Genomic DNA, 57,671 nt, shown 5'->3' with positions numbered 1-57,671 from the left:
TTATGTCGAGGTTCCCCTGCTGGAAAATATCTGCAAGCGGGTGACCACGCAGGAAATCAAGCTGCTGCGGCAGCATGTCAAACAAGAAGAAGACGCCCGACGTTCCAGCGATCGCCGCCGGATTGTGCGGTTGTCCGGGGAGTTTCATGTCTTGCTGGCCTCCCTGTCAGGCAACCGTTTTCTCGAAAGAACCGTGCGCGGGCTGCAGCTACTGACCTGCCTGACTATTCTGCTGTATGACACGCCGACGGATGTCACCTGCCAGCACAATGAGCATGAACTGCTGTTGGATGCGGTGGAGGCACGGGACAGTCTGCGGGCGCAAAAACTGATGCTGGATCATCTGCTGGGGATCGAAAATTCCCTTCATCTGGAAGAACCGGAAGAAGAGGAAGAGGATCTGGAAGAGATCCTGCTCGGCACGGGAAACTGAATTTCTTATACCTGGCGCCTCTTCCTTGATTTACCGCCTTCATTAATCCGCAGGTTTTATTGTGTAAAAAGAGCGCCTTAGGCGCTTTTTTTTTCATTACTTATTTTCCTTCACTTTCGGCGGTCAAACGCTATACATAAGTAATGCATATCACAAAAATAAAACTGATGAACAATTTAAATAATTATTGACTTCAATTTTACATGATCTTATTGTCAAAACTATCCGATATCCTCTGCAACAACCATTTTGACGCCATGCTGCCGCAGACGATTGTTGACAATATTTTTGCATTCTGTGGAACACTGACATGACTGAATTGCTGCTGGCTCACGGTGAAGCCCTTTCCAATCTGCCCTTATTCGTTGCGCAAGCATGGGGGTTTTTTCGCGATCGGGGATTAACCGTGACGGTGCCGAAGCTCAGCGGCACGTCGTCAACCATTGCCTTGCTCAGAAGCGGCGCGGCGCAGATTGGCACCACGGGATTCACCCAACCCCTCAGCGATTACGGCGCGGCGGACCCACTGAGGATTATCGCGGGCAGCGGCGTTGGCGGCATGGCGGTAATGATCCATCCCGACAGCGTGGCTACGGCTCCCGCCGCCCTGCGCTTCGGCACCTTTTTCGAGGATCCGATGGAAGTGCTGCTGTATGAGGCCATCGACCGTTATCAGGGCGCCCGGGAGCACTGCGATATCCGTTATTTTGACACCCTGCCTCAGGCTATAACCGCCATGCGGCGGCGTGAAATAGATGCCTGCACCTTTATCGAGCCGATGATTAGCCAGCTCGAAGAGCTGGGGTTTAAAAAAATGTGCGACGCCGCCGACGTCTGGGGAGCCGATTATCCCGATACCGTATTGGTCACGCGCCAACGTTTTTTACAGCAGCACCCGGATGTGGTGGACGCGGTGATCAAGGCCCTGCTAGAGGCGGAAAACGCCATAAAGGCAGACCCCCGGGGCACGCTGTCAAGCGTGGCTGGTTTTTACCCCGGCGTTCCGCTGGCGGTGCTGATGAAGGGCCTGGCGCGGCAACCGCCACAAATCGATATACGCCCGCTTGGCGGCGTCATCATCAACCGGTTTCAGGCACTTGTCGCGATGGGCAGGCTGACGCCGCCGGATGACCCCTGTTCGGTGCTCGATTTCAGCCGCTTATCCGCCATGCTGGCGCAAACGGCTACAGAATACCCGCTATAGCACGCGGCTACGACGAACACCAGGCCGCGAAGCCACCCGTCGGCCATCAAGTCTTACCAGGCCGGGGGCGTTCGCTGTTTTATCAACACCAGGAGACAAAGGTTATGTCAACAAAACCGGTTTTACCGCGGCTTAACGGCTTTGATATCAATCGCCGCCATTTTCTCAAACACAGCGCGCTGGCGGCCGGCGGCCTGGCATTAAGCAAATACCTTATCAGTAGCCCCGCCCTGGCGGCCGATATCACCACCTTCAAGGCAACTCATGGAACGGGGTTATGCAACTGTCCGTTCTTCCTGGTAAAAGAGCGCGGGTTGGCGAAGAACGTCGCGCTGGACTTTGTCACTACCCCTACCAACGCCGATATTGCCGCGTTGTTCGGCGCCGGGCTGGTGGACGTGACCGTAGTGCCTTACACCAACTTTATCACGCTTTACGCCCAGGGGGCGCCGATCAAGATCGTCGCCGGTTCCGGAGTGCAAGGCTGCGTGATTGTTACCCAGCAGGGCATTGATTCCGCCGAAAAGCTGCGCGGCAAAACGCTGGGAACCTTCCAGGCGGATACGCTGGAAATGCTGCCTTATGATTATCTCAAGAAAGCGGGCATGAATTTTGCCGACGTCAAGGTCCGCTACTTCGGCACTTCGCCGGAGCTGGCCCAGGCGTTTATCAATGGCAATATCGACGCCATGTGCCATATCGAGCCCTACGCGACCCAGGCATTGCAGGCGCGTCCGGGGGCCGTCCGGCTTTCCGACGGCGTGGACATTTATGGAAAAAACTATAGCGATTGCGTGCTGGCGGTGCGCGCCTCGGTCCTGGCCGAGAATCGCGAGGCGGTGAAGGCTTTGATCAAGGGCATGATGATTGGCCAGCATCAGGAGGAAACCGATCGGGCCTCGGCGGTCAAGGATACGGTGGGCAAATACTTCAAGACCAGCTATGAGGCCACCCTTGATGCCGCGGCCAAACAGCCGGCGATGATTGACCAGCGGCAGAACCAGAATTTTATCCTGCAACGCGCCAATAACCTGAAAGAGCTGCGTTACATCCAGAAGGTGCCGGGAGCGGATATCTTCGACTGGTCATTGCTCAATGAGGTGATCAAGGAAAATCCCGACCTGTATCGTTCGCTGGGGCTGAAAAGCGCATGAATGTGAATACCCTGCAAAAGCCGGTTAAGGCCACCGGCGTTTCGCCGGTGGCCATCAATCCTCCGCTGAAAAGAGCCCGTCGCCGCGGCTGGACGGCCTTTTGCTCGCGTCTGGGCTGGGGCGTGGCTTCCGTCGCCCTGTTTGCCGGGATCTGGGAAGCGCTTTGGGCTGTTGGAGCGCTGAATCCGCTGTTGTTGCCGCCGCCGCATATCTTCCTGGCGAATTTTGCCCAGCAGGCACAGTACTTTATCCCCACCGACGTTATCGGCCAGGTCACCAACGATACCGCGCTATTGTCGTTGGGAAAAACCATCCTCGCCACGGTGGGACGCGTGATGGCCGGCCTGGCCCTGGGTTTTATCCTGAGCCTGGCGTGCGGCCTGGCGATTTGCTATTTCCGTCTGTTCGGCAAGCTGGTGCTGCCGACCATCACCCTGCTGGCGCCCATCTCTCCCATCGCCTGGCTGCCGGTGGCCATCTTTATCTTCGGCATAGGCAACCCGCCGGCGATATTCATGGTATTTATTTCGCTGTTTTTCGTGATGACGGTATCCACCATCAGCCAGATTGAGGGGGTGAGCAAAACCCATCTCAACGTCGCGGCGGTCATGGGGGCTACCCGGGCGCAAACCTTCCGTTACGTCATTATCCCCGCCATCCTGCCGGCGTTATTCTTCGTGTTGCGCATGAACCTTTTCGGCGCCTGGATGATTGTGCTGGTGGCGGAAGCGACCGGCGTCGGCAGCGGGCTTGGGCAAATCGTCATGCAGGCGCGCAACACGTTCAATTCAAGCCTGTCGTTTTTCACCATGACCATTATCGGCGTCACCGGATTTGTTTTCGATCAGCTGTTGCGCTATGTGCAGAAAAAACTCCTTTACTGGGTGCCTGAAAACCGCGCCGGAGGCCAGAAATGACGCAGAGCATCACCCCACAGCCGCCGCTGATTGATTGCACCAGCGTGGGCAAGGTTTGGACCGACGCAGATGGCGCCGCGGTCATTGCGCTGAAAAATGTCGATTTACAGGTGGCGCGAGGGGAATTTGTCGTGCTGCTCGGCCCCAGCGGCTGCGGAAAAAGCACCCTGCTGCATATGATTGCCGGGCTGGAATCGGTGAGCGAAGGGTGGATTCGCTGCGGCGGCGCCGAGGTATCCCAGCCGGGCACCGATCGCGGATTTGTCTTTCAGGAAGCCTCGCTCTATCCCTGGCTCACGGTGGCGGAAAACGTCGCCTTCGGCCTGAAGATGCAGGGTATGTCCAAAGAGCAACGGCTGAAACGGGCGCAGGCCATCCTGCAAAACGTCGGGCTGGCCGATGCCGCGGATAAACGACCGGATCAGCTTTCCGGCGGCATGCGCCAGCGCGTGGCGATGGCCAGGGCGCTGGCGCTCAATCCTGAGGCGCTGCTGCTGGATGAACCCTTTGCGGCCCTGGATGTGCAAACGCGATCGAAAATGCAGGATTTTCTCATCCGCATCTGGCGGCAAACCGGCGTATCTATGATTTTTGTCACTCACCATATCGATGAAGCCGTCGCGCTGGCGGATCGCGTAGTGGTTTTTACCGCGCGTCCAGGGGGCATTAAAGAAATCATCCCCATCGATCTGCCGCGTCCGCGCGATCCTAAAAGCCCGGTATTCCACCAGCTCAGCGATCATCTCATTGATTTGCTGCGCGATGAAGTGGATCGCGCCTTTGCCGAACAGGAGGCGGGCTGATGAAGCCCTCACTGCCGGTTGCCGCGCTGCAAATGCCGCCGGGCAAAGAGGATCTGGCGCTTAATCGCCGAATGCTGGAGGCGTCCATTACCCGAGCGGCGCAAGCCGGGGCGCGGCTGGTGGCGCTGCCCGAACTGGCGCTGACGCCCTATTTTTGCGCGGCGCCCGCGGAAAAATACCGCCGCTGGGCCGAATCGGTCGAGGGTGAAAGCGCCGCCTGGTGCGCGCAGTTGGCCCAACGGCTGGGGTGCGCCATTTTACTGCCGCTCTACGAACACGATAGCCAAAGTGGCCAGTACTACAACGCGGTTATCGGTTTTGACCGCCTGGGGCAACGGCTGGGCAACGGCGCCCTGTCCCGGAAACTGCATTTGCCGGTGAGCGATTATCCGCCGCCGGGTTATGACGAGGCCGCGCATTTTAGCCCCGGGGACGGGCTGCAAATCTTTGAGGTCGAGGGCTGGCGTTGTGGGGTATTGATCTGTTATGACCGCCGTATGCCTGAATGCTGGCGTGGACTGCGCCAGGCGGGGGCAGAACTGGTGATCGTGCCTGTCGCCGGCAGCGGCGGCGATGATCCGGCGTTCTTTTTAGGTGAACTGCGCACCCATGCCAATGAAAACGGCCTGATGGTGATATGCGCCAATAAAGTGGGCGAGGAGTGGCTGGAGGGTATGGCGACGGATAACTACGGCGAGTCGTGCGTAATCAATGCCGACGGCGCGTTGTTGGCCCACCGTCCCCGTTTGCAGGGTCCGGGCGAGGTGAATGCCACGCTGGATTACCGGCGACTCGTTGAGATTCGCAGGCAAATGCGCTTTTTCGACCGTCGCCGCGGCGATTTGTTTGGTCCCGTACCGCACGGCTGGGTGCGATAATCTTACTCTAACAGGATTTCCTATGTCTGAATCATTGATACTGGCAGGCACCCTGATCCAGGGGATCGGCGAGGACGGCCGCCCGATCGCGGTTGAACAGGGCGCGCTTTACCAAAAAGACGGCGTCATCCGGGACATCGGTAAAGCCGATGATTTGATCGCCGCGTATCCGCAGGCTCGACGCTTCGGTTCAATGCAACACGTGCTGCTGCCGGGATTTGTCAACAGCCATCATCATGTGGGCCTGACCCCGCTGCAACTGGGTTCCCCCGATTATGCCCTGGAGCTGTGGTTTGCCAGCCGCATGGGCGCGCGTGAGGTGGATTTGCGGCTGGATACGCTCTATTCCGCTTTTGAGATGGTCGCCTCCGGCATCACCACGGTCCAGCATATCCACGGCTGGCGTCCGGGAACGCTGGAAACCCTGCACCAGGCGGCCGGCGCGGTGCTTGCCGCCTACCGCGAGATGGGTATGCGCGCTTCCTACAGCTTCGCGGTGCGCGAGCAAAATTTGCTGGTCTATGAGGCCGATGAGCAATTCGTGGCCCGCGTACCGCCGGAAATTCAGCCTCAGCTGGCGGCGCATCTGAAAAAACAGCGGCTGCCGCTGGAAGAACACCTGAAATTGTTCCGCATGCTGACGGCGGATAACCAGGGGCAGTCCCTCACAAAAATCCAATTGGCCCCCGCCAATTTACACTGGTGCAGCGACGAGGCGCTACAGGCGATCAAAGCGGAGGCGGATAACGCCGGCGTGCCGATGCATATGCATCTGGTGGAAACCGCCTACCAGCGTGAGTACGCGCGCCGGCGCACCGGCACCACGGCCTTGGCGCACCTGCACAGGCTGGATTTGCTGGGGCCGGCGCTAACCCTTGGGCACGGCGTCTGGTTGAACGAGGCCGATATTGAACTGGCGGCGGCTACCGGCACCTGCGTGTGCCATAACTGCAGCTCTAATTTACGCCTGCGCAGCGGCGTTGCCCCGCTGAACGCTTTCCGCCGGCATGGGTTGACCGTAGGACTGGGGCTGGATGAGGCGGGCATCAACGAAGATCGCGATATGCTGCAGGAGATGCGTCTGGCGCTACGGGTGCACCGCGTGCCGGGCATGGACGACGACCAAGTGCCGTCCTGCGGCGAAATCCTGCGCATGGCGACGGAAGGCGGCGCAAAAACCACCCCGTTCGCCGGCCGGATCGGTCGACTGGAGCCGGGAAAACTGGCGGATGCAGTGCTGTTTGACTGGCAAAGCATCACCTGGCCGTACCAGGACGACGATATCCCCCTGCTGGATGTGCTGGTGCAGCGGGCACGCGCCAAGGATATCGAAAGCGTCTTTATCGCCGGCGAGGAAGTCTGCCACCGGGGACGGTTTACCCGGGTGGATCGCGCCGCCGTGCTTGAGGAAATCGCACGCAAGCTGGCAGCTCCCCGCACCGCTGACGAACAAGCGCGCCGCGAAATGGGCAAAGCGGTGTTCCCGCATGTTAAAGACTTTTACCGTCATTACCTGGAGCAGGAAACGCCCCGCGAACCCTTCTACGCGCCGTCATCCCGCCGTTAATCAGTGAAATCCCGCCCCGGCGCGGGACAATCGATTCACGTCCGCAGTAAACCGGTCGGGATTGAAGCAAGCTATACATTGCCTGACTCGCTTGCTCATGCCTGTATCTCCGCGATTGGCTGCCAAATTCGCCAACTGCCGCAACCTCACTGTTTTTTCTCATCATCATTAGCCGCCGGAGGAGTCTGTGGTTCACAGGGTGAACCCGTAATGAGAGCCATCCGGCAGTTCAACATCAAGGTTCAGCTTACCGCCGGTAGCCTCGACATAGCGCTTAAGGGTGGAAAGTTTCAGGTCACGACCCGGTTTCTCCATTCCCGCCACGGTCGGCTGTTTTAACCCTAGCGCCTGAGCCATTTCCACCTGGGTTTTCTGCACCTTCTCACGCAGTTCGGCCAGGTGAATATTCAGCAGGATTTCCGTAGCCATCGCCTGCGCATTTGCCACAACTTCCGGTTTTTCATCCGCAAGAAGCTGTTCCAGCGTTCTGCCCATATAATTACTCCTCATTCTCTTCATTATTCAGATAGTCCGTGAATTCACCGTCTGCAACCGGGATCATCTCATGGTAAAAGCGCTTTTCATCACCGACCTTGCTGCCCGCGCAAAGCAAAATGCCGGTACGATGCGGATCAAAGATGAAAAATGCCCGTAGCGGATCGCCCCGGCTCTGAATTCGCAACTCTTTCATGTTGCAGTAGCGGGAACCTTTGACCGTGTCGGCATAGGGTCTGCACAACATGGGACCTTTTTCCCGCAGTACTATAAGCGCCGCGAGTACACTGGCCCGGTCGATATCGTTTAACCTGCTCAACCAGCGGTCAAACCTGTCCGTGGTATTCATGTTCCACACAAGAACTCCCTTTCATTATAGGTGAAATGCTATATAGGTGCAAACCTATAATTCGGATTATAACGGGACAAAAAAAGATATGCACCGGCATAGACGAGAAAGCTGAAGATGAATTCCGGTATTCATGTGAATGTGAATTTAAACCTCTGGCTTGCTGGAAGCAGCCCCGCAGGTATCTGGTTGGGGAACATTACCATGCGGCCGCAAAAATCGGACTCACCATCAGCTGGTTTTGGCGGGAATTCAGAGAGTTGGAGCACAGTGGGGGGTGCGATGGGTGATAAAAATCGCATGTCTATTTGGCATAGCCCGCGTTTGACATCGCGGCGGGCTTTCTTGTTCTATGTCAGGTTGGCATTACGCCAGGATCCGTTTTGCCCATTCGCTGATATCGTCGCCGCTGCCGATATCCGGTTGCACAAGTCCGTTTATCATAAACGTGGGCGAGACGTGAATCCCATTTTAGCGGGCATATTTGCAGTGCCATTTGACCTCGGCCTGCAGCTCGGGCCGGGCAAAGGGCGCATAGGCGTCCACCCCGCTGTAGCGCTTCAAACGGGCCAGAATATCATTGGGCGTGGCGTCCATATTGGGGCCGGCGCAATGATCGGTGAATTCGAACTCTTCCCGGTGATCCGCCACGGCCTTCAGCACCGCCTTAGCATCGGCTTTGCCGGCCGGCAGCGTGGAAGCGGCCAGGATATAACGAACGATAACGCCGGAATACATATGCCATGGCTGGGATTGAAGTCGGATTTTCAGCGTCATCCGATCTTCTCCCGCTTTAGCCAGCAAATCATCAAACTTATTAAACGCACGCACCGAAAAAGGACAGGTGGGTTCAAGGAAAACCTCGAAAACCTTAGGTCCGTGGCCCCAAACCAGCGGATCGGCATGCAGTGCTACAGTGCTATTCATGGTCTTTCCTCACTCATGTTGAATGCTTATTGATTTTTCTATAAATTTTGATTGCTGCACAGGCGGCGCCATAGCCATTGTCGATATTCATTGTCATCACGCCTCCGGCGCAGCTGGCCAGACAGGACAATAATGCCACATTGCCTCCGGCGGCAACCCCATAGCCCACTGAAGTGGGAATAGCGATGATTGGCGCATCGGTCAGTCCTGCCAATACGGTCGGCAGCGCTGCTTCCATGCCGGCCACTGCAATAAGCAGATCATAATTCTGCAGCTCGGGTAATATTTGTTGTAAGCGCCATAACGCCGCAACCCCCACATCTTGAAACAGATCGCAGTTTATACCATGATAATTAAGGGTTAGCCTGGCTTCATGGCAAACGTTGGCATCAGATGAACCGCCGGAAACAATCGCTATCGTTGCCGCGGTTGTCGGCAGTTCCAACGCGCCCAGCAAAGCACAATCACACTCTTGATAAAACTGGAGCTGTGGCTGAAGTTCCGGCATCAAGGCATTAAACTTTTCTGCTCTTAGACGGGTCAACAACAAACGACGCTGTTGTTGGCCGGCCTGCAATAAAATCTCATTAATTTGTCCGATACTTTTAAATTCGCACATTACGGCTTCTTCTATGCCACAGCGCCGGTAACGGTCAAAATCCATAATTATTTTGGATTTTATCATGGGTTAAATCTCGATATTTTTAACACCTATAAAGGCGCTTCCTTGTCTATAAGTGGTAATCTCAATTGGATTAGCCGCCAATAAGGGAGTAATCATTTTTTTAACTTCTTTGAGCAAAGAAGATTTTTGTTCGTCATCCAGAGAGAGAGACGCGGCCTGGCTTAGTTCTATTTCATTCCGGTGGTGGCGTATACGAAAACGCACCACATCGGTTTTAAGCGCACGTTTAACAAAAATTTCAACCTGATCAACCAGATGCAGATAATTTGGCTTAATTTCAATCCCTGTTTCAATCCGGCTGGATAGGCACGGCGAAGCGGGAATATCCTTCAAATCGTCCAGCAGAAGAGAGCTGGCCATTTGGCGGATCATCGATTTATTGATCTGTAATTCAACATAGGGTTGCAGGACATTATTTTCACGGGCAGCAATAAGCCCCGGACGGTAATCACCCAAATCGTCAGAATTAGTTCCGGTAACGATACGGCCAAAATCCAACTTGGTTAATTTGTCAAACAAACAACTTTTACAGTAATAACAGCGATTTACGGGATTTTTTTTATAGTCGAGATTATTTATCTCGTTGCTTTCAATTATTTTTAAATTCCACCGGTATTTCCGGGCATAGTCGTTAACCCGACTCGCGTCTGCAGAAGGCACCGACGCCGAGGCGGAGTGAGCGATCAGAGCATCGGAGCCAAGCGTGTCGCTGGCAAGATAAGCCAGTAACATACTGTCGATGCCACCGCTGGTGGCAATCGTGCATTGCTCTTGCGTTTTGAACCAGTCGGTTAACAGGTCAATTTTGATCTTTATTAAATCATTGCTCATAAATCAATACCTTTCTTTTGCTGATCAATGATAGCGAGCTGTTCAATTTGATATTTTAACTCAGTGGTCTGTTTAAAGCTGCCATTCATGGTACTGACGGAATCTGATTCCAATTTGGCCGTCAGCGTATGATCCGGTCTGAGCGCGATTTTGACAGGCCACGTTTGCTGTCGGTATTCAACAGATACAGGATGACGCTCCAGTTTGGTTCTGGTTGTTAGCCAATAACGAACGCCAAGCGTGGTGGTTTTCAAGAAAATCTGCTGGCAAATATCGTTAAGCTGGTTAGGCTTACATAACATTTCATTTCTGATCATCAAACGTCCCTTTTTACCTGTTAAGGCATAACTGGATAAATCAATGACTCCCGAGACATTCCTTAACGTGTTTTGGGCGATGGCAATAAATTCTGGTGTCATATCATCAATATCAAACTGAATGACAAAAACCTCATCCTGAACCTTGTTATCCATTAATGCATTCTGGACAGTAATAGGACTGTCAAATACACACACACGAATGATATTGGGCTTATTTTTAAACTGTCTTTTACCACAGCCATAACCATCATTAACCAAATTACCGCTGAGCTTACCGCTCCAATGAGCCATCAGCCAGGTAAGGATTGCCGCCCCTGTAGGGGTAACCCGTTCACCTATTTCGTCATCATGATGCCAGGTGAAATTTTTCAATAACTTCACTGTGGCCGGTGCAGGAACCGGCAGTTCGCCGTGAGCGCATTTTATTGTGCCATTACCCCAGGGCAAGGCAGAAAATGACCAAGAAGTGGCCTGGCTATGAACAATCAAGTAGACCGCGCCGATAATATCGATTAATGCGTCATCCGCCCCCACTTCATGTAAATGAAGGTTATCCACTGCCACACCATGAATTTCACTTTCTGCTGTTACTAATAAACGATAAATCTCACTAACGCCCAGTTTGATCTTACTATCCGTTATTTTATTGATTTTATTTTCAATTTCATGCCAGGCATAGTGCTCATGGCGAGAATGCTCCCCCTCCGGGGCGGCAAGTGATTTCGCGGAAGTTTTTATCGGCGTAAAAAGCACATGATTGTTATCATCAACCACAGTTCCTTTTTTTATAACTAAAAACCTTTTACCCGTAATTTGTTTTTGAGTGGCGGGTTCAAATGCTATATTGTAATCAGCATAAAGCGGCAAAGTCTTCAAGAAGGCTTGTAGTGATGGGTATAAATCCGGAAAGGCATCAAGCATTGCAGCACAAAACATATCGCCGGCCATGCCCCCGACAAAATCCAAATGAATATGCATTTAATATTCTCTCTAATATGCTAGGGCAACGACTAAAAAATAAATATTCTTGATAACCTCTTAAAATCTAATGGATATTATATGACCTGTCAAATATTGATATCCTGTTCTTCCTGTTTTGCCTGTTTTCTTTTGTTGAGCTTTTCCAGGTAGGCGACCAACATCGGCATACATAAGGCTGTTATGACCACGGATGCGGCAACCTGCGCGGTAGCGATTTTTTCATAGGGTTGCCATGCCGGATCGATCAATGCCAATGCCGCCGGAGTCGCTACCGCATTGCCGGCGGTGGTCCCGATAAATGCCCCTGATAAGGTTCTTTTACCCTTGCGCCCAAATATCCAGTTCATGATAAAGTAGCCCGCGATCCCGGTAATCAGCATGGTAAGCACGCCAAGCAGGATCCCTGACAAGCCCGCGGAAAAGATAGTTTGAAACTTCAGTGCAGCGCCCAAGGGGAATGCAAAGAAGGGAATAACCAATTTTTGTCCAGGTCTGAAAAACGCCCTTAAATCAGGATCTAAATTACTCAAGATAAAACCCAGCAGCAGTGGAATTAACACACCAATAAAAGTTGATATCGGAATCACTGAAATGCCAGTGACGCCAAAAATAATCAGGGCGAAAAAAGGACCTTCGTTTAATGAAACAACGGATACGGCACCCCGGTCGCTGTCATCGCCATAGGCATCAGACAAGGCGGCATACACGCCCGCATTGGCATTACTCATCGCGGCCACGATTGCCAAGGGGGTCAATCCCAGGATACCGATATGTCCATACAAAAATGCTACGATTAAACCTAATGCGCCACCAAATACCAATTTAATACATGACAGAACAACGCCTTTTGCTAGGGGCAAACGGGCTTCATTAAGTTTTATTTGTGAGCCGGCAAAGAAAATAAACAAGGATAAGATGGGGAAGGCTCCATTTTTGAATAGCGCCGTGGTAAACTGACCAATATTGAGTATTTCAGGGTAGAGCGTGTTAGTTAACATCCCTAACAGCATAGGTACAACCATTAGTCCACCAGGCACTTTTTCAACTGCTTTTAATATTTTCATAATACACCTAAAGTTTATTGCATATGAATATTTTATAATAGTGATATTATTATCAAAATGGAATAATATGGATTATATTACCCCATTCGATTTTATCTGTTATTTGTGAATTTATTCAATAATAACGGAGACGCCGTCCGGTATAACCGAAACAGTAGCATCTTGGCCCATGAGGTCAAATGACTTGGCGATCGCACTTTGCAGGTCAGGGCAATAATCAAGTTTCATATCATGGATTATCTCTGAATCAATTAAGTCTGAGACAAAAATAACATGATGTTCTACCATTACTCTGGCTAATATTTGTGATTGCCATTGGTCAGGGGCTGTCTCGTTAGCAGGTTTTTTAATAGCTTCATCAATGATATCTTGAACTTTTTTGGTATTTTTAAAGGTATTAAAAAAACCGGTCCCACCGTGACCGTCACGCGCACCGGCCACCATAATAATGACCCCGCCTTGTTTGTTAGTCGCTTCAGCGGCGGTCATGCCTTTTACAGCCTGATAAATGTTCTGATCGAGTGGATAACCACCGTTACAGGTGATCGTAATATCGCTTTCAATTTTACTCGCGCTCATGGTCTTTTTTACAAATAAACATCCTGTTTCATGGGCTATAATCGGATCGCCAGAGAAACAGCCGATGATACGTTTGTCATGATCAAGCACTACGTTGATTATAAACTGCAGGTTTGCCAGCTTGGCGCCGTGAATCATATCCAGATGGATTGGATTACCTTTCAGATTACCGGTCCTGGCTTTTTGTGAATCAATAAACTGGCCATTATGATTACCGACAACCGAGGTGTAAGCGGCAATACCGGGGAATACAGCTTTACGGCCACCAGAAAAACCGGCAAAAAAGTGCGGCTCGATAAACCCTTCAGCAATCAACAGATCGCATTCGGCAGCCAGTTTATTAATGATACAACTGGCGCCGGAGGGTAACACCCCGATATCCACCAGACTTTCATTATCACGGGAGTCATGAACAATGATTTTTTCCTTATCAAATATTTCATGTCCATATTTATCAATCAGTTCTTCTTGGGTTGATGCACGGTGCGTGCCAGTTGCCACCAGTATCGTAATGCGTGCATCAGGATTAATACTGCGAATTCTTGCTAAAATTATTGGCATTATCAGCTTAGACGGTACCGGACGAGTATGGTCTGAACTGATAATCACAATATCTTTTTTTCCGGCGGCCAGCTGTTCTAATTGCTGAGAACCTATAGGTTCATTAAGGGAGTTCTCTATTAAATCCTGTTCGGTAGTTTGATAACTTTTTTGTAAAAAATCAGAATTATCTACTTTGATATAGCCTAAAAAATTCTTGTCAGGAACTTCGCCTGCCAGATAACCTTTATCATATTTTAGCTTAATAGCAACCATAATAATCACCCTATAAAAACCATCAATGTGCAATGAGTATATATTCCCTTAAATTTGATACAGACACCGTTGAGCCAGGCTCAAAGTTTCATAATCATCATTATTGTTAAAGAATGGTTCATTACCAGACAGAATACACTGTTATTTTGCACATTATTATTGCTTAAAACAGGGTTAATTTAGAGCATATGCCTATATTTATGTTAATCTCGTCACATTATTTGCCTATTTACATAACATTTCCGTCTCTCTTTCCGATACAAACCCTACGGTATGGCAATGTGTTGCCGCCGCTTGGGCATGGCTCGCTTCCCTGGCAGCATCGCAAAACGGCTAGACGCGCATCATCAGGGTATTCAAATGCATAAACTCGACGACCTTGAACCTAGCGAAATACATTTCGTCTGGCGGCGCAATTCACGGTCCGATTCGCTCGGCGCGTTTATTGAATATATGTGCAGTGCGGACCTGACTGATTTATCGCAGAACAACGCTTAACAGGCGTTATGCGGTGGCTGAGAGGCGCGGCGCCGGCCGTCATGGGTTCAGCAACGCCACACCCTGTAGCAAGAGGCTGAGGATCCGATCGTGCTGGCGGCGGTACTGGGTTTCCAGCATCAGCCAGGTTTGCGGGCGGCAATGCTCCCGGCGGTAATGGCGCAACAGTTGCAGTCCGGGAAAAGCGCCGCCGTGGTAGCTCTTGTCCTGATGGAAATCGTCGGTGGAGATATAGCGCGCCCGGTGCAACAGCCCAAGCAGTTGGCGGGTTATGCGCTGATCCGGCGTGGCTTGCCGGAAGCCGGCTTGCAGCGCCGTAAGCTGATGGGCGATGAGAGCCAGATCAAAACCAGGATCCAGATCCCGCTGCAACTGCGCCAAATCCTCTTGCAATCGGATGAGGTAGCCGGGCGCGTCAAACGGCAACTCGCTTAGGGTCAGCAGTTTCCCCAGCCAGTGGAGGTGAATTTCACAGTCTCGCCACTGGATAGCGTCGTCCACCTTGTCCCGGCTGTCGTTCTCGGTATGCCACCACCAGCCGCCGCCGCTGCCGGGGGAGAGCGAGGCACGGAGTTCCGGCTCCTCCCGGAGGGCGAAATGCAGCGGAATGCCGCAGCCCCAGAAAGAGTGATCGCCCCCTTTTCCAGAAGGCGTGATGCGCCGGGCCGGACCTCCCGTGACAGCGCTCACCGCGTGGTTGAGGAACTGGAGATTTTCCGCGCCGCTGGCATTGATTACCACCTGTGCGGCGCCCTTACAGCCGGGAGAGTCCACATTAATATGGGCGGCGCAGCGCTGTTGCAGCTCAAAACGGTTTTGGTCGGCATACCAGGTGGAGCCGCCGTAGCGGGCATTGGAGTGACCCGGCCACCAGGCGATGCGCAGGCCGCGCTTCAGCGCATCCCGATGCCGGGCGAAATGCACCGCCATCGCCAGGCACAGTGCGTTGCCGGTGGCGTTGTCGGTTACCCCTTCGTGCCAGGAGTCGTAATGGGACGACAGCAATACGAACTCATCCAGCTCGCCGCCGATGTCCACCACCGGCAGACTGCATTCAGCCACGTGTTGCTTTAAACGCGTGGTAACCCGGGCGGACAGCGGCCCCTGCGACAGCAGCGCCAACAATTCGCCGCCGCTGCGCTTATTGATGCTTATCACCGGCAGCGTCGGATAGCTGGCCGCGTCATCCGGCACCGGCGTACCCCATACCGGACCAACCGTTTCTTCATGCAGCGCCTCTTCCTCCGATCCCCAGATATGAATCAGCCCCGCGGCGCCGGCGTGCATCAGCCTCTGCACGTAGTCCTCAAATCCCTGATCGGCCACCACAATTTTGCCTTTCACCGCAGCCTCCCAGGCGGGCTGTTGGTCATCAGGGAGGAACGCCAGCGAACGGACATCATGGTACAGCTCCGCCGTCACCCCATGCGGACAATCAGCGGAAAAGGATCGGGTTTTTGCCCCGCAGCGCCAGTCGCCGTGAGCCGGCAGCGACAAACCGCCGTCCAGCGGGTCGCTCAGCCATAACCGGCAACGTTCGCGCCGCGCCGTCAGCCCGTGGTTCGCCAGCAGGCCTATCAGCACGTCGATGCCGCGCTCGGCGTCCGGCGCACCGGAAAGGCGGCGCAAATGCTGGAATTCGTCCAGCAGTTCGACCATAAGCGCCTGCAGCAAGGGTATGTCCGGGATCACTTGATGTCTGCCGGCTGATGCACTTTCATATCGATATCGCCGAAATAACGCTGTTTGATCTTATCCCAGCTGCCGTCGGCCATGATTTTCGCCAGCCCCTGATTCAACCGCTGTTTCAGCGCTTCATCCCCTTTGCGCAATCCGTAGGCCGAGCCGGTGCTGAATATCTTGTCGTCGCGCACCTCCGCCCCCGCCAGTGCAAAATCCTTGCCTTCCGGCTTGACCAGGAAACCGAAGGTCACCGCCACCGCCGGACTGAGCGCGCCGTCCAGCCGTCCGGCGGTCAGGTCTTGATAGACCGTGTCCTGATCGGCGTAAGGGACCACGTCAACGCCATGGGGCGCCCAATATTGATTGGCGTATATTTCCTGAATAGTGCCCTGCTGCACGCCGATGTGTTTCCCCTGCAATTTCGCCGCGTCCGGCAGCAGACCGCTGCCCTTGCGTGCCACCAGTTGGGTGGGAATATGGTAAACGAAATCGCTGAAATCGATGGACTTGCGCCGTTTCTCGGTGGCGCCCTGAGGAGAGATAAAGTCCACCTTTTTGGCCAGCAGCGCCGGAATTTCCGAGTCAAAACTGCCGGCGACATATTGGCATTGCGCCTGAATGGCGGCGCAAATGGCATCGGTGACATCGATCTCAAAGCCGGCGGGTTTGCCCTGGCTGTCGCGGTACTGGAACGGGGGATAGCTCAGGTCGGCGGCAACACGCAGCGTATCCGCCGAGGCGGTGGATTGACAAAAAGCCAGCACCACGGCAGCCGCCACGGTAGTTTTCAGCAGAATCTTCATTGTTGTTTCCCGGTTGTGGATTGCCATTCAGTGAATTCATTGCGCATCGCCTGGAAAAACGCCGGATCGACGCACAGATCGTAGGCCGTCATCGCCAGCGCTTTCGCCGCGTTCAACATAGCGTCGAGGCCGGCGGGCGCGGCAGCGGCGGCGGCGAATTCCGGCGTGTGCGGCGTGACGTCGCCAATGCGCAGATAAGGGTGGATGATGGCGGTCAACTGGCTGACGTTGCCGATATCCGACGAACCCACCCCGCCGCTTTGCGGCGGCTCGCTCACCTCCAGCCCCAGCAGCGCCAGATTACGGCTGAAACCCGCCGCCAGCGTCCGGTTGGTGTTACGCTCGGCATAGGTCAATCCCTCTTCGATCTCCAGCCGCGCCCCGCTCATGTCGGCGGCGGCCTGCGCGGCGGCGAACACCTTCCGGCGCACGGTTTGTAATCCCTTGACCGTGGCGGCGCGCATCAGGAATTTGGCTTCGGCGTAGGCGGGCACGATATTGGTGGCGCTGCCGCCGTGGGTGATAATGCCATGCACCCGCACGTCGTCGGTGAAGAACTGACGCAGCGCGTTAACGCCGACAAACGTATGGATTACCGCATCCAGCGCGCTGATGCCCAACTGCGGCGCGGAAGCGGCGTGGGATGCCTTGCCGTAAAATTTGAACACCGCGTCCACGCAGGCCAGCGCTCCCCGCGTCACCATGTTTTTTTCCCGCGGATGAAACATCATCGCCGCGTCCACATCGGTGAACTCGCCGCGATCGGCCATGATGATTTTACCACCCCCCTCTTCTTCCGCCGGCGTGCCGATCACTTCCAGCCGACCGGGCATGTCAGGATATGCCTGTCGCAACGCCAGCGCGGCCGCCACCGACGCGGTGCCGATCAGGTTGTGCCCGCAGGCGTGCCCCAACTCCGGCAACGCGTCGTACTCCGCCAGCAAAGCGATGCGCGGACCGGGTTTGCCGCTATCCCAGGTGGCGCGAAAGGCGGTCGGCAGCCCGGCCACGCCCGTCGTCACAGAAAATCCAGCGTCGCGCAACGGCGCCATCAGCGCCGCCGCCGAACGATGCTCGCCGAAACTGAGCTCCGGCCGGGCGTGAAGGCTAAGGGCCAACTGCCCCATCGGCGCGCGCAACGCCTCTGCGGCGAAAATAATTTTATCCTTCTGTTCGGTTATGGTGCAAGACGTCATACCGTTCTCCCAAAATCAGTGCAGCCAATCATATAAAAATTAATAGGTTAGTAACATATAAAACTTTTTTGGTATTATTGAAAATCAAGTTTTTTTATCGCTTGCTTGCTAAGCCATAAAATTATTTTATGATAGACAATTATCAGCAGGTTAGGCGCGGCAATGGACGAAAAAGACTGGTTGATTGTGCATACGGTATGGCTGCACAAAAACATCACCCGCGCGGCGGAACAGCTCTACACCTCTCAGCCGGCGCTCAGCTACCGTCTGCGGCAAATCGAACGCAAACTCGGCATCCGGTTGTTCAAAGAGAATGAGCGCGGCCAAACGTTCACCGCCCAGGGGCGCTATCTGGCGCAGCGCGCGGAAAGCATGCTCAGCGATTTCCAGCAGCTTAAACAGACACTGCACAATCTGGACAAACCGCAGCAGGGGGAACTCAGGATAGGCGTATCCAGCAATTACGCCGCCTATCGTCTTCCGGACAAGCTGGCGCTGTTCAGCCAGCGTTATCCGGACATCAGCATCAATCTGATCAGCGGCTACAGCGAGGAAATATTCCAGCAGCTCCAGCGGGAGGCCATCCATCTGGCGATAGTGAAAGACCATTTCGGCTGGCGGGAGGGCAAGCAGCTGATAGAAGAGGACGACTATTACCTGATCAGTCACCAGCCGCTGGATCTGGCGCGGCTGCCCCAGCTGCCGCAGATTCGCATCAGCCATGGCCCGCATATATCCCAACTGATCGAGCGCTGGTGGAATGCCAATTACTCAACCCCGCCCCGGGTGGCGATGACCGTGGACAAGCTGGAAGTGTGTCAGGCGATGGTGGCGCACGGTTTGGGTTACGCCATCGTATCCAGCTATCTGGCCTTTGATGACCGGCTTTATCGCATTCCCGTCACCATCGACGGACAGCCGCTGAAAAACCGCACCTGGCTGCTGTACCGCCATATCAGCGCCGATGCCTCGGTGATGTTGCCGTTCGTCGGGCTGTTTGGCTGAGGTTGACATGGGCCCTACGGATCAATTTTCCGCGACGGGCAGATGTTGGCCAAGCGTAGCGACCGTTAGACCACCCAGCTCAATACAGCCCTAACACCCGCCACCAGGCCAGTCCCACCGCCATGAAAATAACCTGGTTAATCAGGCTGATGACAAATCCGGTTCGCCACCAGACGTTGGTGGGCACGTATCCGGCGCCGAACAGGATTGGCCCGCGCGCGTGGGTGTATTGGGTTAGCGAGCAGTACAGGCTGCTGGTAAAAGCCAGCATAAAGGCCATCGGCACCGCCGGAATGCCCAATTCTATGCCCACCGCCAGGAACACCGCATACAGCGCGGCGATTTGCGCGTTGCCGCTGGCGAAAAAGTAATGGGTATACATATAGGCTGCATTGAGCAGAAGCAGCACCCATATCCAATGGGTGCCGGCCATCAAATGGCCGATATTCGAACCGATTGCATTGCCGAACCAGGTGGTGAAACCCAAATCCTTCAGTTTGTTGGCCATCATCAGCAATGCGGCAAACCATACCAGGGTGTCCCAGGCGCCCTTTTCGCTTTTGATATCTTCCCAGGTCAATACCCCGGTCAGCAACAAGAACGACAGGCCGACAAACGACGCGGTGGTGGGATCGACGCCCAGGAATGAGCCAAAAATCCACAGCACCAGCAGCAGCAATACCGTGACCACCATCAGCCATTCCGCTGTGCTCAGCGGGCCCATTTTTGTCAGTTCGGCGTCGGCGAACTTAGGCGCGTCCGGGGTCTTTTTTATCTCCGGGCGCACCAGGAAATAAACGCAGGGCGGCACCACGATAAGCGACACCACGCAGGGAAGCAGCGCGGCGAGAAACCAGCCGAACCAGGTGAGGTGGATGCCGGCGTCGGCCGCCAGCTTTACCGCCAGCAGATTGCCGGTATAGGCGGTCATAAACAGCGCGGAGGTAATATCATTGACGTTGCCGATACAGACGATCAGAAAGGTACCAATTTTACTGCGAGAGTCATTATCGGGATGGGAATCAAAACTGCGCGCCAGTGAATCAGCGATAGGGTAAATTACCCCTCCACAGCGCGCGGTATTGCTGGGCATCGCCGGCGCCAATAGCAAATCGGCGAACGCCAGGCCATAGGCCAGGCCAAGGGTCCGTTTTCCCAGCAGCCGGATCAGCATCAGCGCCAGCCGTCGCCCGAGGCCGGTTTTGATAAAACCGCGCGCAATCATGAAGGCCACGACGATAAGCCAAATCAGCGAGCTGTTCAGTTCGCTGAGCGCGGTGACAATGGCGCCGTCGGCGGTCTTGTCCCCGGCGGCATAGGTCAGCGCGAAAACCGTGATGCTGATAATACCTATGGCGCCAATGGGCAAGACGTTAGCAACAATGGCGATGATGGTGGCGACGAAAATTACCGCTGAATGCCAGGCATGAATACTGAGTCCCGTGGGCGGGGCAAGCCTCCACAGCACCAGGCCAACCACCAAAATAATCACCAGCGGCAGCCAGCTCAGACCATAGGATGTTTTGATTTTCACCGGACCAATCCTTTGTTTAACGTTAAGGCTATATCCCCGTCATACGTCAATTTGCTGGTGCGTTGGCTTTCCTGCAACTCGAATTATTTAGGGTATACTCATAACTCAAATCAAGACTTATAGTGCATATGTTTGTATGAATTATATGACAGCATAGACTATGAACATGGCAATTATTAACTAATTAAAAAGCATTATTTTATTATTTCCAGATGTAACGTTTAATAATTTATTACAATTAAATAAATCAAATAAAACTCATCATAAGCTAGCGCGATAGCAACGTTGCCAAGAAATGACTTACCGCTTTTTTCATTGATTCCGATCAAATTACACATTAATAATAGATTTAATTTAATTACAATTGTGTAATTCAGATTCATTGCGATAATTTTTTCTTATGACAAGAACGCCAGATTTTAGTTAATGACGGTTTCAATTCAATTGAAAAAAAGAGTGAAATGCCTGGCTGAAAGGCGTTTTTTCGATGGTGGCTTGAACCGCCCGAGGCGGCGGGAAACACCCTCAGTCCCGCGACCGGCAGGGAGGATTTGACTGAAAATAGTCCGCTAAAAAATCCACGCACAGCTTCAGCCGGGTGGAGGTGGAGGGCTTGACGGTGTACACCGCCCAGATATCAGCGCTTTGCGCATACTCCGGCAGCAAATGGATCAATTGTCCCCCATCGATATATTTTTGCACATCCCAGCGCGAACGACAGATAATGCCGTGGCCGGCCAGCGCCCAGTTTAATACCGCTACGCCGCTGTTAGAGGATAAGGGGCCTTTTACGCGCACCTGGCTGGTTTCATCTGCTTTGGTCAGGCGCCAAACGCCAAACGGGCTGTTCCTTTCCTGAATAACCAGGCAAGCGTGCCTGGCCAACTCCTCAATTTTCGCCGGTATGCCGTGTTGGGCGAGATAGGCGGGTGAAGCACAGAGGATACGGGCGTTATCAGCCAGTTTTTTGGCGATATACAGTTCTTTAATGTCATTTCCGATGCGGATTTCAATATCAATCCCTTCGCCTATCAAATCCATTACCCGATCGGAAAGCGTCAATTTGCAGGTTATTTGCGGGAACCGGCGGGAAAATTCCGCCAGCGCCGCCGCCATATGTTGTTCGCCAAAACCAAAGGAACAGCTGATATTCAGATGGCCCTGGATATGCTCATGAGAATCGGACAGACCCGAAATGAATTCGCTCATGGTATCCAGCACGCCTTTGGCTCCGTCGCGGGCTTTTTCACCGTCGGGAGTCAAAGAGGTATGACGGGTGGTGCGGAAAAAAAGCCTTACTCCCAATCCCTTTTCCAATAGATTAATTCGTTTGCTGACATAGGCCGGAGACAGACCCAGCTCCGCCGCCGCCGCGGCAAAGCTTTGTTTGCTCACGACGGTTAAAAAAACCTGCAAATCGTCAACCAATGGCCAGGCGTGCGGCAATGTATCCTTTGGCTTCATGCAATATTATTCCGCGGCTAACAGTATGCAAAGTAGGGACATCAGCTGAATCAGCATGCCATGCCTCCCTGGCAAAGGCAAACCGCACCGTTCCGCGCCCTCCTGGTTTATGCCAGGAAATCAAGCAGCTCATCCAGGGTTCGGCGGGGAATCTCCTCCTGGGGACTGTGACCGCACGGCAGCGCATTTCCCCGTACGTCAAGCGCCTTTTCCCGCCAGGTTTCCACCACATCATACAGCTGGCCGACGGTGCCTTTTGCCCCCCACAAGGCCAGCACCGGCGCAATAATGCGTTCCGCCCGGTCCGCTTCGTCATCCGCCAAATCGATGGTGGCGGCCGCGCGGTAATCCTCACAAATGGCATGCAGGGTTTGCGGGTTGGCGTAACAGCGCAAATATTCATTAAAGATTTCGGGTTCGGTGGCACCCGGCGTTTTCAACTGCCCGCTGATATGCTTTTCTAAAAAGAAGGCCGGATCGGCGGAAATCAGTTTTTCGGGCAACGGCGCGGGTTGAATCAAAAAGAACCACCAGAAATAGCGGGTGGCGAAGGTTTTATCCGTCCGGGCATACATGGTGGCGGTGGGAGCGATATCGATAAATACCGCCCTTGTCACCGACTGCTGATAATCCAGCGCCAGGCGATGCGCCACCCGCCCCCCGCGATCGTGGCCCACTACCGCAAAATGGCTGTACCCCAACCCGTCCATTAACAGCTTCATATCTCGGGCCATTTCCCGTTTTGAATAAGGACGGTGCTGCGCATCGCTTTCCGGCTTGCCGCTATCGCCATACCCCCGTAAATCGGGGGCAATCACGGTAAAACGTTTAGCTAATTCCGGCGCCACTTTGCGCCAGGTGGCATGAGTTTGCGGATGTCCGTGCAGTAATAACAACGGCGCCCCTTTCCCCCCGATGGCGACGCGCAACCGGATACCGTTGCTTAATTCAATATCGCTGAGGGTAAAGCCGGCAATAAAGGGGGACGGTCCAATTATTTCAGTCCCTAAGGTCATAATAATTCCTCTTGATCACACGGAAGGCGGGCAAAGGGTGGAGGAGTCCAACTCCGGCTGCGCGGGAACCGTTTGTTCTTCATAAATCATATTGGTTAAACGGCCGATCCGTTCTATTTCCACCTCGATACAATCTCCCGGCTGTAAATACACCGGCGGGATTCGTTTTTTACCCACCCCTCCCGGCGAACCGGTAATAATGACGTCTCCAGAGGAGAGGGGCGTAAAGGTGCTGATATAACTGATTAAATGGGCCACGTCGTGGATCATATTGCGGGTATTATCATTTTGCATCAACCGGCCGTTAAGCCAGGTTTTAATCGACAGGGATTGCGGATCGCCGATATCGGCCACCGTGACCATATAAGGGCCGAAAGCGCCGGTGGCCGGCCAGTTCTTGCCCGCCGTGTACCAGGTGTGCTGCCAGTCGCGGGCCGACCCGTCCATATAGCAGCTGTAGCCTGCCACATAGTCCAGCGCCGTCGAAACGGCCACATGGAAACAGGATCTGCCGATGATGACCGCCAGTTCACCCTCGTAATCAAACTCGCTGGAACCGGCCGGTTTGATAACCGGACAACGATGTCCGGTTTGCGAATCCGGGAAACGGACAAACAGCGTCGGTTCTGGGTTCAGCTCATTGAATTCAATCCTTTTTTCAGCATAATTCATGCCGGCGCAGATAATTTTATTCGGATTATCGATCACCGGCAAAAATTGCACGTCGTCAGGAGAGGTATCGGGTGCCGCATTGATAAATCCATAGGCTTCAGACAGGGCGTTTTGTTCAAGCAGCGCTTTTATCGAGTCATATTTATTACCCAACTTATCACCCAAATCGATGATACCCTGCTCAGTCCATAAACCATAACTGCGCTGTTTATTACGGATATAGCTCGCCAGTTTCATTTCCAGCCTCATTAAATTGCTCGTTTTTCTGTCTTGGTCGCCGTGCCAGGCTAAAGCTTCAGCCAGGGATTAGCCGTGAAATGACGCTGTTCGAAACGCCTAATATCCTCTTTAAACTTAAGGGTATAATCAATCGCATCTAAACCCGCCACCAGCATCTGTTTTTTGAGATCGTCGATCTCGAACGGCACGGCGGCGTCCCCGGCCAGGATCTGCTGCTGCTCCAGATCCACCGATATCCGGTGATCGCCGTTATCGGTCGCCGCCTGCTCAATCCGCTGCAGGGAATTTTTATCCAGCGTAATGGTCAGCACGCCGTTACGTTGGCAATTGTCGTTAAAAATACCGGCGAAACTGCTGCCAATCAGTGCGCGGATCCCAAGCTGTTTTAATCCCCATACTGCATGCTCCCGGCTTGAGCCGCAGCCGAAATTCGGTCCGGTCACCAGAAAAACCGCCGGTCGCCAGGCAGGCTTGTTGAGGATAAACGCCGGATTTTCCGATCCGTCGGCAAGAAAACGCTGGTCAAAAAAGGTGCCCTTATCCAGCCCCCGGCGATCGATGCCTTTGAGAAACTGTTTAGGCATAATGACATCGGTATCAATATTTGCGGCCAGCATCGGCGCGACGATACCCTTAACATGCGTAAAAGGTTCCATTTTGTTATGCCTCTTGAACAAATCGACGAACATCGACGATATGGCCGGCGATAGCGGCGGCGGCCACCATCGCCGGGCTCATAAGATGGGTTCTCGACCCGGCGCCCTGCCGTCCGGCAAAGTTACGGTTGGTGCTGGACGCGCAGCGATCTCCCGGTTTCAGCACATCCTCGTTCATGGCCAGACACATTGAGCAGCCCGACTGACGCCATTCGAAGCCCGCGTCGATAAAAATCTGCGCCAGCCCTTCATGCTCGGCTTTGTCCCGTACCTGGGTCGACCCCGGCACAATCATGGCGCGGACCTTGGGCGAGACTTTACGTCCCTGTACCACCCGGGCGGCGGCGCGTAAATCTTCTATGCGCCCGTTGGTACAGGAGCCGATAAAGGCGTGGGAAATGGGGATGTCTTCAAAGGACATGCCGGGTTTGAGCCCCATATAGTCCAGCGCAAATTCAACATCACGGCGTTTTTGATCCTCTGTGATACTGTCCGGATCCGGTACGCTGCCGCTGACGCCGCCCGCCTGGTCCGGGCTTATTCCCCAGGTGATGCGCGGTTCGACGTCGGTGCAATCAAGGGAGATCTCTTTATCGAACACCGCATCGCGGTCGCTTTTCAGCTTTCGCCATTGGGCCACGGCCTGTTGCCAAAGCGCATTTTTGGGGGAGCGGGGAGCGGATTCAATATAGGCGTACACCTTCTCGTCCGGTGCGCTGAAAGCACCGCGCCCCCCCGCTTCCACGGCCATATTGCACATCGTCATGCGCCCTTCCACGCTCAGGGCGCTGTAGACCTCGCCGGTAAATTCGATGGCATAACCGGTTGCCCCGTCCGCCCCCAATCGTTCAATCAACAGCATGATGATGTCTTTGGCGGTCATGGCGTCTATCGGCGAACCGATAACGTTCACCCGCATGGTTTTCAGCTTTTTATAAACCAGGGTTTGGGTTGCCATCAGATGTTCAATTTCCGACGTGCCGATACCGAAACCGAGCGCGCCAAAAGCGCCGTAGGTGCTGGTATGGCTGTCCCCGGCGGCAATCACCATGCCCGGCAGCACCCACCCCTGTTCCGGCGCCACCACATGCTCGATGCCCTGGCGTTTATCCATGACGTCAAACAGCTCTATGTCGAAATACGTGCTGTTATCGCGGAAATAATTGACCTGCAGTTCCCCCCCCGCATCCGTCATCGCCGGAGTTCGCACCGGGCGCGTCGGATTGACATGGTCTACATTGAGCAACAGCGTGCCCGCATTCCAAACGCCTCGCCCCGCTTCACGCAATCCGCTGAACGCCTGGGGGCTGGTGTACTCATTTAAAATCGATCGATCGATGTAAAGCAGTACATTGCCTTTATCATCCAGGGTTCGGACAGTATGAGATGCAACTAATTTCTCATATAAAGTTTTAGGCCCGCTCATTTTAACTCCCGTCACCGCAGCTGGTGGTGTGGTCATATTGGAAAAAAACCTTATAGCGATAATAACACCTTATTTGCGGTTATTAGCCGGCAGGGTAAACACTATTCGTGTTCACAGAAATTACATTTCGTATTCTTTGGAAATAAAAAACATTTTAATATGCACATTCCGTGATGTTTGCCATCACGTAAAAGGTGTTCCTCAATCAACGCTGTGATGACATTATCTTATTGACTCGTGGAAGCGGCTTTTAGTAACGATAATAGATTTTACTGCTTTTATACATAAGGCAGTAAAAAGAGTATTTAGACAGTGATTTGGCAAACGCCATTTTATGTTTGGCAAACAAAACATTATAACAATCCAAAAAAACAGGTGAGCAAGGAGAGTCATCCGATATGAACAATGACCCGAAGAAAATCAGTCTGCTAACTTTTTTGCCCATTATCATCTCGTTATCCCTGGCCGGCCTGGCGGAACTGGCTTCCTTGTATTCAGTGCAGGCCATGTTGCCCAAACTGTCGGAGGTCTACGGCATCCCCTTGAATCAGGTTGGATTGCTGCTGTCGGTGGAAATCGGCTGTCTGGCGCTGGCGCTGCTGTTCAGCGGCAGCCTATCCGATCGCTTTGGCCGCAAGCGGGTTATTGTCTGTTCATTACTGGCCGGCAGCCTGCTGACCTTAAGTTGCTCCCTGGCATCCACTTGGCCGGTGTTACTGATGCTGTGCGGATTATTGGGGCTCACCGTCAGCGGCATCACCGCGGCGGTCACCGTTTATATCAGCGAAGAAATCCTGCCCGCCATGGCAGGGATTATTACCGGTTATTTTATTTTCGGCAATTCCCTCGGCAGTATGTCCGGGCGGGTGATTGCCAGCCAATTGATGGACCATATCCCGGTGGGCGCCATATTTATAATCTTTGGCGTGATTTTACTGATGATGGCGTTGTTGGTTCTGTTTTTCCTGCCGTCATCAAAAAATTTCGTGCCTACCCCCAGCCTGAATCTGGCACTTTTGCTACATGGGGGTATTGCGCATTTTAGGAATAAAACCATCTCTATGATGTTTATCGTCGGGTTTATGATATTCGGTTCATTTACCTCGGTGTTTAATTTTATCGCTTTTTACTTACACAATGCGCCCTTTCATTTATCTTATGCCTGGATTGGACTTATTCCCGTCAGTTTTTCACTGACCTTTTTCAGCGGCCCCGCCGCGGGCCGGGCGACGCTGAAACATGGGGCCATGAATGTGCTGACGCTGCTCCTGTCGCTTATGCTGGCGGGCATCGTCATTACCCTGCTGACGGAGAACATCGTCGTGTTTATCGGCGGTGTGATACTTTTTGCCGTTTCATTTTTTACCAGCCACTCCGTCGCCTTAGCCTGGGTCAGTAAAAATGCACAATTCAATAAGGGGCAGGCGACGTCTTTTTATCTGTTCTTTTATTACCTGGGCGGTGCCGCCATCGGCTATTTAAACGGCTTTATATTCGCCCGTTTCAGCTGGGATGGGATGATTATCGCCATTGTGACCATGCTGTCTATTGCCCTTCTGACCTGCCGCATTTTGCAAAGACGCCTGTTAACCCAGGGGGCGGTCTCAATTCCCCATGCTTCAACTGCTGACGCTCCCGGTAAACCGGAAACCCTACGGCTTCCTCCCCATTCAAATCGACAAGCCAACCCTCCTGTCATAAAATAACCCCGCATTGTGGTTTCACCTACTCAAAAAAACAAAAATCAGCTTTAGGGAGTCTGTACGTGTCGCAACAAGAATCTCGCATTTTAACCACCCATGTCGGCAGCCTGCCGCGCCCGACCCGATTACTGGATCTCATGAAAGCCAATATTGAAGGCGCCGGCAATCAGGCGGAACTTGACGCCTGTATCCATGAATCGGTCATCGAGTCAGTGCGGCAGCAATTGGCCGACGGTATTGATATTGTCACCGACGGTGAAATGTCCAAAGTGGGTTTTTTCGCCTATGTCCGCGATCGCATCTCCGGTTTCGAGCCTCGTCCGGGAGAGGGTTATCCAGCGTTTGAAGCGGAGGTGGAAGCCTTCCCAGAGTATTACAAAGAGTATTTCGGCACAGCCATGCTGGGAGGAAATCTGGTGCCTTTCGTTCCGGTAGTCTGTACCGGGCCGGTGTCCTATCATGGCGTCGCGCAACTTAAGCGCGACCTCGCCAATTTGGCGGACGCGTTGAAAATAACCTCCGCGCATTCGGCGTTTATTCCTTCCGTGGCGCCGACCGGCGTCGGCGGCAATGCTTTTTATGAAAAAGACGAAGACTACCTGTCAGCCATTGCCGAAGCGTTGCGAGTGGAATATACCGCCATTATCGACGCCGGCTTTACGCTGCAGATTGATGACCCTTTTTTACCCGACCTCTTTGCCGACCGGCATCTCACCAACGTTCAGATCCGCCAAAAAGCCACCGATTATGTCACAATTCTAAACCATGCCCTGCGGGGAATTCCCCAGGAGAAAATACGCTACCATACCTGCTACAGCATTAACGAAGGCCCGCGTATCCATGATGTGCCATTTATCGAATTTGTACGCTATATGCTTGACCTGAATGTATCGGATTACTCTTTTGAAGCCGGGAATGTTCGTCATGAGCATGAATACCATATATGGGAACAGGTAAAGTTGCCGGAGGGAAAACGCCTGATCCCTGGGGTAATCTGCCACGCCAGTAATACCGTGGAACACCCGGAGCTAATCGCGGAACGCTTGATTCGTTTTGCTGAGCGCGTCGGCAGAGAAAATGTGCTTGCCGGGGCTGATTGTGGTTTTTCTTCTCAGGCCACCTATAAAACCGAGGTGCACCCCACCATCGTCAGAGAGAAGTTCAGGGCACTACGAGCCGGCGCGGATATCGCCAGTAAGACATTATGGCAGCGTTAAAGTAGAGAAGGTGTTAGGGAAGTCGCTCATGCTGTGAGCGTCTTTCCTATAAAACAGCACTCTCCTGGCTGAAGAACTCGCGGTAGATACTATGGCGCAGCGCCGTGAGATGTGCGCCGGCGCGGTCTCTGGGCCGTGGCGAGTCAACCGTGACGATCCGCTTGATGGTCCCCGGCCGCGGCGACATGATGACAATGCGGTCAGCCAGAAAGAGAGCTTCGTCGATGTCATGGGTCACCAGGATCATGGTGGTGCGCTGCGTCTGCCAGATACGCAACAGCTCCTGCTGCATGCGGATCCTGGTCAGCGCGTCCAGCGCGCCGAACGGCTCGTCCAGCAACAGCAGCTGCGGACGGCTCACCAGCGCGCGGGCGATGGCCACCCGCTGCGCCATCCCCCCCGAGAGCTGATGGGGATAGCTTTGCTCAAAGCCCGGCAGTCCGACCAGGCCAATATAGTGGGCAACCAGCGCGCTGCGTTCATTGGCGGGCAAATCGCGAATGCCGAACTCGATATTCTTCGCCACCGTCAGCCAGGGCAGTAGCCGATGTTCCTGGAACACCAGTCCGCGGTCCCGCCCCGGTCCGTTGATGGGGTTCTCCCCCAGCATCACGTTACCGCGGTATCCGCGCTCGAGTCCGGCAATGATGCGCAACAAGGTGGTCTTGCCGCATCCGCTGCCCCCCACCACGCAGGTGAACTCTCCCGGCGTAATGTGCAGGTTGATGTCATCCAATGCCAGCAATCCGCCCTCGTCCGAGCCGAACGCCCCGAACGCCTTGGTCACCCCCCGGATATCCAGGGGCAGGCTCTGGATATCAAGCGCACCGTCGCTTACGTTGCTCATGCTATTCTCCCCACCGAAACGCATCACCGGGCCTTGTAACTCAGCAATCTGCGCCCGGCCATTTCCAGCAGGAAATCCGACAGTTTACCCAGGATGGCAAACAAAATCACGCTGGCCAGAATCACCGACGCGCGTCCGGTCATCTGCCCGTCGATCATCAAAAAACCCAGTCCGCGGCTGGCCCCCATCATCTCCGCCGCCACCACAAACATCCATGCCAGCCCCAGCCCGCTGCGCAACCCAACGATGTACTCCGGCAACACCGCCGGCAAGATCAGTCGCCGAATCATCTGCAATCCGCTCAGTCGGTAAACTTTGCCGACCTCTATCAACTTCGGATCCACCTGGCTGATTCCGCTGGAAAGGTTCAGATAGACCGGAAAAAATGCCCCCAGGGAGATAAGCCCGATCTTCGATGATTCATCGATGCCGAGCCACAGCAGAAACAACGGCACCCATGCCATGGAGGGAATATTGCGTAACGATTGCAGGAAAGGATCCAACAACCGGCGGGCCGGCGCGACATATCCCGTAAGCCCTCCCAGCACCGTGCCCACCGCCGCCCCCAGCAGAAAGCCGGTAATAATGCGCCATAGCGTAATCGCCGTGTGCCGCCACAGATCGCCGCTCCGGCCCAGGTCCAAAATGGTTTGTGCTACCACCGTAGGCGCCGGCAGGATGTTCGGCGGCAGCACGCCCGTACGCGCCAGCGCCTCCCACAGCACCAGCCCGGCGGCGGGAACAATCAGGCCGATGAATTGATTTCCCCATGGCTGACTTTTCCGGCGGGCCGGATACGTTGTCTGTTCGCGTAATGCCGGAAGCCGCGTCACGGCCTGGTTCTGCTCTACGGTACTCATAGGGTTGTCCTATTTGGCTGCGATGACTTGGTGAACATACTGTGGATCGATAAGATCGTTAACCGTGGCATTCACATCAGTGGAACCGCTGATAACGCCGCTCTTCTTCAATACGTCTCCGCTGGCGGCAATCACTTTCTTTTGCTCATCCCCCAGTGCCGAACTGCTCAGGTCTGTCCGCTCCAGTACCTTCCCGGCAATTGCGTCGCTGATTTTCGCGTCCCGCACGAACAGCGCGCGAAACTCCGCCGGATTTTGTATCGCCCATAACCGCGCCTTCTCATAGGCCGCCAATACCCGGACGACATAGGCCGGATACTCTTTGGCAAACGCCTCGCGCACGTTCAGCACGCCATAGCTGTTGAGCGCCACGTCGCGATGGAACAGCGTCGATCCGTTCTCCACTTCCGCCTGCGCCATCAGCGGATCGAGCCCCGCCCAGGCGTCCACGTCGCCGCGTTCCAGCGCGTTCTTGCCGTCGGGGTGCTGCAACGGCACCAGCTCGATATCCTTTTCCGTCAGGCCGACCTGGTCAAGGGCGCGCAGCAGAAAAACGTAAGGATCGGTACCGCGCGTGACGGCCACCTTTTTGCCCTTCAGGTCTTCCACCCTGGCAATCGGGCTATCCTTGCGCGCCACCAGCGCCGTCCACTCCGGACGCGAATAAACATAAATGGTCTTGATGGGGTTGCCGTTTGATTTGCCGATAAAGGCCGCCACGCCGGCGGTGGATCCGAAATCAACGCTCTTGCTGTTCAGCAGTTCCAGACTCTTATTGCTTCCCTGGCTCAACGTCCACTCCACGGAGATACCGTCTTTGGCGAGGGCGTCTTCCAGAAAATGCTTGTCTTTCAGCACCAGGCTCACCGGGTTGTAATAGGCGTAATCCAGCTTGATAACCTGCGGCTTGGTTTCGGCTTCCTTTTTGCACGCCGTGAGCGAAATCAAACCCACGGTCATAAGAATCGCGGCCGCAACGGCACGTGAACATACCTTCACTGTCTTCTCCCTTAAATCATCAATGAACAGGAATTAATACTTCCGGTCGCCGCCCGAGCCATGCTCACGCAGATGAACCAGATGCTTGTAGTCCGGATGTGACGGATCTTTTTCGATCGCCCCACGCTCCTTTTGATACAGACGAATGCTCAGGCTGCCGTAAAGCTTGCGATCCTCTCCCACCGGACACACCTTGGCGCACACGCCGCAAGGCCAGCGATTCTCCGACTGCAGTACCTGATGGAACCGCGTGCACTTAATCGCGTCCAGCTCGCAAACCCGTGAGCCCGGCCGATCACTCATCGCCTGCGCCGGGCAAAGCTGGGAGCAGACTGTGCAGCCTTTCTTGCACAAATTGCCTTCCACCAGCGCATCGCCGCCCACTGCCACCGAGGTCAGCACGGAGACATAACGGGCGCGCGGCCCGTACTTCGGATTCAGCAGATTGTGGCTATAACCAATAGTGCCCAGACCGGCATATTTACCCGCGTAAACCTGGCTAAAGCAGGCCGGCATCTTTTTCAATAAAATATCCAGGCTGCCATAACCATCGCGCGGCATAAAAATGGAGGCGTGGCCCAGATTATTCAGGTAGACCGCCAGCCGGTAGCCCATCTGGTCCAACAGGGTGTTGGTGGTGTCATATAATACTGTGTGGTTGATGGACGGCGTGCTCTCCACAATCGGCAGCAGCATGGGAACACCGAGCACAATAACGGTTTGGGTTTTGCTCCAGATCGCCTGCGGCCAATACTGCGGCTGTTGTTCATTCGCCTCGCTCCAGCGCGAGACCGGCGCAAAGCCCACCAGCTCCGCGCCAAGCTTTTTGGCTTCGCGTGTAATCTTTCTCTTCAAACCCACTTCGTCCATACCCGGATATACCCCTTAGCTTTAATGACCTTTAAAACGGACCTGTTTTGTTTTGCGCCGTCGCCACCTTATTTATCCTGCGACCAGCGCGCATGATTGACGTCGACTTTTGCCGGGATAAGACCCATGCCGGTAAAGGTATCCGCCAGCGATTGCTGTTGCCGGAAGACATCATCCGTCATGCGCTCAGTACCAAAAGGCATGCGCGCCAGCGCCCGCAGCCAAATCGGCTGCGGCAGACCGGTACTTTTGGACAGGTCCTGCGCAACCTCGTCATGATGACCGTTGGCCCAGGTACTGAGTTGGGCCAGTTGTTCGAAGACCAATTTGGCGATATCGGGATGGTCTTCGGCAAACCGCCGGCTGGCAAGATAGAACGTGTAGTGCGGCACGATGCCCTCGGCGTCCTGAAGCCGGCGCGCGCCGGCATTGGTTTCAACCTCGGCGTAAAACGGGTCCCAAATCACCCAGGCATCAACGCTGCCACGCTGGAATGCCGCCCGCGCATCGCTGGGCGCCAGGTAAACCGGCGTAATATCGGTATAGGCCAAGCCGGCATTTTTGAGCGCTTCGATCAGCAAATAATTCACATCGGAGCCTTTATTCAAGGCCACCCGTTTGCCTTTCAGACCCGCCACGTTGCGCACCGTTGAATCCTTCGGCACCAGGATCGCCTCGGTCTTCGGATTAGGAATATTGTGCGCCAGATAGATCAAATCGGCTTTGGCCGCCTGGGCGAAAGCCGGCGGAGCATCGCCGGTGGCGGCTAAATCGATACTGCCGACATTCAATCCCTCGAGCATTTGCGGACCGGCGGTGAACTCGGTCCAACGAGTGGCGATGCCCTGCTTTTTCAGCGCCTCGTCCAGCGTGCCGCGGGCTTTAAGCAACGCGAGGATATTGGCTTTTTGAAAACCGATATTCAGCTGCTTAAGCGGTTGACCGTCGGCCAGCGCCTGGCTGAACAGACCCATGGCAACCAAAACCACCATCAGGCGCAGGGTGCGTCGCGCCCAAATATATCCATACGTCATAAAACCTGCCCGTTTATTTTTAAGTGTTGCAGTGCCAGATGAATGAACCCCAATAGCCCGACATACCTTGAGGCCGCGAATGGTTTCATGGTGACATCATCGTTTTTGTTCAAAAAAGAATATTACAAAATATGATAAAGGAATTTTCAGTCTAAGGATTTCTCATAATCAAACAAACGAATCAATCCGCATATTCATATGTGAAATATAGCCATGGGGTTTTTGCAATCATATAAATTTTTTTATTTTAAGAATCGACGCGGATATTTTTTTATCATTAGCGCCACTGAAGTTAGATGTTAAATTAATGTCAAAATAATTTTTATCAGATGAGAAAATATCTCGTTCTCGATTTATTTGTGGTGACAACAAAAAATACATAGTACGAAAATAACAATCAATATCCTTTTTAGTCAGTTAACAAATAACCTTGCCTATGTTTTTCTGATGTCCTCACTCTTCAGCTAAATGCGAATATTTTATGGCATCCTTAAAATTTGAAACCTTGCAGCTTCACGCCGGCCAAGAACCCGATCCCACGACCGGGGCGCGGGCGGTGCCTATCTATCAGACCACTTCCTATGCTTTCGAGAACGCCCGGCAGGGCGCGGACCGGTTTGCCTTGCGGGAATTCGGCAATATCTATACCCGGATTCAAAATCCCACCACAGACGTATTTGAAAAGCGCATTGCCGCCTTGGAAGGAGGCGTTGCCGCACTGGCGGTGGCGTCCGGCCAGGCCGCGCAATTCATCGCGTTAAACAATATATTGCAGGCCGGCGATAATTTCGTCACCTCCCCTTCGCTGTACGGCGGCACCTGGGCACAGTTCCACTTATCATTCAAACGATTGGGTGTCGAAGCCCGCTTTGCCAAAGATGACAACGTCGACAGTTTTGAAAGCCTGATTGATGAAAACACCAAAGCCCTTTACCTCGAAACCATCGGCAATCCACGCCTGGGTTTCCCTGATTTCGACCATTTCGCCGAGCTGGCGCTAAAACATCATTTGCCCCTGGTGGTGGATAACACTTTTGCCGCCGGCGGGTACCTGTTTCGCCCCCTTGAACACGGCGCACATGTGGTGGTGGAGTCCGCCACCAAATGGATCGGGGGTCATGGCAACAGCATCGGCGGCGTCATCGTCGATGGCGGCAATTATCCCTGGGGTAACGGCAAATTCCCGCAATTCTCAACGCCGTCAGAGGCGTATCACGGCCTGGTCTATAACGACGTCTTTGGCCCGGGCAGTGAACTTGGCAACATTCAATTTATAATCCGCGCCAGGGTTGAGAGCCTGCGTGATTTCGGCCCTACGCTGTCGCCTTTCAACGCCTTCCTGCTTTTACAAGGGCTGGAAACGCTCTCTCTGCGGGTGGAACGCCACGTTGCCAACGCGTTGGAACTGGCTCGCTGGTTGGAAAAACATCCCGAAGTAGAAAGCGTGAATTATCCGGGGTTACCCTCCAGCCCGGCATACGACATTGCCCATAAATATCTGAAAAAGGGATTTGGCGGCGTGCTGTCCGTGGAAATCCTCGGCGGCAAAGATCGGGCCGAACGTTTTATAAACAGCCTGCAACTGATTACTCATCTGGCGAATGTGGGAGATGCAAAAACCCTCATTATCCAGCCTTCGGCCACCACCCATCAACAGTTAAGCGATGCGCAGCAGCTCTCCGCCGGGGTGACGCCGGCCGGACTGCGGATCTCGGTGGGCATAGAGCATATCGATGACCTGAAGTCGGACATCGAACAGGCGTTCAAGGCCAGCAAATAGCCCGGCATGCCCATGACGCGACATCTTTTTCACTCTGCTGCACCCTTTATCCTGGAGAACGGTTTGGTCCTCCAGGGAATCGATATCGCTTTTCACACTTATGGAACGCTCAATGCGGACAAATCCAATGTGATATGGGTTTGTCATGCGCTGACGGGAAGCTCGGAGGTGACAGCCTGGTGGCCGGGATTGGTTGGCCCCGGAAAATGCTTCGATCCCGACCGCTGGTTCATTGTCTGCGCCAATGTGCCCGGTTCTCCTTATGGTTCAACCAATCCGCAAAGTCTCAACCCGGCCACACGCAAACCCTATCTCCATGATTTCCCCTCGGTGACCATTCGGGACATGGTCTTCGCGCACAGCCTGCTTGCCGACCATCTGGGTATAGAGGGTATTTTTTTACTTATCGGCGGGTCCATGGGCGGACAGCAGGCGCTGGAATGGGCCATCCATCAACCCCGGCGGATACGGCAAATGGTTCTGCTCTCCACCAATGCCGTCAGTTCGCCCTGGGCAATTGCCTTTAATGAAAGCCAGCGGCTGGCTTTGCTGGCCGACAAAACCTTTGACGGAGTGGATCCTGACGGCGGCATGGCCGGATTAAAGGCGGCCAGAAGTATCGCCCTGCTATCCTATCGCTGTTTTGATACTTATCTTCACACCCAGTCGGAAAGCGATCGGCATAAGCTGGATTGTTTTCTGGCCGCCACCTATCAACGCCATCAAGGTGAAAAATTTATCCGGCGGTTCAATGCCTACAGTTACTGGTGTTTGCTGAATTCCCTGGACAGCCACAATATCGGCAGACAGAGAGATAAACCGGAAATCATGCTGGGTAAAATAGAAGCAAGGACCCTGGTTATCGGTATCAGTTCAGATATCCTTTTCCCCGTCAGAGAACAAAGATATCTGTCGCAGCATATAAGAAATTCGCAATTTGCTGAAATTGATTCACTGTACGGGCATGATGGTTTTCTGACCGAAGCGCGAACGCTGGAAAAATTTCTTTGCCCATTTTTATCTGAGCAAGACATCAAGCCGGGAAAGAAAATACCGGTTCTGGCCAGGCGGTGATCCCTTTATTCAAAGTTTGCAATAATATTGGCTTCGCCACGGGTCTGGACAGGTCGCGCTTTCTTCACTGGCAAGAATCTTATAAAGTCTGAACTAAAATAAGGAAAAGTCCGGCAGACAAAAGTACATTAACGCTTATAATCAAATTTCTTAAATGTTTCTCGATAGAGTTCAGTATGAAAAAAATTGTTATGTATTTGGCTTTGGCCCTCTTCACACTGCCGGTGGCCACCATGAGTTGGGCCGCTCCCGTACGTCACGAGAAGGTTGTTGTTGTCCAGAAGCATCATCATCACGTCAAAAAACACGTAGTCAAAAGGCATCACCCCGTCGTTATTGAAAAACGCTAGGCCGGGCATCACGCCGAGCAGAGCTTTCGCGGCTGACAGAGACCTGTCCGCCGCGTTTTTAATCGTTCCCCAGGCACCCCCCCGCGCGGAGAAAGGTAATTTATCATGTCATTACTCAATAGGATCGGCAGCATACTCTTGCGCCGCCCTCTTAAGCCAATCACAAAAAAGTGACGCTTTACGATTTTGTTTCAAGCGTCTTAAGGCAACGTAGCTCAGTCCGCTTTTTATAAATCCAAACGGCGCTATAAGCCGGCCGGCGGCGATATCGTCCGCAACCAGGGGCCACGGCGAAACCGATACGCCAAGCCCGGCAATCGCCGCCTCCAGCATGAAATAAAAATGCTCGAATTCCGCCGAACCGGTGCCTTCCACCCGATTACCCGACAAAGCACTCCAGTCAGACCAGGCGCCGCGGCGGGAAACCGTATGCAGAAGCGCTACGTTGCAGCGGGTACCCGCCTCTAAGTGAATGGACGGCGCATAAACCGGGCCGAATTTTTCGTTGAACAGAGGAATAACGTCAACGTCCGCCGGCCAGGGGGGTCGCCCTACCCTGACGGCCACATCGATGTTGTCCCGCAGGGGGTCCGACGATGTGCCCAATGAACTTAAACGCACCTCGACCTCTGGATGCAAGGCATTAAAGTGATGCAGTCTCGGTATCAACCATCGCATGGTGAAGGTCCCCGGGCAGGAGACATCCAGCGTCCCGTCTTCCGTATCCGCGATTTGACGGACCGCTGAATCCATTTGATCAAGCGCCGCCGTCAGGGCGGGCAGCAGAACACGTCCTGTGTCAGTCAGTCTCGGCGCATTTTTGGGTCCCTCAAACAGACTGACCCCGAGCCATCCCTCCAAATGCTGCACCTGGCGGCTCACCGCGCCATGAGTCACGCACAGCTCATCCGCCGCCAGTTTCATCAGCCCGAGCCGTCCGGCCGCTTCAAAAGCCCTGAGGGCGTTCAGTGGAGGTAGTTTACGCACCATTGTGACTTTTACTCACTTACAGTGGAAAATAAGTCGATTAACAACAATTAAAACAGTAAGTAAAGTCTCTTACAACGGAAGCATGGAAAAAAATATCACATTTTTTAACGCTGTGAATGATTGGAAAGCCAAAGGGGATGCCGATAAGGACCCGTTTTATGTAGAACGGATGATGTAAGCCACCTACTTTCTTGCGGAGAAATGTCATGAGTAAAATTATCGCAGTATCAGGCAGAGAAATTCTGGATTCCCGCGGCAACCCGACGGTGGAAGCGGAAGTGCTTCTGGAAGGCGGATTCAGGGGCCGGGCCTCGGCGCCGTCCGGTGCCTCAACCGGTTCACGGGAAGCAATGGAACGCCGTGACGGGGACCAACATCGTTATCTGGGCAAGGGGGTTTTGCATGCCGTCGCATCGGTGAAGGAGGATCTTCATCAGGCACTGGCGAGTGTGGAAGCCACCGATAATCAGTCGGAAATCGACCGTATTATCATCGATACCGACGGCACACCGGATAAATCCAGGCTGGGGGCCAATGCCACAACGGCGGTTTCCCTGGCGGCGGCGAAAGCCGCGGCGGTATCCAAGGGCACGGCGTTGTATGAATATATTGCCGGGCTTCAGGGCTCCGCCGGCGCCTATTCATTGCCGTTGCCGATGATTAATATCATCAACGGCGGCGCACATGCCGATAACAACGTGGATATTCAGGAATTCATGATCCTCCCGGTGGGCGCCGGCTCCCTCAGGGAAGCCGTCAGAATGGGCGCTGAGGTCTTTCACACCCTGGCCGGGGTATTAAAGTCCCGAGGGTTAAGCACCGCGGTGGGTGATGAAGGCGGATTTGCACCGGACCTGTCTTCCAACGCACAGGCCCTGGAGTATATTCGCGAAGCTATTTTAAAAGCCGGCTACCGGCTGGGGACGGATTTTCAGCTGGGCATTGATTGCGCCGCATCGGAATTTTACAACCCACAGACCGGTCTGTATGAACTTCGTGGAGAAAACAGGCATTTTACCTCGCGGGAATTTTCCCATTACCTGGAAGGCCTGGTGAATGAATTCCACATTGTTTCCATCGAGGACGGCTTATTTGAATCCGACTGGGAAGGCTTTACCTATTTGACCACCTTGCTCGGCGATCGGGTTCAACTGGTGGGTGACGATTTATTTGTGACTGATTCGGCCCTTCTGCAAAAGGGAATCGACTGCGGCGCCGGCAACGCCATTTTAATCAAGTTTAATCAAATCGGAACGTTAACCGAAACGCTGGCGGCCATTAATCTTGCCAAACGGCACAACTACAATACGGTAATCTCCCATCGTTCCGGTGAAACGGAGGACACCAGCATTGCCGACCTGGCGGTGGGCACGCAGGCCGGGCAGATTAAAACCGGCTCCATGAGCCGTTCGGAGCGCATGGCAAAATACAATCAGTTGATAAGGATTGAAGAAACACTCGGGGACGCGGCGGTGTTTGCCGGCGGAAGGATGTTAATCCACCGTTAAACATCCCCCCTTAACGGGGGGGTGAGCTTGTTGACAAAGTGCCCGGTCGGGACAGGATGCTAGATCGTAAACACGCCGTGAATCCATCCCTGGAGGCTCGATCCGCGCCATCCCTGGCGCGGACGGTTTACTCTTCTAGCATCCTGCCCCGCCTCATAGACTCCGAGTACGTTTGTCAGCAGTCTGACCCCCTTAACGGGGGGTTCATCTCACCGGCCGCGGGCGGCGCCGGCGTTATTCAACGCCATCCCAGGCCGGGCGCCACCTGGGTCAGAATCGCCTCAATAACATGGATGTTATAATCTACGCCCAACTGGTTCGGCACGGTCAGCAGCAGCGTGTCGGCCTCGGCGATGGCTTCATCCTGTTCAAGCTCCTTGATCAGGACATCCGGCTCGGCGGCGTAACCGCGGCCAAATATAGCCCGGGTCTTTTCATCGAGAAAACCAATCTGGTCGCCATCCCGGCTGCTATTGCCGAAATAGGCGCGATCCCGCTCGTCCACCAGGGCGAAAATACTGCGGCTCACCGACACCCGGGGAACGCGCTCGTGACCGGCCTCCTGCCATGCGGCACGGTAGGCCCGAATCTGCTTGGCCTGCTGAATATGGAAAGGCTCCCCGGTTTCGTCGTCCTTGAGGGTTGAGCTTTGCAGGTTCATGCCCAATTTGGCGGCCCAAACCGCGGTGGCATTCGAGCCGGCTCCCCACCAGATCCGGTCCCGCAGGCCGTCGGAAAACGGCTCCAGGCGCAAGAGACCGGGCGGGTTTGGAAACATCGGCTGTGGGTTTGGCTTGGCGAAACCCTCGCCGCGCAAAAGATTAAGCAGGACCTCGGTATGGCGCCGGGCCATGTCGGCATCCGTCTCTCCTTCGGCGGGCTGTTGGTCGAAATAGCGCCAGCCATCGATCACCTGCTCGGGTGAGCCACGGCTGATGCCGAGCTGCAGGCGTCCGCCGGAGATAAGATCGGCCGCTCCGGCGTCTTCAGCCATGTAATGGGGATTTTCATAACGCATATCAATGACGCCGGTGCCGATTTCGATGCTGCGGGTCCTGGCGCCGACCGCCGCCAGCAGGGCGAAGGGAGAACTGAGCTGGCGGGCGAAGTGGTGCACCCGGAAATAGGCGCCGTCCGCCCCCAATTCCTCAGCGGCGACGGCAAGATCGATGGATTGCAATAGCGCGTCGGCAGCAGAGCGGGTACCGGATTGCGGTGAAGGGGTCCAATGGCCAAACGACAAAAAACCGATTTTCTTCATGGAAGTATGGGTCCTTATTATCACTGGCTAAACGTATGTGGCCCTGCTCCCAAAACCGGGTCCACCTCTTGCCGTACCTCCGTCTGGAGAAAATTTCCCGGATGATAGCGGCTGTTCCGATAATAAATCCCGCTACGCCCAAGCGCAAATCGCGTTTTTCCCGGTCATGCAGTGTTGCGGACACGCCAATGTTTTTAGTCTGCGGTAAGTCCAGGTCTCTTGGTGCCGCCGATTAATTCTAATAAATAAACATTTCACATCCTGTCCCTGATATGTCGAAACCGGTGATATTTTTAAATTTGTAATCACCGCCTGACCAAAACAAAATATCCAGCATTGTTACATTCTCGATCAAATATTCTCCCTCTGAGTGTTTATATATTCGACCCGAATCGTAGGTATGTATTTTTGGCGGAAGCGTGTTTGGTGGAAAAAAAGCCCAACAAATGTATAGCGCAGAAAGAATTCAGAAGATTGACAAAATTAGCATCGTTTTATATCTATAATTCAATTAAGCAATCGTTTTCATCACGCATTATATCTCAAATCACAAAATCTTATGTTGAGGGCAATGTAACGCTGCATCACCCTCATCGAAAAGGTAATAAAGACACGACTCGGCGACGAGAGGTTGCCATCATGGTGCATTTGCCGGGCATGGCCGCGGTTCAAACCTATAGCAGTGCCTCATGATAGCGTTTGACTTTATTTGCCCATGCCATGCTTGTTACCGGCAGCACCTCGCCGGTATAAAGATTTTTAGCCTCGTTCACTGGTCCGATTAACTCCTCGAGCACAACGCCGACGCGCTGCGAGGGATGGATGTCTCCGTCAATCAAGTAAACGGTGGCAATACTTTTGACCCGGAAAAACATATTCGGCGGATAGAGATATTCTCTCATCTCGAGATCATTTTCCGTGTGAGCTGAGTCGGAGCTAGCCGCGATATTGGTTATCAGGGGAGTGCATTGCTGAGCGCCCTCGATTTTGAAATAGACCATGGCCTGCCTGTACTGTTTGCCCGAGACTCCCTCGCTATCTGCCTTGGCGGTAAAAATTTTTGCATAATGGTCCCGTGCTGAGACACCAAAAAAAGTCGGGTAACTGGTAACAATATCCCCCGGGCCAATAGTATCCGCCCAGGGAATATTATGCCGTAACGGATATTGCCCAACGCCCAGATAGCTGCCCGGCAGTTTGAGTAACGGACGTTTGAGGGCGCTCACAAGGTTCAAATAATGATGCTTATCGATCGGACTCCATTTTTTAAACGATAAAGCCTTCCAGAGGTTCTCATTGATTCGGCTCTTAAAGGGCATGAACTCTTTTTGCCCGTTGGAGGGAAAGCCACCGCTGTAAACAGATGGCTTTAGATCGGTTTCGGTCCAAAGCGTTAGCGCAATTTTTTCCCCGGCGGACAAGTGCCTGTAAAAATATTCATACAGGCCCACGTTTAACGGTTCCTGAGACAGCGAGATGCCCAGTTCGGGAAACAGCACAGCTTCAGCTCCCGGCTCGCCGTATCGCGATATGTGTACCGTAGTTGCCTGGCCGTTAAGCTGTACGGTGGCGAGCGTGTCTACACTGCGCTGCTGATTCCAGACCTTGGCGGCCTTGCCCGCACCCCGCCCGCTTAAGCCATAGTGTAAAATATTCTTCAAACGCACAGCCGCCTGCAGGGGGACAGCGACCAGTTGATTATCCTGAGACAAGGAGTATTTTTTGCCTATAACATCTCCGGTGGACGGGTTCAGCCTGACAAAGACCGGCCGGTTGAGATACCGATCGCCCCCAAGCCTAACAATCGGGATATCATGGTCAACACCCGCCAAACGACCGGTTTCAAACTCCGCGATGCCGGCGGGCAGTTTATCCCCCGATGCGGCATTTCCCATCTTCAAAAACAGCTTCTCCATGGCCGGGCTATGAAGACGCACGATCCGGACGGCGTTGCGCACCTCATTTACTATTGACCGGCCCAGCGTGCCCGCTGACCGAATGCCGGGATCAAAAGCCTGGGCCAGATCCAGCAACAGACCGGTAAGCATCTTGCGGTCCAGCTCTTCCGACGCCGAGACCAGGGCCAGGTCGACAAACGTCCGCAAACCGTTACTTAATGCGCTTTTTAGCGTGCTGCCGGCCGCGTAGCTCGCTGCCCCCGCACGCACAGAAGCCGCGCTGCCCATACCCACTTTCAGCATGAGATTGGAAGACCGGGCTGCTGCCTGACCCGCCAGCGGCAGCAGATTAAGGCTATCCGTCACGCAGGATATCAAGGCCTCTTCACGACGATGAGGGTCCCAGGCGGCACAGTGATAAAAGGGAATAAACGACAGCATGAAATAGTTAAAAGCCTCTCGAGAGGTCTCTTCATAACCCTGGGCATAAAGCTGCGTCGCCAAACGTTTCGTATGTTGCGCCGTTAACGTTTCGAATAGCGCGGCAAGACCATCGCCGGCAGGCTTGTATAGTCCTTGAGAACCCTCGCCGGAATAGATATTGAGACGAAAGAATTTGTCCTTTCCCGCCAGGTTTTTTTCCATCAGCGGATAATAATTTTCCTGTGTACGGTCAATTCGCTTGAGCCAATATCCTGATTCATCGCGACCAAGAGCAAATATACGCTCTTCCCCCTTCGCCGCAGCCAAAAAAAGGTCGATACCCGGCAGGAGTTGTACCGCCGGTTTCGCTCCGGTTATAAAATATTCCTCCGGCATCCCGGTCATGGCCTCCAGCCGCGAAAAATCCGCTCCCGCCTTCCTGGCCGTTGCGGCGGTCAAAAATTCCTTCTCTTCCTCCGGCATTTGCGCCATAACATCCAGGATCATCAACCGGTCGATAATGGCGAATTTATCGACGATAGCCTGGTTTTGCGTTTCAAAGGCCTGATTGAGATCGGGCAGATACACTGCGGGATCGGGTATTTTTCCGTTAGGCCCGGTTTTATACGGCGGACAGTGATAATCATCGGGATTGGTTTTATAAATGTCCACCCGGCGCGCATACTCCTCCTTCGCCAGCACGCCGCACTGTTTTGTCAATATCTCCTTAGCCAGCTCTGTCCGCGTTTTATAGCCGCCCATGGCGGAACTAAACTGTTTAAAGGGGTTAACCTCATATTCCCGGGTTTCCCCAGCGGCAAAAAAGTGCTTCAACGCACGCTTTTTGGTGTCGTCGGCGTTTAAATCTATCTTCACGGCGGCGCGTTTATCTTCATCGCTGGATGATTTAAGGTAAAACAACAGCGTCGGGAAAACGAACAGTTCTATTAACCCGGCCGATAGCGACCCCATCATCAGCATGGACGATAATGAACAGCCTATTTCAATGATTTCGTCTCGAGTCATATCCCTGACGTCCACCGCGCTTTTAGCGGCAAAAGACAGTCCGATATGCAGATAACACCAGTCAAGGGTGCCCAATTCCAGGGAATCAAGGCGCTGTCCTTGTCGCTCAAAAAACAGGGTGGGCAAAGTCGGGACTATAAGCGTATCCAGCAGATAGTGATAAGCGTCGCCTCGTTGTTCATCCCCATCGGCCATGATAGCTCTTAATGGCGAGAGCCGATTGTGTATCATTTCCCGACAGGTTTGGACGTCAAAGGAAATACCCCCTTGCGCAGGACTGTCGCCCCGGGCGACGAGAAATTCCCGCATCTGTCGCGCCACGTAGGTTTCAATGGGGGAGCCGAACAGATTTTCCATGATCCAGTCATTGACGATTTTGTGCATGGCGTTTTCCGTCAATCTTTCGCCGGGAGAAGCCCCATACAGCCCGGAGTGCCGCAATAGGGTAAAAGCCATTTTGGCCATTCCTTCGGGTCTGATGACAAGAGCGCGTACCGCGCGATCCACCAGTAAAACACCTTCCGCCGGCCTGAGGTTATTTTTCATCTCCTCATTACCGGCCGGCGTCGTTAGATTCAGCAGACCTGCGATATGAGAGTTTTGCCGTTTCAAATCCAGTTGCAGACCGTTAACCTGTCGTTTCGTTTCGCGTCGCGTCCGATAAGGCGCGGCGGGCGTATCAGCCGCCATCACCGCACCGGGGCCGTCAACCTCGCCGGACATGTTTTGCCAGGCCATATAAGGCCCCCGTTCGTTCGCCAACGCCATCGCCGGCTTTACCAGCCCGCCCGATCCGGTTTCATCATCGGCAATGGATGTCCATGCTCCAGGCGAATGGGCCGCCCGACCCAGCAGACCGCCGGCATAAAGCAAACGCAGGGCGATACTCTTGAGGCCGTTGGCTGTGTTAGGGACAGACGGCGCGATTCGCTCTCTGCGCTCATTGCGCGCATACCTTAAGACGCCGAACAGCAGCTCCGATTCCCACTGCTCTTCAGGGGATATATCATTGGATAATAGCTGTTGTTCAATTTTCGAATGATTGTTCCAAACCTGCGTATTTAATAAATTCATTCCGGCTCCTATAGATTAATATCATTCCATCAAAAATTTCCAACACCTTGCTTAGCTTGTTTTTACGCAACCTTGGATTCGTTATTAACATAAAGGGTATCGCCGCCAAAAGCGGAAGGCTATCAACGAAAAGCCCCATTTATATTCTCCCGATCACAGGCAATAATTACATGGACATGCGTTATATCTGCTGGCTATTTAAATTGGAAGAGTTCACCGGTAAAAAGATTTTTTGCCGAGTCTATCGGTTCATTGATCTCCTCCAATACCACGCCGATGCGGGTCGCGGGATACATTTCGCCACCCACCAGCGCGGCGTTGGATATGCTCACCACCCGGAAAAATGAATTTGGCTGATATAAATAATCAAATCCGATCCTGCCATTGCTGTTTAAGTAGTAAGGCAACGGTAAACAATGGGCGCCGCCGTGAATTTTATAATAAATCAAAGCCTTTGATTCATCCTGGAGATATTCTTTGGCAGACTGTACGCCAAGACGTGAATACACATCTTCGGCAAAAACGCTCATCAGCCCCGGATAATTGGTGACGACATCCCCCGGGCCGATAGTATCGGCCCAGGGGATAATTTGATTGTGTTTATACTCCGCCACGCGCAAGAAACTGCCGGTTTGCCGGGGCAACGGGCTATTAAATGCCGCCAACAGTCCCGACAATACCAGCCGTTCCTTGGGCTCCCAGAGTTCAATCGGATCTTTTTGAAACAGATGTTGATTAATCTCGGTGTGGATTGATTTTTCCATCATCCTATGTGCTGAAATCGGCAATCCGTCAAAACCACTATTCCCACCCCTTTCGATCATGGTCCACGCCTTGATGGCTTTTTTTTGAAAAACCGGCAACGCTTCCAAAGCGTAGGCATAGGCCTCCAGGTCCAAGGGCGTTTGTTGTAATGGGATCCCCAATTCTGGAAACAGTACGGATTCAGCCGCCCTGGAGCCGTAACTTTCAATTTGGATATATTGCGGATTGGGGTACTGCGGCAAATTTACCGGTACAAGGTCGTTGAAGCTTTGCTGCGTATTCCATACTCTTGCCGCCCTGTTGCCGCCTTTTCCGCCCAATCCTTCACGCAGGATATTTTTCAACCTGACCGCCGCCGACGTCGGCACCGGTATCAATTGATTATTGTGGGAGAGCGTATATTTTTTTCCTAGGACTCCCCCCAAATGGGGTTCGATACGGACATAAATGGCCTGGCCGAGGTATTTATCACCGGCCAGCTCGGTGACGCGAAGATAGCGATGGGTATCCGCCAGACGCGCGGTGGTAGAAGAAACGTTTTCTTTAACCACGGCATAGGACTGCGACAGCTTGTCCATCCTGGGCAAAACCGGGGCGATTTCCGGCAGGTGCCGGGCGACCACCTGGGCGGCGGCGGCAAACTTTTTCGACAACGCCATCCCGGACCGAAACAGAACTTCCACCATGGCCGGGTCGGAAAAGCGCGCCAACTCCACCGCCACGGTAATCAGAGCCTGCCGATTCAATTCACGGGCAGCGGGCGCCATGGCATATTTGGCAAATTGACTGGCGCCGGCGGATAAAGCCTTGCTCAGCGACTGCTTGGCGACATAGCTGCCCAGGCTTATGCGTATCGCCGCGACGGTGCCGATGCCCCCATGGACCGCCACGCGGGAAACCAGGGATCCGGCCATGCCCAACAGCGGCAGCAAGCTGAATATGTCGAACAGACAGGGCACCACCGCCTGCCGATCGCCGTGGATAATGCCGGAAATGCAGTCATGTAAAGGCACCAGCGACAGCAACCTCTTGGCAACGTTCTCCCGGGTGGTGACGTCATAACCCTGATTATTCAGCAATATCAGCAGATTTCGCTGCGCCAACCCGGAAAGATTTATTATCAGGCTATCCAGGGATTCGCCGGCCCGTTTCAACACGGTAGCCTGGCTGCCGCCGGCGAATATTTTCAATACGTAGTCCCGGTCTTTTTGCGGTGCCAAATCGTTTAGCAACGGATAATACCGGGACGGATCGCGATCGACCCGCTGGAGGATATAACCCGTTCCCCGGCGATGCAGCGCATAGATCTTTTCGGCGCCGGTGGTTGAGAACAGCGTGACTTCGGGAGATAACTCAACGGTCAACCGGCTTCGCGGAACGGTGTGCCCACCCAGCGCCCCCCTGACTTGATCAAAGGCGGAATAATGCGCCGTGACCAGCTTGATCTCTTGCTCTTCGAGAAATAGCCTGTCCTCGGAGGAAAGCGTATCGAAGGACTCCGCCAGGAGCAACAGATCCACCGCTCGATATTGTTCGGCGATATGCTGGTTTTGTTTGAGAAATTCATTGCTGACATTAGGCAGCAATTCTATGGTGGGTTCCTGCCCGCCGTTGGCCATTTGGCAGGCATAACCGTCGTAGCCATTTTTATAACTTTCCGCGTCGACGGAATAACGCCCTTTCGCATTCACATCACAGCGCTCGCGCAATATATCCTCGGCCATTTGGGTACGGGTGCGATAACCCTCGATGGCGCGGCTGTATTGCCCAAAGGGATTATTCTTTTCGTTGCGCAATTGGCTGTCGGCGAAAAATGTCTTTACGGCCTCCTGTCTGATATCAGGATCGGTGAAAACGCGGGCATTGGTTATAAGTTTGCCATTGATAACTTTATTCACCAGGAAATAAATACACGCGGGACGGATAAAAAAACGGATTATGCCGGCTGAAACCGTATCGGTAAGCAGCATGGCTTCCAGTGCTATGCCTAAGGATAACAGCGTCCGTTTTGACAATTTCTCGTAGCCAAGCTGCATCTCATGGGCAAAATGCGCTGCTGCGTGCAGGTAGACCCACTCCATGGAACCGACGCGGTTGCCTTCCCTGAATTTTTTATCCTTGCGTATGCCCAGAGTCGGCATGGTCGGCACAACGATTTCGTTATAAATATGTCGCACGGCGGTCGCATTCAGAGAGGTTAACCCGGCCAAATGCCGGTTGAACGCGGCGCGAAGTTCGCCGTTATTAATATGTCGCCGCGGCTTGCGTCCGTTTCGCCCCATTCGCTTATTAATAATGACCGTCATGAAAAAGCCTTCCGGTGAGTCGTCGAAGGTGTTGGCGGCAATCCATGCGTTAACCTGCCGCCGCTGATAATCAATGCCCAGGGCTTCATTTTTTTGGGCGCCAAAGAGGCCGGATTCCGCCAGTAATGCCCGGGTAATCTCCGATAAATGCGGCGACGGACACGTCAGGAAATCAATGACCCGGTTAATCAGTAACGGACCGTCACTCCCTGACTCCACGCTCAATAGACCCTCTTTTTGCAAATAAAAGGCAACGTGTTCATTTTGAATGGCAAACGGCAGTAATCCCGCTGAATCCTCATCGGCCAACTGGCGTTTGCCGCGGCTGGGAAAAGGCGGAATATCCTCTGCCGCCCGCCGCTCAGACCGGGTCACGGACGACACGACGCTGGGCTCGCTCAGATGATAAGCGTAGGGTTGCAAACGGCCGGTCCGCGGTAATGTTATGTCAGGCTGACCCAGGAACGACCGGAACTCAGCCAGGCGGGTTCCGGCATTACCGGATATCCCTGCCCGTGGGGGCAAAATGGCTTGGGAAGCGTAGAAGTACCTGAGCAGATTATGCGCCATGCTGCGTTTCCCTTTATTTCCAAAACTCCCAGAGCCGGGGATGTTGATCGTTTCATTTTTCAATGCCTGGATAGACGTAAAAAGACTTATTATTTCAGCCGCGCCTTTTCCCGTTTTTTCATTTTCCATTACCAACTTAATTATCGGTGTATTGATTGAAGCATTAACAATTTGGTCCATAATAATCCTGTCGATTAAGTGATTTTTAGCACTTTTTATTATCACATGTTATAGAGAGACGGGAGATTGACCAAGAATTGATTTCTTTATAAGTTAATTACTCAAATAGAATATTAAAAATTATTTTATATAAAATTCTACTACGTAAAATATTTCCAGAAGAGCTGCCGACAACATTGTTTACGTCGCAGAAATGGATGGGAATAATTATGTTCCATGTTCATAAAAATTTAAATTTTCTTTGGCATACTGGATACATATTACTATTATTTTAATAATTCGATACTTCTTGAAATTTTATTATAACCCAGAGACTACGTCATCATTACAAATAACGCAATATCACACCATGGCGATCGGAGCAATTTTTTCATATAAACGACGCCCCTCATGTTTATCCAGCCATCGCGCGGTGACAGGGCGCCGGAGCCAACGCCCTCGGAGGGATTTTACTCCCCGAGAATATGACGCATTTCCTCAATGATTTTTATGCCGGACGAGCTGCCCAAGCGGGTTGCGCCGGCTTCTATCATGATCTTGGCGTCCTGATAACTGCGGATCCCGCCCGCCGCTTTCACCTGTACTTCCCGGCCGGCATGTTTTTTCATCAGTGTGACATGTTCAGGGGTGGCTCCGGCGATGCCGAAACCGGTTGAGGTTTTGACAAAATCCGGTTTGACCAGGCCGGCTATTTTCGCCGCCTCGATAATTTCGTTTTCGGTTAGATAACAGGTTTCAAAAATGACTTTACATATAATGTTCCCTTTGCGGGCAACGCCTACCAGGGCTTCCATTTCCCGCTCGATATAACCGTAATCATGCTCCTTTACTTTGCCGACGTTGAGCAGATAATCAAACTCTTGCGCTCCACGATCGATGGCGTTTTGCGCTTCGAATACTTTCGCTTCGACGGTGGTTTGGCCCAAGGGGAAGCCGATGGCGGCACCGGTCAATACGCCGGAGCCTTTCAACATCTCGCGGCACATCGCGACAGGATAGGAATTAACGGCAACCGAAGCAAATCCATATTCACGCGCTTCATCGCAAAGTTTTTGGAAATCACCGCGCGTGGCATCGGCACGTAAATTTGTATGATCAAATAGCCCGGCCAGCTCTTTTAGGGTCAAGTTCATTATTCGCCTCTTACTGTCGTTATTTTAGTCGGTTCATAAACCAGGTTGCCGATACTTTACTCCAAATCAAACCGCCAGGGCATAGATCGTCTAAGGTATGGGCATTTGACATTACAAATGTAAGCATTGATGACCTTTGGTTGTAATGGCCTTTGACGACCGCGCCGGACCCCTCAGGCCATTCGACGAACCGTCCTCCGGCGGTTTGCTTGTGATAACAGCCTTGTCCCGCCTGGATATTTGTTTTAAGTCCAGGGAGGTTTAAGCGGGTTTTCCCTACGATAAACCGGGGCTGCAACAATCGGAAGGCAAAGTGAAAAGTAAAGGCATGACATAAATAAGCATTTTAATAATTTGACCACTTCAGTGCATACGGATAGTTTGAGAGCCGTTCCGGCAGTGGTCAAACCCAGGAACAGCGAGACACTTTACTATAAGTATCCGGGAGAGGATTTATGAGCACCAACGGCCCGACAGCAGGCAAACAGGGTCACAAAAGGCGCGGTATAATTATAGCCGTGGTCGTCATTGTTGTGCTGGTCATCGTCGTTTTGTACCATCACCTTAACGGCAAGAAACAAAGAACCGGTTTGCCGCCGCAGGTGGTGAGCGCCACCGCCGCCGCATTGGGCAGCATGCCGGAAATCCTCAACGAACTGGGCACCGTGACGCCGGTTTCCACGGTGACCGTGCTGCCCCAGCTGAGCGGCTATCTCACCGAGGTCGGCTATAAGGAAGGCCAGGACGTCAAAAAAGGACAGTTCCTCGCGCAAATCGACCCCCGCCAATACCAGATTGACAAGCAGCAATCCCAGGCCCAGTTAGCCAAGGATCAGGCGAGCCTTGACCAGGCGCGCGCCGACATGGTGCTCTATACCCAGCTCCACGCCCAGAAGTCCATAGCCGAACAGACGTTTATCGATCAGAAATTCACCGTTGAACAGGACGCGGCGGCGGTAAAAGCCGATGAGGCCAGTATCGCCCAGTACGATCTTGATTTGGCCTACTGCCGCATTACCGCCCCCATCGACGGACGCGTGGGCCTGCGGCTGGTGGATGTCGGCAATTATGTCACCGAATCCAGCTCTACCGGCATCGTGGTCATCACCAGCATGAAACCCACCACGGTGCAGTTTACCGTGCCGCAGAATGCCCTCGGTCAGGTGATGGAACAATTCAGCGCCGGCGGAAAACTGCCGGTGACGGTATATAACAGCGATAACAGCAAACAGCTTGCCGTCGGCGCGCTGTATGCCATCGGCAACCAGATGGCCACCAGTACAGGCACCGTAACCCTGCGCGCTACCTTCCCCAATGACGACGAGCAATTGTATCCAAACGAATTCGTGAATGTACAACTGCTGGTGGATACGCTGCAAAACGCGGTCCTGGTGCCGACACCGGCGATACAGACCGGGGCGCCGGGCAACTTCGTCTATCTGGTGAATGCCGATAATACCGTCTCGGTGCATAAGGTGACGCCGGGGCCGAGCAACGGTGAGAATACCGTCATTCTCTCCGGTCTCGCGGCGGGTCAAACCGTGGTAATGGACGGCATGGACCGCCTGAGCGACGGCGCCCGTATCAAGCTAGCGCAACCGGCCGCGGCAGGCGGCCAACAGGCTCCCGCCACGGCCCAGACGCCGCATCATGGTGGAAAACGCAGCCATGGCTCCTCTTCCCACGCACAATCATAACGGACAGGTGCCTTTGCCATGAACATTTCCCGCCTGTTTGTCATGAGGCCGGTGGCCACATCGCTGATTATGGTCGCCCTGGTGCTGTTGGGGCTGGTGGCGGTACGCTTTCTGCCGGTCTCTTCCCTGCCCAGCGTGGATTATCCCACCATCCAGGTTAAAACCTTTTATCCCGGCGCCAGTCCTGATGTGATGAACACCACGGTAACCGCGCCGCTGGAGGTGCAGTTGGGGGAAATCCCGGGGCTACAGCAGATGACCTCCAACAGCTCGGCCGGCGCCTCGATTATCACGCTGCAATTTGATCTCTCCCTGAATCTGGACGTGGCTGAACAGGATGTCCAGGAGGCCATCAATGCCGCCAACAGCCTGCTGCCCAGCGGCCTGCCCTCTCCGCCGACCTATGCGAAAGTCAATCCGGCGGACCAGCCCATCATGACGCTGGCGATCACCTCCCGCTCCATGTCGCTGCCCCAATTGCAGGATGTGGCCAATAACCGGCTGGGGACCAAGATTTCCGAGGTGCCGGGCGTCGGCCTGGTCACGCCCGCGGGGGGCAACGTACCGGCGGTGAGGATTGAGGCCGATCCGCAGAAGCTGGCGGCGTACGGACTCTCCATCGATAACCTGCGATCGCTCATAGCCGAGGTGAATGTCAGCCAGCCGAAAGGCAATTTCGACGGGCCCAAGCTTGACTACACCATTAACGGCAACGACCAGATCCAGGATCCCAACGATTACCTCAATACGGTAATCTCCTATCAAAACGGCGCGCCGGTCTATTTGCGCGACGTCGCCAGGGTGACCCTGGCCGCCCAGGATAATGAGCAGGGCGCCTGGTACAATCATACCCCGGCCATTGTGCTCAATGTGCAGCGCCAGCCGGGGGCCAACGTCATCGCCACGGTGGCGCGCATCAAGCAGGAACTGCCGCAGCTTGAATCCACCCTGCCGGCGGGTGTCAATGTCCAGATCGTATCCGATACCACCGGGGTGATTCGCTCTTCGGTAACGGACGCCGCCTTTGAGCTTTTCCTCTCGGTGGTGCTGGTGGTGCTGGTGATTTTTGTTTTTTTGCGCAATCTGCCGGCCACCATCATCCCGAGTATTTCGGTGCCGGTGTCCCTGATCGGCACCCTGGCCATCATGTATGAGCTGAACTACTCCATCGACAATCTGTCGTTGATGGCGCTCATCATCGCCACCGGCTTTGTGGTGGATGATTCCATCGTGATGATTGAGAATATCGTACGTTACCTGGAGGAGGGAGAGTCCCCCCTTAACGCCGCCCTGCTGGGTGCGGGACAGATTGGCTTCACCATCCTTTCGCTGACGGTTTCCCTGATCGCGGTGCTTATCCCGCTGCTGTTCATGGGCGGCGTTATCGGCCGTCTGTTCAGTGAATTCGCCGTGACACTGGCCATTACCATCGTGCTGTCGGGGGTGGTTTCGCTGACCCTGGTGCCGATGCTGTGCGCGCGCATCCTGCGCGCCCGGGCCGATCGCAGCCCAAGCCGCTTCGAACGCGTCAGCGAAGGGGTGTTCAACAAAATTCTCGGGGCCTATGAGCGCGGTTTACGGGTGGTGATGGGCCATCAGACCCTCACCTTGATTATCTTTGCCGCCACCCTGGTGATTACCGTGGTGCTTTATATCACCATACCCAAGGGGCTGTTCCCGGTTCAGGATGTGGGCGTTATCCAGGCCATCAGCACCGCCGACAATTCCGTGTCCTACAGCGCCATGGTTGACCGGCAGACGGCGCTGGCGGATGCGATACTCAAGGATGCCGATGTGGAGAACCTGACCTCCTATGTCGGCATCGACGGCACCAATACCACGCTGAACAACGGCCGTTTCCTGATTAACCTTAAACCCCGCTCCCAGCGGTCCCAGAGCGCGGAAGAGATCGCCCGGCGGATCCAGACCGAAGCGGCCGGCGTGCCGGGCATCAAGCTCTACCTGCAGCCGGAACAGGATCTTACCCTGGATACCACGGTATCGCCGAACCAGTATCAGTTTGTGCTGCGCGGGCCCAGCCAGCAGGCGTTCCTGCAGTACGTGCCGGCGCTTATCGACCGCATGAAGGGCATCCCGGCCATCAGGGACGTGACCAGCGATTTGGACAATGATGGCTTAAGCGTGAATGTCGAGGTAAACCGTCCGTTGGCGGCGCGCTTCGGCATTACCGCGGCCACCATCGATAATGCTCTTTACGACGCGCTGGGGCAGCGCATTGTCTCCACCATTTTCGATCAGTCCAGCCAGTATCGGGTTATCCTGGTGGCCAAACCGGAAAAACTGCCGACCCTGCAATCCCTGGGTGAACTCTATCTGCCCAGCCAAACCAGCAGCACCGGCCAGGTGCCGCTGAGCGCCATTGCCAAAATCAACGTCACCAAGTCGCCGTTGGTGATAAGCCACCTGTCACAGTTTCCTTCGGTGACAATCTCGTTCAACCTGGCGCAGGGGGCCTCCCTGAGCAAGGCGGTGGAGCAAATCAACCAGGCGGAAAAGGCGGTTAACCTGCCCCCTGCCATCACCTCGTCATTCCAGGGCGCGGCCCAGGCGTTCAAAGATTCGCTGTCCAGCGAGGTTTATCTGCTGATAGCGGCGCTGGTGGCGGTGTATATCGTGCTCGGCGTGCTTTACGAGAGCTTTATCCACCCGGTGACCATTCTGTCGACCCTGCCCTCCGCCGGCATCGGCGCGCTGCTGTCACTGATGCTGGTGGGAGGCGATCTGGACGTTATCGGCATCATCGGCATCGTGCTGCTGATAGGCATTGTGAAGAAGAACGCCATAATGATCGTGGATTTCGCGCTGGAAGCCGAACGGGAGCACGGCAAAACGCCGGAGGAGGCCATTGTTGAAGCTTCGCTGCTGCGTTTTCGGCCGATATTGATGACCACGCTGGCCGCCATGCTCGGCGCCATGCCCATGTTATTGGGCTCCGGCACCGGCTCGGAGCTGCGCCGGCCGCTGGGCCTCGCCATCATCGGCGGGCTGAGCCTGAGCCAGCTACTGACTCTGTTTACCACGCCGGTGATTTATCTGTGCTTTGATCGCGTGGCGAAACGCTTTCGCCGCAGGCCCGATCCCTTAGCCGACGACGGCCGGGGTGAAGTTCGGTGAATATTTCCGCCCTGTTTATTCACCGGCCGGTGGCCACCGCGCTGCTGGCCCTTGCCATTCTGCTGTCGGGAACGCTGGCGTTTTTCCACCTGCCGGTGTCGTCGCTGCCCAATATCGCATTCCCGGTTATCGTGGTGCAAGCCAACATGGCGGGGGCCAGCCCCGATATTATGGCCTCCACCGTGGCGGAACCCCTGGAAAAACGGCTGGGCACCATTGCCGATGTGTCGGAAATGACCTCCACCAGCTATGTGGGCTCGGCCATGATCGTTATCCAGTTCGGGCTGAATCGCGACATCAACGGCGCCGCGCGGGATGTGCAGGCCGCTATCCAGGCGGCGCGCGCCGATTTGCCCACCACTCTGCGCAACAACCCGATTTATCGCCAGTATAATCCGGCCAGTACGCCGCTGATGGTCCTGGCGCTGACCTCCGATACCCTGACTCGTGCCCAGTTGTATGATTCGGCGGATTCGGTGATTTTGCAACAGCTGTCGCAGGTGGGCGGCGTGGGTGAAATCACTCTGGGCGGCAGCGCCCTGCCCGCGGTGCGCGTGGAGCTGCAGCCGGATCAATTGAACAGCTACGGCATCGGTTTGGAAGACGTGCGCGCCGCCATCAGCGCCGCCAACGCCGACAGCGCCAAGGGGCATATCGACCAGAACGGCCAGCGCTATGAGGTGGTATCCAATGACCGGCTCAGCAAAGCGGAACCCTACCGGAATCTGGTGATTGCCTATCGGAATAATGCGCCGGTGATGCTGGGGGATGTGGCCAGCGTTAAGGATTCGGCGGAAAATATCCGCAACGCCGGACTCTATAACGGCAAGTCCTCGGTGCTGGTGATCGTTTACCCGCTGCCCGGCGGCAATGTGGTGAATACCGTTTCGCAGATCCGCAAGGTGCTGCCGTCGATTCAGGCCACCTTGCCGAGCAATATTCATCTTAATGTCGCCATCGATCTGTCGCAGTCGGTGAAGGCCGCGGTAGGAGATACGGAACGGACCCTGTTTATCGCCGTGCTGCTGGTTATCGGTGTGGTGTTCGTGTTCCTGCAGTCGCCGCGGGCGGTTTTGGTCCCCACGGTGGCGCTGCCGCTGTCCATCATCGGCACCTTTGGGCCGATGTATCTGCTGGGGTATAACCTCGATAATCTTTCGCTGATGGCGTTGACCATCGGTACCGGGTTCGTGGTGGATGACGCGGTGGTGGTGCTGGAGAATATCGTCCGTCACGTGGAATCGGGCATGAGCGTGCGCGAAGCCTCATTGCGCGGCAGCGCCGAGGTGAGTTTCACCGTGATCTCCATGAGTCTGTCGCTTATCGCGGTATTCCTGCCGATCCTGCTGATGCCCGGCATCGTCGGGCGACTGTTCCATGAATTCGCGATGACCCTGTCCATTGCCATTCTTTTCTCGCTGCTGATCTCCCTCACCATTACCCCGACCCTGGCGGCCTGCGTCCTGCGCCGCGAGCAGGCAAACGGCGTCAAGTCCAAGGCGCGCTGGTCGCTATGGTGCGAACGTCAATTCGATCGGTTTAAAAATGCCTACGCCCGTTCGCTGACGACGGTGCTTGATCATGCGCTGCTGGTGGGACTGTGTCTGGTGGCGCTTATCGTGCTCAATATCTTTCTCATCAGGCTGGTGCCCTCGACCTTTTTCCCGGAACAGGACAACGGCGTGATGATTGGGCAGATCATCGCCGACCAGAGTATTTCGTTCCAGGCCATGGAGCAGAAACTCACTCAATTGGAAACCATTGTGCAACGGGATCCGGCGGTGGCCTCGGTATCCGGTTTCACCGGCGGCCGCGCCCTGAATACCGCCAGCGTGTTTATCGAACTCAAACCGCTGGCGGAGCGTAAAATCTCCGCCGCCGAGGTGGTGGAACGGCTGCGTCCCAAACTCAACGGGGTATCCGGCGCGCGGCTGTTCCTGCAGGCGGCGCAGGATCTGCGCATCGGCGGACGCCAATCGGCGGCGGAGTATCAATATACCCTCACCAGCGACGACTCCCAGGCGCTTTATACCTGGGTGCCCCGGTTGGTGACCGAGCTGGCTAAACACCGCGGCCAGCTGCTGGATGTCAACTCGAACCTGCAGCAAAACGGCCTGCAGGCCTATATCCATTTCGACCGCGCCACCGCCGCCCGCTATAACTTTGCCCCCAATCAGCTCGACAGCGTATTGTACGACGCGTTCGGCCAGCGCGCGGTGTCCACCATCTATAATGCCCTCAATCAATATTATGTGGTGATGGAAGTGGCGCCGCAGTATTGGCAGTATCCGCAGATGCTCAATCGCATCCGTTTCAGTCCGGCGGCGGGCAATGCCAGCGGAACGGCTCAGACGCAGATGTCTTCAAGCCTGGTGAGCGGCGTGACGAAAGTCTCCACGGCGGGCAGCGTACAGAGTTCGTCCACGTCGACAAACGCCCAGAATGCCAATGCCGAGGCCAACCAGTTGACCAACGCCATTTCCAACGCCCGGGGCGGCAGCTCCAGCGGCAGCGCCGACAGCACCTCCGCCGAGAGCATGGTGCCCTTTTCGGCGCTGGCCTCCTACACGCAAAACCATACCGCTACCCAGGTTAACCACCAGGACGGTCTGGTGGCGGCCACCATTTCTTTTAATTTGCCCCCCGACGGCTCTCTCAGCAATGCCAGTCTGGCCATCGATCAGACCATGCGGGATCTCAAGGTGCCGGCCTCCATTCACGGCAGTTTCGCCGGCGCCGCCCAGGCCTTCGGCCAATCCATGTCCACTATGCCGC

The 57,671-nt window shown here is 54.2% G+C and carries 43 protein-coding genes and 1 pseudogene (2 of these 44 running past the window's edge); 17 read left to right on the top strand and 27 right to left on the bottom strand.

What is annotated here, in order from left to right; all coding sequences use genetic code 11:
* The 7 genes from HB631_RS17275 to HB631_RS17245 all read left to right on the top strand — a co-directional run.
* On the top strand, window positions 1-433 hold the 3' portion of the coding sequence (locus HB631_RS17275) for a GntR family transcriptional regulator (protein ID WP_213992412.1). Its footprint begins 299 nt before the window's first position; 433 of the gene's 732 nt are visible here — the last part of the coding sequence; its start codon lies beyond the left edge, outside the window; its stop codon occupies window positions 431-433.
* 310 nt (window positions 434-743) lie between these two features.
* Window positions 744-1,637, top strand: a complete 894-nt coding sequence (locus HB631_RS17270) for an ABC transporter substrate-binding protein (RefSeq protein ID WP_213992411.1) — start codon at window positions 744-746, stop codon at window positions 1,635-1,637.
* Window positions 1,638-1,741: 104 nt separating this feature from the next.
* Window positions 1,742-2,791, top strand: a complete 1,050-nt coding sequence (locus HB631_RS17265) for an ABC transporter substrate-binding protein (RefSeq protein ID WP_213992410.1) — start codon at window positions 1,742-1,744, stop codon at window positions 2,789-2,791.
* On the top strand, window positions 2,788-3,708 hold the full coding sequence (locus HB631_RS17260; protein ID WP_213992409.1) for an ABC transporter permease: 921 nt from the start codon (window positions 2,788-2,790) through the stop codon (window positions 3,706-3,708). Before HB631_RS17265 ends, HB631_RS17260 begins: the two co-directional genes overlap by 4 nt.
* Window positions 3,705-4,511: an ABC transporter ATP-binding protein gene (locus tag HB631_RS17255; RefSeq protein ID WP_213992408.1), complete on the top strand. Its 807-nt coding sequence runs from the start codon at window positions 3,705-3,707 to the stop codon at window positions 4,509-4,511. Before HB631_RS17260 ends, HB631_RS17255 begins: the two co-directional genes overlap by 4 nt.
* The gene (locus HB631_RS17250; RefSeq protein WP_213992407.1) at window positions 4,511-5,389 is read left to right on the top strand and encodes a carbon-nitrogen hydrolase family protein; all 879 of its coding nucleotides are present in this window, start codon (window positions 4,511-4,513) and stop codon (window positions 5,387-5,389) included. The genes HB631_RS17255 and HB631_RS17250 overlap by 1 nt, the downstream gene beginning before the upstream one ends.
* Window positions 5,390-5,411: 22 nt before the next feature.
* Complete coding sequence (locus HB631_RS17245; RefSeq protein WP_213992406.1) at window positions 5,412-6,956, top strand: amidohydrolase family protein; 1,545 nt, start codon at window positions 5,412-5,414, stop codon at window positions 6,954-6,956.
* A 192-nt stretch (window positions 6,957-7,148) separates the two neighbouring features.
* On the opposite strand, the gene HB631_RS17240 is transcribed toward HB631_RS17245, so the two are convergent.
* From HB631_RS17240 to HB631_RS17190, 11 genes and pseudogenes are all read right to left on the bottom strand, one after another.
* A complete protein-coding gene (locus HB631_RS17240) occupies window positions 7,149-7,451 on the bottom strand; it encodes a helix-turn-helix domain-containing protein (RefSeq protein ID WP_213992405.1) in 303 nt (100 codons plus the stop codon).
* Between the two features lie 4 nt (window positions 7,452-7,455).
* Window positions 7,456-7,809, bottom strand: a complete 354-nt coding sequence (locus tag HB631_RS17235; RefSeq protein WP_213992404.1) for a type II toxin-antitoxin system RelE/ParE family toxin — start codon at window positions 7,807-7,809, stop codon at window positions 7,456-7,458.
* 357 nt (window positions 7,810-8,166) lie between these two features.
* A pseudogene (locus HB631_RS17230) lies at window positions 8,167-8,727 on the bottom strand (thioredoxin).
* Between the two features lie 13 nt (window positions 8,728-8,740).
* Complete coding sequence (gene larB / locus HB631_RS17225; RefSeq protein WP_213992403.1) at window positions 8,741-9,412, bottom strand: nickel pincer cofactor biosynthesis protein LarB; 672 nt, start codon at window positions 9,410-9,412, stop codon at window positions 8,741-8,743.
* Between the two features lie 3 nt (window positions 9,413-9,415).
* Window positions 9,416-10,243 (bottom strand): hypothetical protein, encoded by an 828-nt coding sequence (locus tag HB631_RS17220; RefSeq protein ID WP_213992402.1) that lies wholly within the window; start codon window positions 10,241-10,243, stop codon window positions 9,416-9,418.
* Window positions 10,240-11,541: a LarC family nickel insertion protein gene (locus HB631_RS17215; protein WP_213992401.1), complete on the bottom strand. Its 1,302-nt coding sequence runs from the start codon at window positions 11,539-11,541 to the stop codon at window positions 10,240-10,242. The genes HB631_RS17220 and HB631_RS17215 overlap by 4 nt, the downstream gene beginning before the upstream one ends.
* Before the next feature lie 89 nt (window positions 11,542-11,630).
* Window positions 11,631-12,608 carry a 2-keto-3-deoxygluconate permease gene (locus HB631_RS17210; RefSeq protein WP_213992400.1) on the bottom strand — a complete coding sequence of 326 codons (978 nt, stop codon included), beginning with the start codon at window positions 12,606-12,608 and terminating at the stop codon, window positions 11,631-11,633.
* Between the two features lie 111 nt (window positions 12,609-12,719).
* Entirely contained in the window at window positions 12,720-14,003 is a 1,284-nt protein-coding gene (gene larA / locus HB631_RS17205) for a nickel-dependent lactate racemase (protein WP_213992399.1), read from the bottom strand.
* A 537-nt stretch (window positions 14,004-14,540) separates the two neighbouring features.
* Complete coding sequence (locus tag HB631_RS17200; RefSeq protein WP_255557068.1) at window positions 14,541-16,175, bottom strand: M28 family peptidase; 1,635 nt, start codon at window positions 16,173-16,175, stop codon at window positions 14,541-14,543.
* Between the two features lie 14 nt (window positions 16,176-16,189).
* Window positions 16,190-16,987: a transporter substrate-binding domain-containing protein gene (locus HB631_RS17195; RefSeq protein WP_213992398.1), complete on the bottom strand. Its 798-nt coding sequence runs from the start codon at window positions 16,985-16,987 to the stop codon at window positions 16,190-16,192.
* On the bottom strand, window positions 16,984-18,183 hold the full coding sequence (locus HB631_RS17190; protein ID WP_213992397.1) for a M20 family metallopeptidase: 1,200 nt from the start codon (window positions 18,181-18,183) through the stop codon (window positions 16,984-16,986). Before HB631_RS17190 ends, HB631_RS17195 begins: the two co-directional genes overlap by 4 nt.
* A 162-nt stretch (window positions 18,184-18,345) precedes the next feature.
* On the opposite strand from HB631_RS17190, the gene HB631_RS17185 reads away from it, so the two are divergent.
* Window positions 18,346-19,188: a LysR family transcriptional regulator gene (locus HB631_RS17185; RefSeq protein ID WP_213992396.1), complete on the top strand. Its 843-nt coding sequence runs from the start codon at window positions 18,346-18,348 to the stop codon at window positions 19,186-19,188.
* A 79-nt stretch (window positions 19,189-19,267) separates the two neighbouring features.
* On the opposite strand, the gene HB631_RS17180 is transcribed toward HB631_RS17185, so the two are convergent.
* The 6 genes from HB631_RS17180 to leuC form a co-directional block, all read right to left on the bottom strand.
* Entirely contained in the window at window positions 19,268-20,722 is a 1,455-nt protein-coding gene (locus HB631_RS17180) for a DASS family sodium-coupled anion symporter (protein WP_213992395.1), read from the bottom strand.
* Between the two features lie 525 nt (window positions 20,723-21,247).
* The gene (locus tag HB631_RS17175; protein WP_213992394.1) at window positions 21,248-22,186 is read right to left on the bottom strand and encodes a LysR family transcriptional regulator; all 939 of its coding nucleotides are present in this window, start codon (window positions 22,184-22,186) and stop codon (window positions 21,248-21,250) included.
* A 107-nt stretch (window positions 22,187-22,293) separates the two neighbouring features.
* A complete protein-coding gene (locus tag HB631_RS17170; RefSeq protein WP_213992393.1) occupies window positions 22,294-23,202 on the bottom strand; it encodes an alpha/beta hydrolase in 909 nt (302 codons plus the stop codon).
* Window positions 23,203-23,217: 15 nt separating this feature from the next.
* Window positions 23,218-24,111 (bottom strand): fumarylacetoacetate hydrolase family protein, encoded by an 894-nt coding sequence (locus tag HB631_RS17165; protein WP_213992392.1) that lies wholly within the window; start codon window positions 24,109-24,111, stop codon window positions 23,218-23,220.
* 50 nt (window positions 24,112-24,161) lie between these two features.
* A complete protein-coding gene (gene leuD, locus HB631_RS17160; protein ID WP_213992391.1) occupies window positions 24,162-24,770 on the bottom strand; it encodes a 3-isopropylmalate dehydratase small subunit in 609 nt (202 codons plus the stop codon).
* Between the two features lie 4 nt (window positions 24,771-24,774).
* On the bottom strand, window positions 24,775-26,196 hold the full coding sequence (leuC, locus tag HB631_RS17155) for a 3-isopropylmalate dehydratase large subunit (RefSeq protein WP_213992390.1): 1,422 nt from the start codon (window positions 26,194-26,196) through the stop codon (window positions 24,775-24,777).
* Between the two features lie 398 nt (window positions 26,197-26,594).
* On the opposite strand from leuC, the gene HB631_RS17150 reads away from it, so the two are divergent.
* Both HB631_RS17150 and HB631_RS17145 read left to right on the top strand, forming a co-directional pair.
* A complete protein-coding gene (locus HB631_RS17150; RefSeq protein ID WP_213992389.1) occupies window positions 26,595-27,902 on the top strand; it encodes an MFS transporter in 1,308 nt (435 codons plus the stop codon).
* 59 nt (window positions 27,903-27,961) lie between these two features.
* A complete protein-coding gene (locus tag HB631_RS17145; RefSeq protein WP_213992388.1) occupies window positions 27,962-29,116 on the top strand; it encodes a cobalamin-independent methionine synthase II family protein in 1,155 nt (384 codons plus the stop codon).
* A 46-nt stretch (window positions 29,117-29,162) separates the two neighbouring features.
* Here HB631_RS17145 and HB631_RS17140 read toward each other — a convergent pair whose 3' ends face one another.
* The 5 genes from HB631_RS17140 to HB631_RS17120 form a co-directional block, all read right to left on the bottom strand.
* Window positions 29,163-29,963 carry an ABC transporter ATP-binding protein gene (locus HB631_RS17140; protein ID WP_213992387.1) on the bottom strand — a complete coding sequence of 267 codons (801 nt, stop codon included), beginning with the start codon at window positions 29,961-29,963 and terminating at the stop codon, window positions 29,163-29,165.
* 23 nt (window positions 29,964-29,986) lie between these two features.
* Window positions 29,987-30,823, bottom strand: coding sequence for an ABC transporter permease (locus tag HB631_RS17135; RefSeq protein ID WP_213992386.1), 837 nt, complete (start codon window positions 30,821-30,823; stop codon window positions 29,987-29,989).
* 9 nt (window positions 30,824-30,832) lie between these two features.
* A complete protein-coding gene (locus HB631_RS17130) occupies window positions 30,833-31,822 on the bottom strand; it encodes an aliphatic sulfonate ABC transporter substrate-binding protein (protein ID WP_213992385.1) in 990 nt (329 codons plus the stop codon).
* Between the two features lie 33 nt (window positions 31,823-31,855).
* The gene (locus HB631_RS17125) at window positions 31,856-32,677 is read right to left on the bottom strand and encodes a hypothetical protein (protein WP_213992383.1); all 822 of its coding nucleotides are present in this window, start codon (window positions 32,675-32,677) and stop codon (window positions 31,856-31,858) included.
* Between the two features lie 83 nt (window positions 32,678-32,760).
* Window positions 32,761-33,666 (bottom strand): sulfonate ABC transporter substrate-binding protein, encoded by a 906-nt coding sequence (locus tag HB631_RS17120; RefSeq protein ID WP_255557074.1) that lies wholly within the window; start codon window positions 33,664-33,666, stop codon window positions 32,761-32,763.
* A gap of 541 nt (window positions 33,667-34,207) precedes the next feature.
* Here HB631_RS17120 and HB631_RS17115 point away from each other — a divergent pair.
* From HB631_RS17115 to HB631_RS17105, 3 genes are all read left to right on the top strand, one after another.
* Window positions 34,208-35,506 carry an O-acetylhomoserine aminocarboxypropyltransferase/cysteine synthase gene (locus HB631_RS17115; protein ID WP_213992381.1) on the top strand — a complete coding sequence of 433 codons (1,299 nt, stop codon included), beginning with the start codon at window positions 34,208-34,210 and terminating at the stop codon, window positions 35,504-35,506.
* Between the two features lie 12 nt (window positions 35,507-35,518).
* Window positions 35,519-36,580, top strand: a complete 1,062-nt coding sequence (gene metX / locus HB631_RS17110; RefSeq protein ID WP_255557066.1) for a homoserine O-acetyltransferase — start codon at window positions 35,519-35,521, stop codon at window positions 36,578-36,580.
* Window positions 36,581-36,756: 176 nt separating this feature from the next.
* Window positions 36,757-36,930: a hypothetical protein gene (locus tag HB631_RS17105; protein WP_213992379.1), complete on the top strand. Its 174-nt coding sequence runs from the start codon at window positions 36,757-36,759 to the stop codon at window positions 36,928-36,930.
* Window positions 36,931-37,041: 111 nt separating this feature from the next.
* On the opposite strand, the gene HB631_RS17100 is transcribed toward HB631_RS17105, so the two are convergent.
* Window positions 37,042-37,920 carry a LysR substrate-binding domain-containing protein gene (locus tag HB631_RS17100; RefSeq protein ID WP_213992378.1) on the bottom strand — a complete coding sequence of 293 codons (879 nt, stop codon included), beginning with the start codon at window positions 37,918-37,920 and terminating at the stop codon, window positions 37,042-37,044.
* 206 nt (window positions 37,921-38,126) lie between these two features.
* Here HB631_RS17100 and eno point away from each other — a divergent pair, with 206 nt between their 5' ends.
* Entirely contained in the window at window positions 38,127-39,428 is a 1,302-nt protein-coding gene (gene eno / locus HB631_RS17095) for a phosphopyruvate hydratase (protein WP_213992377.1), read from the top strand.
* A 238-nt stretch (window positions 39,429-39,666) separates the two neighbouring features.
* Here eno and HB631_RS17090 read toward each other — a convergent pair whose 3' ends face one another.
* The 4 genes from HB631_RS17090 to deoC all read right to left on the bottom strand — a co-directional run bounded on the left by HB631_RS17090 (window position 39,667) and on the right by deoC (window position 50,064).
* A complete protein-coding gene (locus tag HB631_RS17090) occupies window positions 39,667-40,689 on the bottom strand; it encodes an LLM class flavin-dependent oxidoreductase (RefSeq protein WP_213992376.1) in 1,023 nt (340 codons plus the stop codon).
* 674 nt (window positions 40,690-41,363) lie between these two features.
* Complete coding sequence (locus HB631_RS17085; protein ID WP_213992375.1) at window positions 41,364-45,110, bottom strand: hypothetical protein; 3,747 nt, start codon at window positions 45,108-45,110, stop codon at window positions 41,364-41,366.
* Between the two features lie 194 nt (window positions 45,111-45,304).
* Window positions 45,305-48,751 (bottom strand): hypothetical protein, encoded by a 3,447-nt coding sequence (locus HB631_RS17080; RefSeq protein WP_213992374.1) that lies wholly within the window; start codon window positions 48,749-48,751, stop codon window positions 45,305-45,307.
* A gap of 629 nt (window positions 48,752-49,380) precedes the next feature.
* Window positions 49,381-50,064 (bottom strand): deoxyribose-phosphate aldolase, encoded by a 684-nt coding sequence (gene deoC, locus HB631_RS17075; RefSeq protein WP_213992373.1) that lies wholly within the window; start codon window positions 50,062-50,064, stop codon window positions 49,381-49,383.
* Between the two features lie 455 nt (window positions 50,065-50,519).
* Here deoC and HB631_RS17070 point away from each other — a divergent pair, with 455 nt between their 5' ends.
* The 3 genes in view from HB631_RS17070 to HB631_RS27090 are tightly spaced (at most 18 nt apart) and all read left to right on the top strand, a layout consistent with a single transcriptional unit that may run on beyond the window.
* Window positions 50,520-51,761, top strand: a complete 1,242-nt coding sequence (locus HB631_RS17070; RefSeq protein WP_213992372.1) for an efflux RND transporter periplasmic adaptor subunit — start codon at window positions 50,520-50,522, stop codon at window positions 51,759-51,761.
* Window positions 51,762-51,779: 18 nt separating this feature from the next.
* Window positions 51,780-54,896 (top strand): efflux RND transporter permease subunit, encoded by a 3,117-nt coding sequence (locus tag HB631_RS17065; protein ID WP_213992371.1) that lies wholly within the window; start codon window positions 51,780-51,782, stop codon window positions 54,894-54,896.
* A protein-coding gene (locus HB631_RS27090; RefSeq protein ID WP_345945719.1) for an efflux RND transporter permease subunit crosses the window boundary here: on the top strand, window positions 54,893-57,671 show its 5' portion. 536 nt of this gene lie beyond the right edge of the window; only the first 2,779 of its 3,315 coding nucleotides appear in the window; it begins with the start codon at window positions 54,893-54,895; the stop codon falls past the right edge of the window. The genes HB631_RS17065 and HB631_RS27090 overlap by 4 nt, the downstream gene beginning before the upstream one ends.

Source organism: Sodalis sp. dw_96, assembly GCF_018449575.1.
In the GTDB taxonomy this organism is placed as follows: Bacteria; Pseudomonadota; Gammaproteobacteria; order Enterobacterales; family Enterobacteriaceae; genus Acerihabitans.
Note: the sequence above shows the minus strand (reverse complement) of the source record. Positions and strands in the feature narration are given on the sequence as shown.

Excerpts from the sequence above, each read along its gene's own strand:
- HB631_RS17270 (WP_213992411.1), top strand. The coding sequence starts at position 744 with ATGACTGAATTGCTGCTGGCTCACGGTGAAGCCCTTTCCAATCTGCCC.
- HB631_RS17265 (WP_213992410.1), top strand. The coding sequence starts at position 1,742 with ATGTCAACAAAACCGGTTTTACCGCGGCTTAACGGCTTTGATATCAAT.
- HB631_RS17260 (WP_213992409.1), top strand. The coding sequence starts at position 2,788 with ATGAATGTGAATACCCTGCAAAAGCCGGTTAAGGCCACCGGCGTTTCG.
- HB631_RS17255 (WP_213992408.1), top strand. The coding sequence starts at position 3,705 with ATGACGCAGAGCATCACCCCACAGCCGCCGCTGATTGATTGCACCAGC.
- HB631_RS17250 (WP_213992407.1), top strand. The coding sequence starts at position 4,511 with ATGAAGCCCTCACTGCCGGTTGCCGCGCTGCAAATGCCGCCGGGCAAA.
- HB631_RS17245 (WP_213992406.1), top strand. The coding sequence starts at position 5,412 with ATGTCTGAATCATTGATACTGGCAGGCACCCTGATCCAGGGGATCGGC.
- HB631_RS17240 (WP_213992405.1), bottom strand. The coding sequence starts at position 7,451 with ATGGGCAGAACGCTGGAACAGCTTCTTGCGGATGAAAAACCGGAAGTT.
- larB (WP_213992403.1), bottom strand. The coding sequence starts at position 9,412 with ATGATAAAATCCAAAATAATTATGGATTTTGACCGTTACCGGCGCTGT.
- HB631_RS17220 (WP_213992402.1), bottom strand. The coding sequence starts at position 10,243 with ATGAGCAATGATTTAATAAAGATCAAAATTGACCTGTTAACCGACTGG.
- HB631_RS17215 (WP_213992401.1), bottom strand. The coding sequence starts at position 11,541 with ATGCATATTCATTTGGATTTTGTCGGGGGCATGGCCGGCGATATGTTT.
- HB631_RS17210 (WP_213992400.1), bottom strand. The coding sequence starts at position 12,608 with ATGAAAATATTAAAAGCAGTTGAAAAAGTGCCTGGTGGACTAATGGTT.
- larA (WP_213992399.1), bottom strand. The coding sequence starts at position 14,003 with ATGGTTGCTATTAAGCTAAAATATGATAAAGGTTATCTGGCAGGCGAA.
- HB631_RS17195 (WP_213992398.1), bottom strand. The coding sequence starts at position 16,987 with ATGAAGATTCTGCTGAAAACTACCGTGGCGGCTGCCGTGGTGCTGGCT.
- HB631_RS17190 (WP_213992397.1), bottom strand. The coding sequence starts at position 18,183 with ATGACGTCTTGCACCATAACCGAACAGAAGGATAAAATTATTTTCGCC.
- HB631_RS17185 (WP_213992396.1), top strand. The coding sequence starts at position 18,346 with ATGGACGAAAAAGACTGGTTGATTGTGCATACGGTATGGCTGCACAAA.
- HB631_RS17175 (WP_213992394.1), bottom strand. The coding sequence starts at position 22,186 with ATGAAGCCAAAGGATACATTGCCGCACGCCTGGCCATTGGTTGACGAT.
- HB631_RS17170 (WP_213992393.1), bottom strand. The coding sequence starts at position 23,202 with ATGACCTTAGGGACTGAAATAATTGGACCGTCCCCCTTTATTGCCGGC.
- HB631_RS17165 (WP_213992392.1), bottom strand. The coding sequence starts at position 24,111 with ATGAAACTGGCGAGCTATATCCGTAATAAACAGCGCAGTTATGGTTTA.
- leuD (WP_213992391.1), bottom strand. The coding sequence starts at position 24,770 with ATGGAACCTTTTACGCATGTTAAGGGTATCGTCGCGCCGATGCTGGCC.
- leuC (WP_213992390.1), bottom strand. The coding sequence starts at position 26,196 with ATGAGCGGGCCTAAAACTTTATATGAGAAATTAGTTGCATCTCATACT.
- HB631_RS17150 (WP_213992389.1), top strand. The coding sequence starts at position 26,595 with ATGAACAATGACCCGAAGAAAATCAGTCTGCTAACTTTTTTGCCCATT.
- HB631_RS17140 (WP_213992387.1), bottom strand. The coding sequence starts at position 29,963 with ATGAGCAACGTAAGCGACGGTGCGCTTGATATCCAGAGCCTGCCCCTG.
- HB631_RS17135 (WP_213992386.1), bottom strand. The coding sequence starts at position 30,823 with ATGAGTACCGTAGAGCAGAACCAGGCCGTGACGCGGCTTCCGGCATTA.
- HB631_RS17120 (WP_255557074.1), bottom strand. The coding sequence starts at position 33,666 with ATGGGTCTGTTCAGCCAGGCGCTGGCCGACGGTCAACCGCTTAAGCAG.
- HB631_RS17115 (WP_213992381.1), top strand. The coding sequence starts at position 34,208 with ATGGCATCCTTAAAATTTGAAACCTTGCAGCTTCACGCCGGCCAAGAA.
- metX (WP_255557066.1), top strand. The coding sequence starts at position 35,519 with ATGACGCGACATCTTTTTCACTCTGCTGCACCCTTTATCCTGGAGAAC.
- HB631_RS17105 (WP_213992379.1), top strand. The coding sequence starts at position 36,757 with ATGAAAAAAATTGTTATGTATTTGGCTTTGGCCCTCTTCACACTGCCG.
- HB631_RS17100 (WP_213992378.1), bottom strand. The coding sequence starts at position 37,920 with ATGGTGCGTAAACTACCTCCACTGAACGCCCTCAGGGCTTTTGAAGCG.
- eno (WP_213992377.1), top strand. The coding sequence starts at position 38,127 with ATGAGTAAAATTATCGCAGTATCAGGCAGAGAAATTCTGGATTCCCGC.
- HB631_RS17090 (WP_213992376.1), bottom strand. The coding sequence starts at position 40,689 with ATGAAGAAAATCGGTTTTTTGTCGTTTGGCCATTGGACCCCTTCACCG.
- HB631_RS17085 (WP_213992375.1), bottom strand. The coding sequence starts at position 45,110 with ATGAATTTATTAAATACGCAGGTTTGGAACAATCATTCGAAAATTGAA.
- HB631_RS17080 (WP_213992374.1), bottom strand. The coding sequence starts at position 48,751 with ATGGCGCATAATCTGCTCAGGTACTTCTACGCTTCCCAAGCCATTTTG.
- deoC (WP_213992373.1), bottom strand. The coding sequence starts at position 50,064 with ATGAACTTGACCCTAAAAGAGCTGGCCGGGCTATTTGATCATACAAAT.
- HB631_RS17070 (WP_213992372.1), top strand. The coding sequence starts at position 50,520 with ATGAGCACCAACGGCCCGACAGCAGGCAAACAGGGTCACAAAAGGCGC.
- HB631_RS17065 (WP_213992371.1), top strand. The coding sequence starts at position 51,780 with ATGAACATTTCCCGCCTGTTTGTCATGAGGCCGGTGGCCACATCGCTG.